42 protein-coding genes and 1 other RNA gene are annotated in these 44952 nt (G+C 31.9%); 6 read left to right on the top strand and 37 right to left on the bottom strand.

Going from position 1 to position 44952, the window contains the following annotated elements:
- Nucleotides 1–99 precede the first annotated feature (99 nt).
- Nucleotides 100–804 carry a queuosine precursor transporter gene (locus CD128_RS03140; protein WP_103328627.1) on the top strand — a complete coding sequence of 235 codons (705 nt, stop codon included), beginning with the start codon at nt 100–102 and terminating at the stop codon, nt 802–804.
- Between the two features lie 133 nt (nt 805–937).
- Nucleotides 938–1336, top strand: a complete 399-nt coding sequence (locus CD128_RS03135; RefSeq protein WP_103298536.1) for a ribonuclease HI family protein — start codon at nt 938–940, stop codon at nt 1334–1336.
- Between the two features lie 90 nt (nt 1337–1426).
- Here the strand turns inward: CD128_RS03135 and CD128_RS03130 are convergent, their stop codons facing one another.
- The 8 genes from CD128_RS03130 to CD128_RS03095 form a co-directional block, all read right to left on the bottom strand.
- A complete protein-coding gene (locus CD128_RS03130; protein ID WP_103328626.1) occupies nt 1427–2305 on the bottom strand; it encodes a 5'-3' exonuclease in 879 nt (292 codons plus the stop codon).
- 16 nt (nt 2306–2321) lie between these two features.
- Nucleotides 2322–5768 (bottom strand): dynamin family protein, encoded by a 3447-nt coding sequence (locus CD128_RS03125; RefSeq protein WP_103328625.1) that lies wholly within the window; start codon nt 5766–5768, stop codon nt 2322–2324.
- A 173-nt stretch (nt 5769–5941) separates the two neighbouring features.
- A complete protein-coding gene (locus CD128_RS03120) occupies nt 5942–6580 on the bottom strand; it encodes an SDR family oxidoreductase (protein ID WP_103328624.1) in 639 nt (212 codons plus the stop codon).
- Between the two features lie 204 nt (nt 6581–6784).
- On the bottom strand, nt 6785–7918 hold the full coding sequence (locus tag CD128_RS03115) for a THUMP domain-containing class I SAM-dependent RNA methyltransferase (protein WP_103328623.1): 1134 nt from the start codon (nt 7916–7918) through the stop codon (nt 6785–6787).
- A gap of 130 nt (nt 7919–8048) precedes the next feature.
- Nucleotides 8049–8432, bottom strand: an RNA gene (gene rnpB / locus CD128_RS03110) — RNase P RNA component class B.
- A gap of 103 nt (nt 8433–8535) precedes the next feature.
- Entirely contained in the window at nt 8536–8871 is a 336-nt protein-coding gene (gene gpsB / locus CD128_RS03105; protein ID WP_103297452.1) for a cell division regulator GpsB, read from the bottom strand.
- Between the two features lie 10 nt (nt 8872–8881).
- Nucleotides 8882–9454, bottom strand: a complete 573-nt coding sequence (locus CD128_RS03100; protein ID WP_103328622.1) for an SLOG family protein — start codon at nt 9452–9454, stop codon at nt 8882–8884.
- A 4-nt stretch (nt 9455–9458) separates the two neighbouring features.
- Nucleotides 9459–9794, bottom strand: a complete 336-nt coding sequence (locus CD128_RS03095) for a DUF1798 family protein (protein ID WP_103328621.1) — start codon at nt 9792–9794, stop codon at nt 9459–9461.
- A gap of 307 nt (nt 9795–10101) precedes the next feature.
- On the opposite strand from CD128_RS03095, the gene recU reads away from it, so the two are divergent.
- A complete protein-coding gene (recU, locus tag CD128_RS03090; RefSeq protein ID WP_103328620.1) occupies nt 10102–10728 on the top strand; it encodes a Holliday junction resolvase RecU in 627 nt (208 codons plus the stop codon).
- A complete protein-coding gene (locus CD128_RS03085) occupies nt 10725–12992 on the top strand; it encodes a transglycosylase domain-containing protein (protein ID WP_103328619.1) in 2268 nt (755 codons plus the stop codon). Before recU ends, CD128_RS03085 begins: the two co-directional genes overlap by 4 nt.
- A gap of 85 nt (nt 12993–13077) precedes the next feature.
- Here CD128_RS03085 and CD128_RS03080 read toward each other — a convergent pair whose 3' ends face one another.
- The 25 genes from CD128_RS03080 to cmk all read right to left on the bottom strand — a co-directional run bounded on the left by CD128_RS03080 (nt 13078) and on the right by cmk (nt 38005).
- On the bottom strand, nt 13078–13401 hold the full coding sequence (locus tag CD128_RS03080) for a YpoC family protein (protein ID WP_103328618.1): 324 nt from the start codon (nt 13399–13401) through the stop codon (nt 13078–13080).
- 19 nt (nt 13402–13420) lie between these two features.
- Nucleotides 13421–14065, bottom strand: coding sequence for an endonuclease III (gene nth / locus CD128_RS03075; RefSeq protein WP_103328617.1), 645 nt, complete (start codon nt 14063–14065; stop codon nt 13421–13423).
- Nucleotides 14055–14741: a DnaD domain-containing protein gene (locus CD128_RS03070; RefSeq protein ID WP_103328616.1), complete on the bottom strand. Its 687-nt coding sequence runs from the start codon at nt 14739–14741 to the stop codon at nt 14055–14057. Before CD128_RS03070 ends, nth begins: the two co-directional genes overlap by 11 nt.
- Nucleotides 14742–14835: 94 nt before the next feature.
- On the bottom strand, nt 14836–16128 hold the full coding sequence (gene asnS, locus CD128_RS03065; RefSeq protein WP_103328615.1) for an asparagine--tRNA ligase: 1293 nt from the start codon (nt 16126–16128) through the stop codon (nt 14836–14838).
- Nucleotides 16129–16239: 111 nt separating this feature from the next.
- A complete protein-coding gene (locus tag CD128_RS03060; RefSeq protein WP_103328614.1) occupies nt 16240–18942 on the bottom strand; it encodes a helicase C-terminal domain-containing protein in 2703 nt (900 codons plus the stop codon).
- Nucleotides 18943–18973: 31 nt separating this feature from the next.
- On the bottom strand, nt 18974–19945 hold the full coding sequence (locus CD128_RS03055) for a biotin--[acetyl-CoA-carboxylase] ligase (RefSeq protein ID WP_103328613.1): 972 nt from the start codon (nt 19943–19945) through the stop codon (nt 18974–18976).
- Nucleotides 19932–21134, bottom strand: coding sequence for a CCA tRNA nucleotidyltransferase (locus CD128_RS03050; RefSeq protein WP_103328612.1), 1203 nt, complete (start codon nt 21132–21134; stop codon nt 19932–19934). Before CD128_RS03050 ends, CD128_RS03055 begins: the two co-directional genes overlap by 14 nt.
- Nucleotide 21135: 1 nt before the next feature.
- On the bottom strand, nt 21136–22266 hold the full coding sequence (gene bshA, locus CD128_RS03045; protein ID WP_103328611.1) for an N-acetyl-alpha-D-glucosaminyl L-malate synthase BshA: 1131 nt from the start codon (nt 22264–22266) through the stop codon (nt 21136–21138).
- 32 nt (nt 22267–22298) lie between these two features.
- The gene (locus tag CD128_RS03040; protein ID WP_103328610.1) at nt 22299–22616 is read right to left on the bottom strand and encodes a nucleotide pyrophosphohydrolase; all 318 of its coding nucleotides are present in this window, start codon (nt 22614–22616) and stop codon (nt 22299–22301) included.
- Nucleotides 22617–22815: 199 nt separating this feature from the next.
- On the bottom strand, nt 22816–23517 hold the full coding sequence (locus tag CD128_RS03035; protein WP_103328609.1) for a zinc metallopeptidase: 702 nt from the start codon (nt 23515–23517) through the stop codon (nt 22816–22818).
- Between the two features lie 27 nt (nt 23518–23544).
- Complete coding sequence (locus tag CD128_RS03030) at nt 23545–24162, bottom strand: DUF1405 domain-containing protein (protein ID WP_103328608.1); 618 nt, start codon at nt 24160–24162, stop codon at nt 23545–23547.
- Between the two features lie 6 nt (nt 24163–24168).
- A complete protein-coding gene (locus CD128_RS03025) occupies nt 24169–24729 on the bottom strand; it encodes a YpiB family protein (protein WP_103328607.1) in 561 nt (186 codons plus the stop codon).
- A 14-nt stretch (nt 24730–24743) separates the two neighbouring features.
- Nucleotides 24744–25988 carry a tetratricopeptide repeat protein gene (locus CD128_RS03020; protein ID WP_103328606.1) on the bottom strand — a complete coding sequence of 415 codons (1245 nt, stop codon included), beginning with the start codon at nt 25986–25988 and terminating at the stop codon, nt 24744–24746.
- 6 nt (nt 25989–25994) lie between these two features.
- Nucleotides 25995–27293 (bottom strand): 3-phosphoshikimate 1-carboxyvinyltransferase, encoded by a 1299-nt coding sequence (gene aroA / locus CD128_RS03015; RefSeq protein WP_103328605.1) that lies wholly within the window; start codon nt 27291–27293, stop codon nt 25995–25997.
- A 10-nt stretch (nt 27294–27303) separates the two neighbouring features.
- The gene (gene aroB, locus CD128_RS03010) at nt 27304–28368 is read right to left on the bottom strand and encodes a 3-dehydroquinate synthase (protein WP_103328604.1); all 1065 of its coding nucleotides are present in this window, start codon (nt 28366–28368) and stop codon (nt 27304–27306) included.
- A 36-nt stretch (nt 28369–28404) separates the two neighbouring features.
- Nucleotides 28405–29571, bottom strand: a complete 1167-nt coding sequence (aroC, locus tag CD128_RS03005; RefSeq protein ID WP_103328603.1) for a chorismate synthase — start codon at nt 29569–29571, stop codon at nt 28405–28407.
- A 206-nt stretch (nt 29572–29777) separates the two neighbouring features.
- A complete protein-coding gene (ndk, locus tag CD128_RS03000) occupies nt 29778–30227 on the bottom strand; it encodes a nucleoside-diphosphate kinase (protein ID WP_103328602.1) in 450 nt (149 codons plus the stop codon).
- A gap of 166 nt (nt 30228–30393) precedes the next feature.
- On the bottom strand, nt 30394–31350 hold the full coding sequence (locus CD128_RS02995; protein WP_103328601.1) for a polyprenyl synthetase family protein: 957 nt from the start codon (nt 31348–31350) through the stop codon (nt 30394–30396).
- 12 nt (nt 31351–31362) lie between these two features.
- Nucleotides 31363–32082, bottom strand: coding sequence for a demethylmenaquinone methyltransferase (locus tag CD128_RS02990; protein WP_103328600.1), 720 nt, complete (start codon nt 32080–32082; stop codon nt 31363–31365).
- An 11-nt stretch (nt 32083–32093) separates the two neighbouring features.
- Nucleotides 32094–32663: a heptaprenyl pyrophosphate synthase subunit A gene (locus CD128_RS02985; RefSeq protein ID WP_103328599.1), complete on the bottom strand. Its 570-nt coding sequence runs from the start codon at nt 32661–32663 to the stop codon at nt 32094–32096.
- A gap of 224 nt (nt 32664–32887) precedes the next feature.
- Nucleotides 32888–33160, bottom strand: coding sequence for an HU family DNA-binding protein (locus CD128_RS02980; protein WP_103298232.1), 273 nt, complete (start codon nt 33158–33160; stop codon nt 32888–32890).
- Between the two features lie 169 nt (nt 33161–33329).
- A complete protein-coding gene (locus CD128_RS02975; protein ID WP_103328598.1) occupies nt 33330–34328 on the bottom strand; it encodes an NAD(P)H-dependent glycerol-3-phosphate dehydrogenase in 999 nt (332 codons plus the stop codon).
- Nucleotides 34329–34343: 15 nt separating this feature from the next.
- Nucleotides 34344–35654 carry a ribosome biogenesis GTPase Der gene (der, locus tag CD128_RS02970; protein ID WP_103328597.1) on the bottom strand — a complete coding sequence of 437 codons (1311 nt, stop codon included), beginning with the start codon at nt 35652–35654 and terminating at the stop codon, nt 34344–34346.
- 202 nt (nt 35655–35856) lie between these two features.
- The gene (gene rpsA, locus CD128_RS02965; protein ID WP_103328596.1) at nt 35857–37035 is read right to left on the bottom strand and encodes a 30S ribosomal protein S1; all 1179 of its coding nucleotides are present in this window, start codon (nt 37033–37035) and stop codon (nt 35857–35859) included.
- A 310-nt stretch (nt 37036–37345) separates the two neighbouring features.
- Entirely contained in the window at nt 37346–38005 is a 660-nt protein-coding gene (cmk, locus tag CD128_RS02960) for a (d)CMP kinase (protein WP_103328595.1), read from the bottom strand.
- A 76-nt stretch (nt 38006–38081) separates the two neighbouring features.
- Between cmk and CD128_RS02955 the strand changes: the two genes are divergently transcribed.
- Nucleotides 38082–39050, top strand: coding sequence for an asparaginase (locus tag CD128_RS02955; RefSeq protein WP_103328594.1), 969 nt, complete (start codon nt 38082–38084; stop codon nt 39048–39050).
- Between the two features lie 69 nt (nt 39051–39119).
- On the opposite strand, the gene ypdA is transcribed toward CD128_RS02955, so the two are convergent.
- The 4 genes from ypdA to CD128_RS02935 form a co-directional block, all read right to left on the bottom strand.
- Entirely contained in the window at nt 39120–40106 is a 987-nt protein-coding gene (ypdA, locus tag CD128_RS02950) for a bacillithiol disulfide reductase YpdA (protein WP_103328593.1), read from the bottom strand.
- A 348-nt stretch (nt 40107–40454) separates the two neighbouring features.
- On the bottom strand, nt 40455–42050 hold the full coding sequence (ebpS, locus tag CD128_RS02945) for an elastin-binding protein EbpS (RefSeq protein ID WP_103328592.1): 1596 nt from the start codon (nt 42048–42050) through the stop codon (nt 40455–40457).
- A 147-nt stretch (nt 42051–42197) separates the two neighbouring features.
- Nucleotides 42198–43577 (bottom strand): RecQ family ATP-dependent DNA helicase, encoded by a 1380-nt coding sequence (locus CD128_RS02940; protein WP_103328591.1) that lies wholly within the window; start codon nt 43575–43577, stop codon nt 42198–42200.
- Nucleotides 43564–44523, bottom strand: coding sequence for a helix-turn-helix domain-containing protein (locus CD128_RS02935; protein WP_103328590.1), 960 nt, complete (start codon nt 44521–44523; stop codon nt 43564–43566). The genes CD128_RS02940 and CD128_RS02935 overlap by 14 nt, the downstream gene beginning before the upstream one ends.
- 109 nt (nt 44524–44632) lie before the next feature.
- On the opposite strand from CD128_RS02935, the gene CD128_RS02930 reads away from it, so the two are divergent.
- The gene (locus CD128_RS02930; protein WP_002449743.1) at nt 44633–44881 is read left to right on the top strand and encodes a ferredoxin; all 249 of its coding nucleotides are present in this window, start codon (nt 44633–44635) and stop codon (nt 44879–44881) included.
- Nucleotides 44882–44952 lie beyond the last annotated feature (71 nt).

Raw genomic sequence — 44952 nt, 5'->3', positions numbered from 1 at the left:
ACTAAGTCCTATTGCAACAATTGTATTTTTACTATAAAATATATAAGTTGTTTTTGCGGTTTCTAAACACCCGCATTATCAAAATTTAGGAGGCTAATCATGTTTAATGAAATTTTTGGAGTAGCAACCTTTTTTGTTACTTTTATTTTAATGGTCGTAATGTTTCGTTGTTTTGGTAAACAAGGCTTAATTGCTTGGGTAGCTATTGGGACTATCATTGCTAACATCCAAGTAATTAAAACTGTAGATATCTTTGGTATCTCTGCTACTTTAGGGAATGTTATGTTTGCTTCAATTTATTTAGCTACGGATATTTTAAATGATATTTATGGACGTAAAGTGGCTAAACGTGCTGTATGGTTAGGTTTTTCATCAACATTAGTTATGATTATTGTGATGCAAATGTCCTTACATTTTATTCCAGCACCTGAAGACATATCTCAAAAAGCATTGTCAACTATCTTTGATTTAGTGCCACGTATAGCTCTTGGCTCAATCATAGCTTATATAATTGGTCAACATGTCGACGTATTTATCTTTTCTATGATTAAAAAAATCTTTAGTTCTGATAAAACGTTTATCATTCGAGCGTATGGTAGTACAATGTTAAGTTCAATTATTGATACAGCGTTATTTGTAAGTATTGCATTCGTAGGTACACTACCATTAGCAGTAGTATTCGAGATATTTATAACAACGTATATACTTAAATTAATTTCAACTATATTTAATGTTCCATTTGGTTATATCGCTAAATCGATGTACCGCAAAGGAAAAATTCATAAATTAGATGAAGGTTATTAATTAATTGAATAGCATGGGAGTGAGTCGAGCGATATAAGACGTTGATACACTTCTCATGCTATTCTCATTTTTTAGAATTTGATAGTATAGTATTGAAATAGTAATCTTATTTTATTTGAAAAGGTGTTATAAAATGGCGAAAATATATTTTGATGCTGCATCAAATGGTAATCCAGGTCAAAGTACGTGTGGCATAGTAATTAAAGAAGAAAATGAAAAATACACTTTTACACATGATTTAGGTGAATTAGATAATCATAGTGCAGAATGGGCAGCTATGATACATGCCTTAGAACACGCTAGAGAATTAAATGTAACGAATGCGCTATTATACACAGATTCTAAATTAATTGAAGATAGCGTAAATCAAGGTTATGTAAAAAATATCCGATTTAAACCTTACTTTGAGAATATGGAAATTTTAGAACAAAGTTTCGAATTATTATTTGTAAAATGGGTGCCTCGCGATCAAAATAAAGAAGCAAATCAATTAGCACAACAATATCTATATAAATTAAGTAAGAAGAAATGATTAATCAAAATAAAATCCTTGAGATTAGGAAACTACATCATTCTTAAAGACGAGATGATCGAGTCTCCCTGGTATCTCAAGGATTTTTAATTATAATTTAGAAGAAATATACTTACCTGACACGTATAGCTCATGCTCGTTACAAATAGATAATATATGATTGAGTGAATGAGCATATTCCATTTCCTTATATAAAGAAGTAATGTCGAGTGGAACTTCTGTATAGATTTCAGCTAATTGTTTGGATAGTAGTAAATTTGCTTCATCATTTTTAATTTTCTTTTGCTGTCCTGGTGTTAATTCATCAATATGCTGAAGAACATTTTCAACACTATCATAGGCTTGAATTAATTTAATTGCTGTTTTTTCGCCTATCCCTTTTACCCCTGGATAACCATCTGCACTATCTCCCATAAATGCTTTAATATCTATTAATTGAAGCGGATCTAGTTGATATTCTTCATTAAAACGGTCTAACGTATAACGATTGTATATATTAAAGCCCTTTTTAATGAGCCATACTTCTACGTTTTGCTTAATACATTGAAGAATATCTTTATCTCCAGTAATAATGTGTACCTCGTTCTCTTGGGAATAAGCTTTAGCTAATGTTCCTATAACATCATCAGCCTCATAATTGACCAATCCAACATTTATGAAGCCAAATTGCTCAGAAATTTCTTTAACATAATCAAATTGAGGAATGAGTTCCTCTGGAGGTGCGGGACGGTTTTGTTTGTATGAATCATACATTTCATTTCTGAAAGTCGATTGCCCCATATCCCAACACACAGCTACATGTGTAGGATTAATATCATGAATAGCGCTAAAAATATGCCTAACAAATCCTTGTATCCCGTTTGTAGGTACGCCCTTCGAATTATACATAAATTGATTGTGTAAACTTGTAGCATAAAAATGTCTAAATAATAACGCCATTCCATCTACTAGTAGGATACGTGATGTCATTAGTGGTGCCTTCTTTCTATTTTAAAAGTACTTTTAATTTTGAGTTTACCGATTTTAATTGTTCTATAAGCGTTTCATCCATAGTAAATGATAATAAATCATCTATTTGTTGTTGTATGTCATTTTCTAAATGATTGAATGTATCCTCAGCTTCTTTAGTTAATGTTGATACATAAGAAATGAGTGCTTGTCTTAATTCGCTTAATTGATCTTGAAGCAAATCTAGTGTATTAGCACTAATTGTTTCCTGTATATCTCTCTGAGAATTAGGATTTAATATTTTACGTTTAGTCAGTTGTTTAGGTAAAGCTGCTACCAAATCATTAATATCAATTCTTAAAAACGCCGTATCTGTAAAATAAGGTTTAATGTTAAATTCAGGATAAATAAGCACATGCAATTGATTTAACTTTTGAACGACAGGTGCAACTTGTTCATTAAGTTGTCGGTTGTAGTATTTTTTTATACGTTCGACTAAGAGACTTTGTTCAAGATATAAACGTTGGTGGATTTGATCTAAGAATGTCTTAGCTGAAATTTTCTTTTCTTCATTAAAATCATTATTCTGCGTCATCTGACTATTGAATACACTTTTAACATCATCCAATAATTGTAACTTTAAGCGTCCATTTAAATGATAAATTTGGTCTTCAACTTCATTATTAGTATGTTGCTCACTTGTCATTAACAATTGGTTTGGAAGACGTTGTTCATGTTGATAAGATTTAAGTTTATCTTGTCGTTCACTAATTAATGATTGATTTGTTTGGAATTCTTCAATCATTTGGTCAAAAGATTGACTTATTTGTGCAAGTTGTTTAATCATTTGTTGCTCTAAAATGGTATTTGATTCTACTTCTACAAAATGTTGAATACTATCGCGTAATTGTGAAATACCTTCATCATGATTTTTAAGCGCACGTCTACTTGATACACCGAATATCTCAGAGTTTAAGTTAACTTGGTTTAATGCATTAGCAACGTAGTCTTTTACTGCTTTAATATCTTCTTCATTTTCTGCTAAATCAATTGCGTTGATAACCATTTTGAAGGCTTGATTTTCATTCAATTGATTCATGTCTTTCATATGTTCAATGAAAGCTTTATCGTTATCTGTAAATGAATGATTAAAGTAACTTACATACAATATTAAATCTGAAGAAGTTAAAATTTGTTCAGTTTCATTTGTATGACGTTGGTTGTTTGAATGTAAACCTAGTGAATCCACAATGATTTTACCTTTTAACCACTCAAGAGGTAAGTTAATATGAACCGTTTTAACAAAGGTTGCGTATTCGTCCTCTGCACTCCACTTTTTGATATCATCTTGTGAAATTTCATGCGTAATTGCTTCATTTATCATTTCTTGATAAAGTGCATAATGCTTTTCAACCGCATTAACAAAAGCTAATTGATTTTTTTCTAATTGTTGTTTCAATGAAGTAATATCACTATTAATAAATTCGTCTAAAGAATCAAAAGAAATATTGTGGTATTCAATAAGTTGGTTTAACTCTTCTAGTAACTGTTCTTGAGTTTTTAAAGTGATTTTACTATCTTCGCCATAAGATAATTCTGTCGTAGCTGCAGTTGTTGGATTCGGAGAACTCACTAAGTATTGATCACCTAGTAAAGCATTAATTAAACTACTTTTACCTGCACTAAATGTCCCAAAGACGCCAATTTTAACTATTTTATTGTCTAAGCGAGTTAACGTATCTTGAATATCTTTTTTTGTTCTATCAAATAATGGCACTGGTTCAACTAATTCTAAAGCTTGTTTAATATCCACTTCGGTCGTTGTTGAGGATTGAGTTGCTTCATTTTCATTTAACTGAGCTTTATTTGATTCGCCTTGAGTCTCATCTTTGAATTGATAGTTGGCCTCAGTTCGCCCTATTAACTTATCTAAAGAATCTTCCATATGAATATAATAATGACGATAATTCTCAGTTGTTAAAGACTCCTTCAAATTCTTTAACTCTAGGAATCGTTCATAGACTTGCATATCTTCATCTTCTGTATTTGTTAGTCCTGTCGCCTGTGTATTGTTAATTGTTTTATCAAATAATGGATTAGATTCCTTTTCGACAAAATTATTAATTGCGTTTTTAACTTCGTCGCTAAACGTTAATACATATGTGTTACTAATACTTGTTTGAGGTTGATATAAATTTGAAACCAATTCGTTATTTATTTCGTAATGTTGATTTAAAATTTCTTTGTTAACTTCACTATTATTGATAAAGCGCGTTAAAAACGACATATCTTCTCTTAAAGGTTGACGTATTTGTTGATTCACTTTGTCTTGCAATTTTTCAGTTACGATGGCTAAGCGTTGCTCTTGTTCTTCTAGTTTCTTTTTCTTTTTATTTAAAAGGCCGCCTACTTTAAAGTCAGAAGCCATGCTCTCAAGATAATGTCGAATATCTTCACGCATATCATGTGTCATAATGTAGGCATTTTCAAGAATATCTTTACGTTTTTGTTTTAAAAAGCTTAATAATTGATCAGGATTATTTAGTAAACGTGCTTCTTCACTAACAGCTTGATTCTGTTGGAATTTTGAATACGCTTGTTCAAACTCATCTTCGTTAATATTTAATTCCTCAAGAATAGCTTGTATCTCATTTTGAATATAACCTAGTTGAGCGTCTGTAATAAATTTAACTGTGCGTTTGACGTAGTCTTCAATAGGTTCACGATGATTATCTTTATCTACTAAATAGTCAGATAGTTGATTGATTTCATTTTCAGGATGATCGAATTTAGACACGTAGAAGATTTTAGTCAATTTGATATCCCAGTCAGAAATTGATTTATTCACTCTTTCTTTAAAAGTAGCAAATGAAATTTCGTCTTCATTATGTTTATCAATTTGATTAATAATGAAAATAACAGGAATTCCTACATCATTCATGCGTTTCATAAATTGGAAATTAAGCGCGGATTGAACATGATTATAATCCACTGTATAAAACAAAATATTACTTGTATACATGAATTGTTCAGTCGTCGTTTGGTGAGTCGCTACATTTGAATCGACCCCTGGTGTGTCTTGTACAGTAAATCCATTATGAAATTTTGATGACGGAAATTTAATTTCTACGGATTCGACATCAACATTCAAGCGATTCATTTGTTTTACTTCATCATATGTTTTTAGCTTTGTATACTGTTGATGTTCTAGATTAGCAATAATCTCTTCTTCATCTGAAACAGAAACGATAGCTGTATTACTTGTTGTTGGTACTGGAGAACTTGGTAAAATATTCTGTTCAAGTAATAAGTTAATCAATGTAGATTTACCTGCAGAAAAATGTCCTACGAAAGAAGCGGTATATTGATTTAAATAAACTTTTTTGATGACTTGATTGATTGTATGTACTAGTGCCGTATTGTTTGATTTTTCAACTTCTTTTTTTAATTTATATAAAATATCTAATTGTTCAGTATTCGCCATGCCTAATCCCCTTTATTTCAAACGTTCTATACGTGATAAAAAAGTAAGGTTATAAATCATTAAAGAATTATAACCCTATTAATAGAAAGTGATCGCAAAAGTCAATTAATCCTTTTGAAATCATTTATTAAATTTTATCACACTCATAAATTATTAAAAATATAAATAGAACTTTAATTAAACCAAGCTGGCTTATCGCCATCTGTGTTAGGTTTATTAACGCCTATATTGTCTCTTGAGTAAAGTTCAGGATTTTTAGCAATGCGAACAGCTAAATTAGCAATACTACGTCTTGATACTTCCGTACCTTTGAACTCAGTATCTTTAGATGTAATTTCATAATCTGATTCATTTTTGAAAGTTAACCAAGCTGGACGAATGATTGTGTAATCTAATTCTGAAGCTTCAATAATATCAGCGGCTTTACGATATTTATCTAATTTCTCACCAAATTGTTTTTTGTTAAATTCATTAAATTTTGTTGGTAATTCATTATAAATTCCTGGCGCTGCAATGAAGATTAAGCGTTTTACGCCTTTTTTAGTCATTGCTTTAACGATAGCATCAGCTTCAATATCTAATGAACCTGATAAACTAGCGAAGACGACGTCGACTTTGTCTAATGCTTTTTCTAAGTCTTCTTCATTTTTTGCGTCCCCTTCAAATACGGTAATACGATTAGATGCATAATCAGGGATACGATGTGCATTTCTTAAAAATAAATCTACATTAAATGAAGTATCTTCTAAAAATATTTTAGTTGCCTCTATAGAAACCTTACCATTAGCGCCTATAATTAAAACAGTTTGCATATTTCTCTCTCCTAACTAAGATGTAATTAATATGTATGAAGTTAAATGTTAAAACACTCTTATTATCACTTTACATCAGTCATAATAAGAGCGCTAATAAATTGTTTAAATTAATTAAATATTTTCTAATAAGTTAAAGTAAATTTACAAATTTAATAAAAACTAAACTTGAAAAATGACTTATTTATATTTATGGATCAAATATTAATTCTTTGCAGGTTTTTGACCCCAGTATTGATAATACGTGCATTCAATGTAACCATTAAATAATTTACGACGTTTAGTTGCTTTTTTATTAACAAGATATTCGAATTCTTTATTGCTAGTTAAAATGTAAGCAGATAAATAAGGGTGTTGTTTCATTAATTTTCCAATATAGCGATACATTTCTTCAACTTCATCTCTGTCACCAATACGTTCACCATAAGGTGGATTACCTACTAAAGCAACTGGCTCTTCTGTATCAATCGTTAATGTATTTACGTCTTTAACGCTGAACTGAATAATATCTCCTAAGCCTACTTCTTCTGCATTACGTTTAGCTATTTCAACCATTTCTGGATCAATATCAGAAGCAAAAACTTGAATTTCTTTATCATAATCAGCTTGTTTGTCAGCCTCATCCCGCATTTCATCGTAAATGTTAGGAGGCATAATGTTCCATTCTTCAGAAACGAAATCGCGGTTAAATCCAGGTGCGATATTTTGAGCAATTAAACATGCTTCAATCGCAATAGTTCCTGAACCACAGAATGGGTCTATAAATGGCGTATCACCTTTCCAGTTTGCAAGTTTTACTAAGCTTGCTGCTAATGTTTCTTTAATTGGTGCTTCGCCTTGAGCAATACGATATCCACGTCTATTTAGTCCTGAACCTGATGTATCAATTGTAAGTAACACATTATCTTTTAGAATAGCTACTTCTACTGGGTATTTAGCACCACTTTCATTTAACCAGCCCTTTTCGTTATAAGCATGTTTTAAACGTTCAACAATGGCTTTTTTAGTAATAGCTTGGCAGTCTGGCACACTGTAAAGCGTAGATTTAACGCTTCGTCCTTGTACAGGAAATTGGCCTTCTTTATCAATAATATTTTCCCATGGCAAAGCTTTTGTTTTTTCAAACAATTCATCAAATGTTTTGGCATTAAATCTACCTACGACGATTTTAAGTCGATCAGCAGTTCGTAACCATAAGTTGCATTTAACGATAGCTTTTGTATCTCCTTCGAAAAAGATACGCCCATTTTCTACCTGTGTTTCATAGCCAAGTTCTTGGATTTCTTTTGCAACGACTGCTTCTAATCCCATTGGACATACTGCTAATAATTGGAACATTGGTTTGTCTCCTTTGTCATTATTGTTATGTTATATGTTAACAGAGTTTAAATCATATATGTATAAGTATAAATTGGAAGAATGAAAAAAGCTCTCCTTCTAATGGGAGAGCTAAACTAGTCAATGATATTTCTGTAAGCCATGTTCTGTACCGTTGTACTCATAACGTACACTAGTTGTACTGGTACTCTGGTGGTAACCATCTGTCTACATATCTTTATTATGCGAATAAAGACGTCTCGTTTATACGTTGAATTCCGCTAAACAAGTGCTCCTACCTAATTTGGATTGCTCACTCGAGGGGTTTACCGCGTTCCACCTTTTATATTTCTATAAAAGCTACGTCACTGTGGCACTTTCAAACTATTCTAGCCATATCTAAGGACTTAGGCTATTTCGTTGCCGTCAAATTAATGCCTTGATTTATTGTTTCATCAAGCACGAACACTACAGTCATCTCAGACTGTGTGAGCATGGACTTTCCTCTATATTTCTATAGCGATTACCCAAAATATCACTTTTGAGATTATAACACATATTTAAAAACTATAACAGATATTTTTTATTTTTAAAACACTAGTAAATTTGCTTGTCTTAATATATTTATTGCTTAATCATTATTTACCAAATACAGCTTTTTCAAGATTTGAAATTCTTTTTAAAATATCTACATTATTCGATGAACTTGCATTGTTTGAAGAGAATGACTTGTTGTCAGAAGGTCTAGATGTCGCTACTCGTAATCTTAAATCTTCTACTTCTTTTCTTAGTTTATTATTTTCTTCAGATAATTTAACTACTTCGTTATTTAAATCGGCCATTTTTTGATAATCAGTAATAATATCATCTAAAAAAGCATCAACTTCTTCACGACGATAACCACGTGCCATCGTTTTTTCAAAGTCTTTTTCATAGATATCTTTTGCTGAAAGCTTTAAAGAAACATCTGCCATTTTTTCCACCTCATTCGAAACTTTGATTTTGTTCCCACTGTAAATCATTTATAAAAGCAGTGAGTTCATCAAATGCAACAATATCACAAGTATAGTTTGTTTTATCCATAAAATCAACTAACATCCTCTTGAAGAACTTGGGACTTGCCTCTTGTTCATCATCGTATATTAGTAACGTCATGTCTGTATGATCTAGCATAAATTGATCAGTTTGTTTAAACTGATAAGGCCCTTCATATTCGGTGTGATGGACACTCTCTAGAAAGTCTGCTTTTTCTACAATAGCATTATACTTAGCTTGATTAACTTCATTCCACTTCGAAGTATGTCCGTAAAAAGGAGTAATTATACCGAGTTTTAACTCAGGATAAGTTTGTTTTAAATCAAGAACAACTTCAGCTGCCCAAAGTTCGATTCCAATTTGACCTTGAATCAATACCCATTCAAGTCCTTCATCGATATATTGTAATAATTTGTGTTTAATGAATGCTTTAAGATAATTCACTTCGGGCATATCATCTTTAAAAATATTTAATTCAAAAGATTTATATCCTGTCACATATAGTGTCTTCAAAGTACGCATCACTCTATTCTATATAGTATTCAAGTAAATAGTTTAAATCGTAATTAACAGCTTTAAGTTTTTCAGTGAAAAGTTTTCTACTTGTTCTGTGAAAATGACAATCTACTGATAATTCTTTGATATTGTTTACCAATAAATTGAATTTCCTCTCATTCATATAAGGCAATTGTATGATGTCGTTTTTATATTGAATTAACTCGTTTAATGTATCATCAATATACTGAGTATATGGAACAACCTTCTGATAAAAATCAAAATCTTCACCTGTTGTTTTAACTTCATTATAGTGTGTTTCAATATATTGAAGTTCTTTTAATAGTGCTTTTACAACTCTTTCCATGAAGATGCCTCCTACACTGATTAAATTTATCATAATTCATTCCTACCGTCATGTAGTAGTAAACAAGCAAAAGTTTAGCACTTATTAGAATTCTTTCATTATTGTAATGTTGCGTACACCTTACAAATTCAGTCATGTATTGTTTTCATAGTTAAAGCACGTTAAAATAAAGAAGGTTAATAATGAATTTTCATTATTTTCTAAATTAGTTTGTTAAATAGTAATTCTATAAAAGATTATATGATAAATTCATCTGTACATAGATATACTTCATAATTTCTATTAACAAACTAGCGTGGTGAATACTATGAATTATCCTAATGGGAAACCTTTCAAGGAAAATAAGACTAACGTCGGAAGTACTACACGTCCCTCTTATAGTAAAATAGAATATGGTGGACGAGGTATGTCCCTTGAAAAAGATATTGAACTATCTAACGATTATTATTTAAATCATGGAAAGGCTGTTATACATAAAAAACCTACGCCAATTCAAATCGTTAACGTTCACTATCCTAAACGAAGTAAAGCCGTAATTAATGAAGCTTACTTTCGTACCCCTTCTACAACTGACTATAATGGCGTTTATAAAGGCTATTATATTGATTTTGAAGCAAAGGAAACTAAAAATAAAACATCTTTTCCTTTAAATAATATTCATGATCATCAAGTTGAACATATGAAGAATACATTTCTTCAGAAAGGAATTGTGTTTTTATTGATAAGATTTAAAATGCTTGATGAAGTATATCTTTTGCCATTTTCTAAATTTCAACCTTTTTGGAAAAGATATAAAAATGAAATAAAAAAATCAATAACAGTTGAAGAAATAAGAAAAAATAGTTACTATATTCCTTATCAGTATCAACCAAGATTAGATTACCTCAAGGCTGTTGATAAGTTGATATTAGATGAAAGTGAGGACCGCGTATGACGGAAAACAAAGAATCTTCTCAACCCAATAAAGGGAAAAATGGGAAATCCAAAGAAAAAAAGAATAGAAATGTAAAACGAACGATTATCAAGATTATAGGCTTTTTATTAATCGCCTTTTTCATCTTAGTTTTACTCGGTATTTTATTATTTGCATATTATGCTTGGAAAGCACCAGCATTTAATGAATCTAAACTACAAGATCCAAAGCCTGCCGAAATTTATGATAGGAATGGTGATTTGGTTAAAAAATTAGACAACGGTGCTAGAAGAGAACATGTTGATTTAAAAGATGTTCCTAAGAATATGAGAAATGCCGTGTTAGCAACTGAAGATAACCGTTTCTATGATCATGGTGCCTTAGACTACAAACGTTTATTTGGCGCTGTTGGTAAGAACTTGACTGGTGGATTTGGTTCACAAGGTGCCTCAACGTTAACACAACAAGTTGTTAAACGTTCGTTCCTAACTGAGAAAAAATCTATCGGCCGTAAAGCACAAGAAGCTTACTTATCATATCGTCTAGAGCAAGAATACAGTAAAGATGAAATCTTCCAAATGTATTTAAACAAAATTTATTACTCTGATGGCGTTTATGGTGTAAGAGCTGCAGCTAAATACTATTTCGATAAAGATTTGAAAGATTTAAATTTAGCTGAATCAGCGTACTTAGCTGGTTTACCTCAGGTTCCTAACCTTTATAACATTTACGACAACCCTAAAGAAGCGGAAAGTCGTAAAGAAACTGTTTTATACTTAATGCACTATCATCATAGAATTTCAGACAAACAGTGGCAAGAAGCTAAAAAGACTTCATTAGAAGATAACTTAGTCAAACGTTCTAATAAAGAACGTCAAATCGGTTCAACTGATGAAGATCCAGAATACGATTCTTATGTTAACTTTGTTAAAGCTGAATTAATGAATAATAAACACTTTAAAGATAAAAACTTAAGTGATTTATTACAAAGTGGCATTAAAATCTATACTGATATGGATAAAGGTGTTCAAAAAACATTACAAGATCGTATTAATAACGGTAATTACTATAAAAATGATGACCAACAAGTTGGTGCAACAATTCTTGATAGTAAATCCGGTGGAATTGTAGCAATTTCTGGTGGACGTAACTTTAAAGATGTAGTTGACCGAAATGCTGCGACAGACGCTCACTTAACTGGTTCATCTCTAAAACCATTCTTAGCATATGGTCCAGCTATTGAAAACATGCAATGGGCAACTAATCATGCTATCCAAGATGAATCAAGTTATCAAATTGATGGCGGTACTTTCCGAAACTATGATAGTCAAGGACATGGTAAGGTATCAGCTTATGATGCATTAAGACAAAGTTTCAACATCCCAGCATTAAAAACTTGGCAAGAAGCTCAATCTCAAGGTGGTAAAGATTCAGTAAAAGACTTTGCTTCTAAAGTTGGTTTAGATTATCAAAATGATCTTGGCCCATCAGATATCTTAGGTGGTGGCGCTTCAGAGTTCTCACCTACTCAATTAGCATCAGCATTTGCTTCAATTGCTAATGGTGGTACTTATAACAATGCACATTCAATTCAAAAAGTTGTTACTGATGATGGGGACACTGTTGAATTCGATCACACTAGTCATAAAGCTATGAAAGATTATACATCTTACATGTTAGCTGAAATGTTAACTGGTACATTTAAACCTTATGGTTCAGCTTATGGTCATGGCGTTTCAGGTGTAACAATGGGTGCTAAAACTGGTACAAGTACGTATGGTGCAGAAATTAACCAACAATACAACTTACCAGATAACGCTGCGAAAGATGTTTGGATTAACGGTTTCACACCTAAATATACAATGTCAATTTGGATGGGATTCAGCCAAATCAAAGAAGGCGGAACTAACTCATTCTTAGGTCACACTGAACAAGAATATCCTCAATTCTTATATGAGGATGTTATGTCTGACATTACTTCAAGTAATGATGGTGACTTCAAGAAACCTGATTCAGTTGTTGGCTCTAAAGCAGATGATTTATCTGTAAGTGGTCACCCTGATAACAACACGACTACTCGTGAAGTTTACGGTAGTAACGGTTCTAGTGATGGTTCATCAAGAAGCTCTAGCCCATCATCTGAATCATCTGATGACTCTTCTAGTGAGTCAAATAATTCAGGTAACACTGGAAACAATAATTCAACACAACAAAATAATTCAAATGCTAATAACAACAATAATAATGGCAATACGATTGCGAACATGTTTAATTTCAACAGATAATTGTATAGATGGTTATCCATTATTAATAAGTTAAATAGCTATACAAAAAGGCTGGGCAATTTGCCCAGCCTTTTTAATATGCTATTTAGCGTTTTTTTCTAATTTGATATGAGGCGTTCATTTTAATAAGTTCTACTTTTAATGTCTTCATTTGACTATAACCCATAAAATGATATTTTCTAGCTAACATATATTTATAACGTTCTTCAAAATTCATAGGAACTACAGGATAATTCTCAAGATTTTGAAAATCTATCTCCTCTATTTCATTAATTTGTCTAAAGAAATCAATGATTAATGTAAAGTATTGATCAATCACAGGTTTAGCTTCAGTTGAATTAAGCGCCCTTTTACTTGCTAATTGCTCCAATTGTTCCTCTAAGGGTTCAAAATCATGTTTAGTAATCATAATATCAAGCTTCCTTTTATTATGCTTTCATTCGCTTTTGTCCTTCTCTACAATCCTCTAATAAAGGACAAATATCACACTTCGGTTTACGTGCGATACAATGATAACGTCCGAAGAAAATGAGTTGATGGTGACTTTTACTCCATCTTTCTTTAGGGATAATACTACATAACCTATCTTCGACTTGAGTTACGTTATCTTTCCATCTATTAATGCCTAAGCGTTTAGAAACACGTTCTACGTGAGTATCCACCGCTAATGATGGTTCTCCAAATGCTACACTCATTACTACATTTGCAGTCTTTCGCCCTACACCTGCTAGACTTTCAAGTTCTTTATGAGTATGTGGGACTTCTCCATCAAACTTTTCAAGTAATGATTCACATAATTTTTTAATATTCTTAGATTTATTTCGATATAATCCAATTGAACGAATATCGTCTTGTAACTCTTCTATGTCCACATTTACATAATCTTCTGGCGTTTTATATTTTTTGAAAAGTGAACGTGTTAGTTTGTTAACTAAATTATCTGTACATTGAGCCGATAACAAAACAGCGATAGTAAGTTCAAATGCATTATCATGTTTTAATTCACATTCTGCGTCAGGAAACATATCTGCTATCACATCTATCATTTCGAGTGCTTTTTTCTTACTTATCATCTAATTTCTCTCCATTTAACCAATCAAATTTCGGTACATGTTTTACAGTATGAGTCATTTTAGGTTTGTTGAATTGTTCTCTAATTTTTTTAGATTCATCAATCGTTGTAACGTTATTCTTCTTCCAATTTAACAAGATACGATCTACGTATTTAAAGCTTAATTTATCATGACTGTAAGCTTCATCTAGTGCTGAACGTATCAATGCAAAATCGTGTTGATCTACATCAATCCATTGATTCAATGTTTCAATTTCATATGGTGATAAAGGTCTTGCGAATAACTGTTCGATATATTGGAATAAATCTTTAAATTGTTGTTGAGAATTTGATTGTTTATTATCGACTTGATCTTGAGCTAAAATGTGACTCAATTTCTCATAAAATCCATCCAAATTCATATATTCGGTAAATTTACCTTCTTCATCTTTTTTTACTTGGAGTTCTAACAAATCTCTTTGAATTAAATTTTGAATAATAGAAGTCACTTCTCTAGGCTCCATTGTAGAACCTTTTTTTAGAAAATCAATAGAAGGTTGTTTGTTTGAAATTTCTGAGGCATAGATAAGTTTAATCAATATGATTAAATCTTTCTCGGACATACCTAATTCTGAATAATGATCTAAAAGCTCACGTCTCACAACGACTGGTCGTGTTTTAAGTTGAAATTTGTCCAAGTTGAATACCTCCTTTTTAAAAATTGAAAAAGAGTCCAGTCATATAAAACTGACTGGACGAAATTAATATATGTGTTTCTAAGTGTAAAGTAGCTTATGGATATAAACGATTTAATAAACGTGGGAATGGAGATGTTTCTCTCACGTGTTCCACGCCTGAAATCCAAGCTACAGTACGTTCTAAGCCTAATCCGAAACCACTGTGTGGCACACTGCCATAGCGACGTAAATCTAAATAATAGTTATAGCTTTCTTCATCTAATTGATGTTCATTGATACGTTGTTCTAATAAATCTAAATCATTAATACGTTCTGATCCACCAATGATTTCTCCATATCCTTCTGGTGCAATTAAGTCTGCACATAATACAGTATCTTCATTCTCAGGGTTTGGTTGCATATAGAAAGGTTTAATCTTAGTTGGATAGTTCGTAATAAATACTGGTAAATCGTAATGATTAGCAATAGCTGTCTCATGAGGCGCACCAAAGTCTTCGCCCCATTCAATGTCATCAAATCCTTCTTCTTTTAAGAACTTGATAGCATCATCATAAGAAATTCTTGGGAATGGCGTTGCCACTTTTTCTAATTTAGTTGTATCTCTATCTAAAGCTTTTAATTCTAATTTACAGTTTTTAAGAACTGATTGAACGATATGAGCCACATATTGTTCTTGTACTTCTAAGCTTTCTGCATGATTAGTAAATGCCATTTCAGGTTCAATCATCCAGAATTCGATTAAATGACGACGTGTTTTTGATTTTTCTGCTCTAAAAGTAGGACCAAATGAGAATACACGACCATGTGCCATTGCGGCAGCTTCCATGTATAGTTGTCCACTTTGTGATAAGAAAGCATCTTCATCAAAATATTTAGTATGGAATAGCTCACTTGTACCCTCCGGTGCACTTGCAGTTAAAATTGGTGGGTCAATTTTAGTGAAGCCATTTTCATTAAAGAATTCATAAGTTGCTCTAATAATTTCATTTCTGATTTTCATTACAGCATGTTGTTTTTTAGAACGTAACCATAAGTGACGGTGATCCATTAAGAATTCAGTACCATGATTTTTAGGTGTGATTGGATAGTCATGTGCTTCGTGAATGACTTCAATTGATTTCACTTGCATTTCGTATCCTAAATCTGAACGGTTATCCTCAGTAATAACGCCTGTCACGTATAGTGATGATTCTTGAGTGATGTCTTTAGCAAGTTTAAATGTGTCTTCATCAACTTCTGATTTGACAACTACACCTTGCATAAAGCCACTACCATCACGTAATTGTAAGAATGCAATTTTACCGCTAGAGCGTTTATTTGTTAACCAAGCACCTATAGTTACTTCTTGGTTAAGATGCTGTTTAGCTTGTTTTATAGTTGTTTTCATAACTGATCTCCTAATTGAAATTTCTATTTATACAATCCTTTATTATTTTAACAAAATAGATAGTGAAGTTCTAGCACATGATTATTTTGCGTTAAACATATTCTTTTAAAATTATTTATTTTTGTTAATATCTCGTTGGATTTTTTGCAATAATTTACTGAACTGTTGTATGTCCCCTTTTTTCTGAACATAATTCTCCAATGTTTGAGCAAAGAAAGATTTGTAATTACTATTAACAAGTCGATCATCAAATGACACAATAAGCCCTTTATCATCTTCCTTACGAATTAAACGTCCTAACCCTTGTCTAAAGCGAGTAACGGCATCTGGCAAGACGTAATCTTTAAACGTAGAATCAAATTCCGAATCCATTAACCAATGCTTCGTATTGTATTTATTCATGAATGGTAATTTAGCTATCATTACACATTTAATGCCACTAGATTGATAGTCAAATCCTTCAAAGAAAGTAGATGTTCCTAAAAGAATTGATTTATCAAAATTATTAAATTGTTGAACTATTTTATAGTTTTGGTTTTGTTGTTGGGTCAAAATAACGTAATCTTCAAAGGTTGGCAATTCATTTAATAGCTCTTGAACCATATACATCATGCGATAACTTGTGAAGAGAACGAGACACTTGGATTCTGTAATAGAAACATACTCTTCAAGATAATCCACTATTGAAGCTACATAGTCATCAATATTTTTATAATTATAAGATGCTACATCGCTTGGTATGTAGATATTTGTATTCTTTTTATTAGTTAAAGTGGACTGTACTTCGTAAGTATTAAAATGTATATCTTCATTGAACCAATTTTTAAATGCGTCAAATGAATGATTAAATGTTAACGTGCCTGAAATAAATGTTAAAGAATTAAACTTATCTAGTACTTGTGTTGTGAGAACGTCTTTTACATCATAATCTTTTACAATTAAACGAATAGTTGATTTTTGAGATATATTTTTAATGGAAATATAAGCAGTATGATTATTTTTCAAACTTTGCTCAATATTTCTGTAACTGTCATTAATATACAATAATTGTTTACGAATAGATTTAATCGTTTTGTGATTCATGCCATTGAAAAATTCCAACGTTTTATTAATCTTGTCTACAATAGAATGTAAGTCTTTAAGGATTTGTTTTTTATCGAAATCAAATACGTAATGATAACGATGCACATCATCATCGTGAACTTCAGAATTTTGTATGATTTTAAAAATGTTATTAAATAAGATTTCATTTAAATCATGGATATCTGTAATATTACTTTTTAGCCCAAATACATCAATTGGCGCAATATCTAATTGTTCTAAAATACGCTGTTGTTCTAATTGATCAACTGCTTTTAACAATTTTTCGTTTTCATTTTTACCTATTAATCCAAGCTGATACTTCAAATCTGAATAATTAAGTTCATTCGTAACTTGGTTAAGTGCATAGTCAGGTAAACGATGGGCTTCATCTATAATACAATCGTCAAATAATTGATAGATTGTATTCTCTTGGTCAGAATGAATTAAATGCGCATGATTTGTTATACCAATTTGAATATTTTGGGCATTGCGTTTGATGTAATTATAATAATGAATATCATGTCTTACGGGTACATACGTTTCAACTTTTTGCTCAAAATACATTTTTTGGCCACCCTTAAGGTTCAATTCTTGAATATCCCCTGTTTTAGTTTCAGTGATCCAAATAAGTAACTGCATTTTTAGAATATTGACTTCATAATTAGACGTATCATCTTTTAAAATTTGGCTAATTAAACCAAGAGAAATATAATCACTTTTACTTTTAATTAACGCTGCATTAATTTTAAAATTCAAAGCGTCATTTAAACTTGGTATATCTTTTTGAAGTAATTGATTTTGAAGCAATTTTGTATTTGTTGAAATCATGACATGACGACCAGTTTCAATGTTATACATTAAAGCTGCTAATAAATAAGCAAGCGACTTGCCACTACCTAATGGCGCTTCAATCATAGCTTTATCACTATGCATTAATTGTTCCAATATTATTTCTGATAAATAAAGTTGTTGTGGACGATAAGTAAGATTTAAAGCCTCGGTTACTTTTGTATAAAGTTGTTTTAAAGAACCATTAAAGTTTGTTTGAGGTGCTTTTAAATCACTTTGCTTTTTATAAATAATCTGTTCAAACTGATCAAATTGGTCATCTAATTCAGTTTGTTTATGTTGACGAACCATTTCGAATAGTATGTTAAACAAATCATATTTAAGGTTCTTACTTAAATAATAAAGTTGTTTAAGTGTATCTATTGGTAGTTGTTCAAACTTTTTAAAAGCTTTTATCATTAAGTATGCCGTTGTTGTCGCGTCTTCATCCGCTCTATGTGCATTGGCAAGTGGAATATTGTGAGAATTTGCCAATTCGCTTAGCTGATAGCTCTTATCTGTAGGAAAGACAATTTTGAACAATTCTAACGTATCTATCACTTTTTTTGGTGCATATGTAATACCACTTTTTTCAAAAGCTTTTTTGATGAAATTAAGATCAAAATCCACATTATGTGCTACGAACACACAATCTTTTAACTGATAAAAAATTTCATCTGCAATTTCATGGAAATATGGCGCTTCTTCTAACATAGTTTCTTCGATCGAAGTTAACGCTTGGATGAATGGCGGTATTTCTAAATCAGTACGTATCATCGAATGATATGTTCCAGATATTTTATTATCGCGAACAAATGTAATACCAATTTGTATAATTTCGTCATAGTCAAGTTGATTACCGGTCGTCTCTAAATCAACTACCGCAAAACTTGTGTTTGCCATTTTTATCTCTCCTTATTCCCATGTCTTTTACTTATATATCTATATCTGCGCTGATTAAACGTCTTACTTCGTCATTCTCATCTTTTACCATTAAGAAACCATCATGATCAATATCAATCGCTTCTCCTACAAATTGGTTGTCGTTTTCAGTGAATCGCAATTTACGATGCCAAATGTTTGAAGCTTCGATATACTCTTCTCTAATTTCACTAAATGGTTGATTTAAAAATTGAGTATAGCGCTTTTCAATTTCATTTATTAATGTCGTTAAAAAAAGATATCTGTCTATTTTATCGTCATTATGTAAACGGATACTTGTTGCTCTATGTTCAATCTCTTTTTCGAAATCTTGCTTTTGATGATTAACATTAATGCCTATACCACAGATAATGGCTTCTATAGCATCGTAATTCGCTACCATTTCAGTTAAAAAGCCACATACTTTTTTGTCATTAATATAAATATCATTTGGCCATTTAATCGCTACTTTATCATTTGAGAATGCTTGAATAGCATCTCTAATACCCAGTGCTACAAATAAATTGAATTTCGGAATCATAGAAAACGGCACATTAGGTCTTAAAACTAATGACATCCATAAACCTTTGCCTTTTGATGATGCCCAGTTACGATTAAATCTACCACGACCTTGCGTTTGTTCTTCACTAAGTATCATCATTGAATCTTCATGGTCTACCAAAGTTTGCTTAGCAATCGTTTGTGTTGATTCAACTGAATCATACACTTTTACGGTAGAAATAAGATTTTGCTCTTCTAATAAACTAGATACAATGCCACTATACCATTGATTAGGTAATGCATTTAATTTATGGCCTTTTTGATTAATCGATTTAATATCGAAACCATCTAATTTTAATTGGTCAATAATTTTTTTAACTGCAGCTCTAGAAATTTGTAATTGATCAGCGATATATTGCCCTGAAATATATTCGGATTGGTTTTTATATAGCATTGCAATAACGTCTTGACTATATTTTGACATTGTCATCCACCCACTTCAAAATTTCATCTTTAGTATTTTGAACTTTACCAGTAATAATTGCACATTCAATTTTGCGAAGTAACTCTTTTAACCACGGCCCACTTTTCTTTTGAAAATGATTTAACAAATCGCCACCATTAACATTCATTTCTTTACGGGTTTGAATAGGAAGTTGGTTCGCTATTTCATTAATTGCTTGTTCATTAACAATTAAAGGTGAAGCGGTTGCTAAATCATTATCGTGAAGTATAGATTGAATGCTAAGAACCTCTAGTATATTTGTCTTACCATAATCATACACGCATAGTTTCAAATCTTTTTTACTATTTATTTGAGGTAATGCCGTCATTATTTTTGAATAATGTTGTATATCTGATTTTTCTTTATTACTAATTTTTAATTTGGATAATGACGTTTGAGGCTGGCATTTAGTCACAATGATAGCTAACCACAATTCAAAACTGATAGACGTATCTATTTTTACTTCAGTCATATCTACATCCTTGAAAAAAGAAACATGTGTAAATAGGCCTAGTTTTAATAGATTATTATAACTTTCTTTAACATTTTGCCCGCTTATTAATTTCTTCAACTCGACTACAATACGTTCTATTGATAAATGTTCTATATCAGCAATTTGCTCTTTCATAGCTATATAAGTAAATTTATCTATTGTAAATGCTAATTGAGATTGAAAACGTAGTCCTCTAAGAATACGTAAAGCGTCTTCACCAAAACGCTCTTGAGCATTACCAACTGTGCGAATAAGACGATGATTGATATCATCTTGGCCTTCAAAATAATCATATAGCTTATAATTTTTATCCATAGCGATAGCATTAATTGTAAAATCACGACGTTGAACATCTTTATATAAATCACGTACAAAATAAACTTCACTTGGTCTACGGTGATCTACATAGTCTGATTCTGCTCTAAAAGTAGTCACTTCATAGTTATCGCCTCGATAAACTACGTTGACTGTCCCATGTTCTCTACCAATCGGAATCGTATGGTCAAACATAGCTTCTATTTCATCAGGTGTGGCGCTTGTAGTGATATCAATATCATGAACTGCTCTATCCATAATATAATCTCTCACAGAACCCCCAACGAAATAAGCTTCAAAACCATTTTTTTCAATTGTATCTAAAATAGGCAATGCCTTTTCAAATAATTCAATTCCCATACTAAGCCTCTTCTTTATTTAACATTTTTTTATAATAATATTCATATTGATCAGTAATTAAATCTGAAGCAAAGCGTTCTTCAATATCCTTAAGCATATTAGACTGTAGCTTCTCATAAAGTGCTGGATTAGTTAATAATTCTAAAGCATAATTGCTAGCACTTTCACTATCGCCAATGTCCACAATAAATCCTGTTTCTTCATGTTTAATAACTTCTTTAATACCACCAGCATTAGAACCAATAGGTACTACACCTGTTTTCATAGCTTCAAGTAGAGTCAGACCAAAGCTTTCTTTCTCGCTTAATAATAATACTAAATCTGACATTTGATAAAATTCGCTCACTTGATCTTGCTTTCCTAAAAATAAGACAAACTCTTCAATCTCAAGTTCCCTTGCTTTCTTTCGCATATCAAGTAATTCAGGTCCATCACCTAATAAAATAAGCTTGCTTGGTAACTTAGCATGTACTTTAGCAAACGTTTCTAATATCGTATCTATACGTTTTACTCTTCTGAAGTTAGATACATGAATTAATACCTTTTCTTCAGGTTTAATACCATACATTTCTTTAAGTTTTGTTTCGTGACGTGTTGGGAATTCATTTTCACGGACAAAATTATAAATAGGTACAATTTCTTTCTCAGTTTCAATAATATCTTTAGTCTGTTCCGCTAATGAATGGCTTACGCTCGTCACAATATCGCTTTGTTCAATACCAAATTTAATTGCGCCTTTAAGTGAATGATCATAGCCTAGAACTGTGATATCTGTGCCGTGTAATGTAGTCATAATCTTAATATCTCTACCTGACATTTGACGCGCTAGAATACCACATACGGCATGGGGTACTGCGTAATGCATATGTAGAATATCTAAATCATATTCTTTGATGACATCAGAAATCTTTGTACTTAACGTAATGTCATAAGGAGGATATTGAAAAACAGCGTACTGATTAACTTCAACTTGGTGGAATCTAATATTTGGTAAGGGTTTACGTATTCTAAATGGAATATTTGAGGTAATAAAGTGAACCTCATGTCCTCTTTCAGCCATTTTAATCCCTAATTCGGTTGCTATAATCCCGGAACCACCCATTGAAGGGTAACAAGTTATACCTATTTTCATAAGGTAATTCCCGTCCTTTCTATTTATATCGTTTATTTACGCTCGAAACGATCTTTATCTCGTGTATTGAACTTTTGCATAGTTTCATTAAAACTTTCAGTCATATCTATATCTAATGAGTTGGCGATGCAAAGTAATACGAATAAATTATCACCAAGTTCTGCTTTGATTGTATTTTCTGCTTCGGAGTCTTTCTTTTTCTTTTCACCATGATAATGATTAATCTCTCTAGCTAATTCGCCTACTTCCTCAGTTAGACGAGCTAGGTTAGCTAATGGAGAGAAATATCCTACTTTGAATTGTCCAATATAATCATCAACTTCATTTTGCATATCTTTCATTGATTTCATAACTAAACTCCTTTGCAAATGATTCTAATATAGTATATATCATATTAAACAATCATGCATTTTATGAATATGGAAAACATCATTTAATTTAAAGTGCCAATTAAAAGCATACATATATAAATATGTGGTTCGTTTCAATTTACAATTTAAAAAAGCTGGTACTCACTCATATTAGTAAGTACCAGCTTATAAAAAATATTTAGTTATTATCACTTGCTCTTGCCATTAAGATAATTCTTACAAGTTCAGCAACAGCTGTAGCAGTTGCTGCAACATATGTCATAGCGGCAGCAGATAATACTTTTTTCGCATGTTTATATTCTTTTTCATTCACAATATTTAAAGCAGTAATTTGTTTCATTGCTCTTGAACTTGCATCGAATTCAACAGGTAATGTAACAATAGAGAAAAGGACAGCTAGTGATAATAATCCAGCGCCAATCCATAATGCTGTTGAACCAAATGCACTGCCCATTGCTGTTAAGATAACACCTAGCATTACAATCATGTAGCTAAGTGAACTACCTAAGTTTGCTAAAGGTACTAATGCAGTTCTGAAACGTAAGAAAGCATAACCTTGAGCATGTTGGATAGCGTGTCCAACTTCATGGGCTGCAATAGCTGTACCAGCTACTGATGGTCTATCAAAGTTTGCCGGAGATAAACAAACAACTTTTTTATTTGGATCATAGTGGTCAGTTAAAAAGCCTTCACCTTTCACGACATCTACATCATAAATACCATTGGCATGTAGAATCTCTTCGGCTACTTCGCGACCTGTTTTACCACTTGTTGATCTAACTTGTGAATATTTTTCATAATTTGATTTAACTTTGTGTTGTGCCCACATTGGAATGAGCATAATAATGACGATATATATTATATAAGACACTATTGACAATAATTCCACTCTCCTTTTATTAATATTCTACTGACTCTTGTCCTTATAATCAAATAATTTAAACTTTGGTACAAATTGTAAATAATAATACAACATGATGGCTAGAATACTTAGTATAAATGCGATATATCCTACCATAGATATATGAGTAGCAATAAAATTATAATACGGATATTTGTCAAGCACATAGTCTATATAATCGTTGTTAAATACCCATATTATAGCTATAAATAATCCGTGCATTGTAATAGTAAATCTAGGATAGAAGTATAAAGCCTCTATAGCCATGATGCCGTGACTCATAATAAGAAAGATATTCATAATCGTAATATCATGAGCATAAGAAATCATTATTACATTCATAATGACAGCCCATAGCCCATATTTGAATAAAGTAACAAAGGCTAAAGCTTCTATTATTGAATTTCGTTTATTGAAAAGTAAGCCAATGATAGCTACACATAAAAACAAAGAAGCGACTGGGCTATCTGGAACGAAAGGCAAAAAATACCATGGCGTTTTAACTAATTGGTCGCCATACCATATAAAGCCATATATCGTTCCACATATATTACAAATGAGCAAATATATCAAACAAGTACGATGAAAGAGTGTTAACTCCCAAAATTGTTTTAAATTAAGCATGCGTAATTAATCCTTTGATGATAAATAATGATGACGTGCTTTCAAATTATTTAGAATTTGTGTTAATTGATAAAATTGTGCTCGATCATTCATTTGTAAACTTAAATCGATATTCACTTGTAATTGTTCTAATAAGGAATTCTCTTTATACGTATCTAAAATAAGATTATGGATATTTTCTAAATAAGATGAATAATGCGTTGAGTGAATTAACTGTTGGATAATCAAATCATTAAATTTAGAATCAGGATGATGTATTTCATCAAAATGAATTAAAATATCAAAAGAAATCGCCTGATTCGTAATATAAGTAAATATCTCATTAGTATTAATAAGGATTCGATTATTTTTCGTTAATTTGATGGCCGAAGCATTAGCATCTTTGAGACCAATTTCAAGCGTTGTATGATTTGGAATTCTATTATTAACAAAATGAATATTCTGTAAGCGTTTTGGTGATGCTTTTAAAAAATTTAACAGCCAAACGCTAATACGGGATTTAAAATGATAATGAAACAAAGCATATTCAATATAGCTTTGTTTCATAGTGTTAAGTGTATGTTCCAATAGGATCACCTACTTTAATAATCCAATCGGTTTGCTTCTTCGTGCCATGTTTCATTACTAGGATCTATTTCTAACAATTGATCTAGTATAGATTTAGCTTGTTCTTTATGACCAATTTCAGTTAAGTAGAAATAATAGTCACTTAAGAAAGCGCTTTGAGATTTCATTGTTGGGTAAGCAAGTTCAAAGAAATGTTGCGCTTCTTTGTCTCGTTCTTCTTCTCCATAAGCATGTGCTAAATGCCACATGAATACTGGATCTAAATCTTCTTCATCTACATAAGATAATAATTCGATAATTGCTTCATAATCTTCTTCGTTACGGAACAAGTCACTTAAGATTAATAGTGGTTCATGATAGGCGTTATCTACTTCAAGTGCTTGTTTAAGTAATGCGACACCCTCATTAGCGTCACCATGTTCAATTTCTAGACTACCTGTTGAGACCATTAACTCTTTATAGAATTGGTTTAAACGTAAACCTTCTTTGCCGGTTTCAATTGCATCAGCATAATTCTTTTCATTCTCATATAAAGATTGTAAATAGAAGTAACCTTGAATAAAATCAGGGTCTTTAGATAGTAGTGTTGTCATGATTTTAATTGCTTCTTGCGTGATATCATTCTTTTCATAGGCAATCGCTTTTTTAAAGAAGTCTTCTGAAGTCATTTCATCTTCATTTATTTCGTCGAATAAATTGATAGCATCACTATAGTTACCACTTTGTAAAGCACAATCAGCCATGCGAGCGAATAAATTAACGCCGTTGACTTCATATTCACCTGTATCTAAGACGACTTCATATTCACGAGTAGCTCGTAAATATTGGCCATCAAAGTATAATAGCTCTGCTAATGCGAAATGAATAATTGGGTCATTAGGTTCAAGTTCACGCGCTTCTATAAGTTTATCAATAGCAACTTCTATCATATTAATTTGTTGATAAAGATCAGCTTCAAGCATTAGTTTTTCAGTAGAAAGCTCAACTTGACTTAAATATTCTAATGCTTCATCTGTTTGATTCTCAGACATAAGTCCTTCGATAAAGTAAATTAATAATTCACTTTCATCGGGATACTTATGATAAAGTGTTCTAAATACTTCTAGCCCTTGAGGTGTTAAACCGAAATTATATAAGGTTTCACCTAAGATGAATAAAGCATCGTCATTATTTGAATTTAATGCTTCATTGACACGTGTATCTAAATTATCTAGTTTTTGAAGATTGATATCATCTATTAATTTATAGATATCCTCCATAGTGTATTATCCCTCATTTTCTAAAAGCTTTAATTTGGGCAAGAAACCTGGGAATGATACGTTAACTGCGTCAAACTGACGAATTGTAATTGGTTCGCTACTTAATAATCCTGCTATAGCGAGCATCATACCTATACGATGATCCGTCAAACTATCAACTGTAGCAGGTGTAGTAAATTCTGATGGATGAATAATTAGTCCATCTGCAGTAGGTTGAAGCTCGAAACCTAACAAGCCGAGCATATCAGCAGTTGTATCAATTCGATTTGTTTCTTTAACTTTTAATTCCTCTGCATCTTTTATAATACTAGTTCCTGTGGCTTGAGTACACAATAGTGCAATGATTGGTAATTCATCTATTGCTTTAGGGATTATATCCCCTTCTATATGCACTGGCTTTAAGTTTGGTGTATAAGTGATTCTAATAGAGGCAGTAGGTTCAGAAGTGTTGGTAACATTAAATAGTTCAATATTACCGCCCATTTGTTCAACGATGTCTATAATACCTGAACGTGTAGGGTTTATGCCAACATTATGAATTGTAATGTCACTGCCTGGCGTAATTAATGCAGCGACAATAAAGAATGCTGCTGATGAGATATCTCCTGGCACGTTAAAATCTCTTGCTTTAATATTTTGAAGTGCGTTTGGTTCTAGTTTGATTATTTTACCATCGACGTTAATAGGGATATTGTAGTGTTCAAACATCGTTTCTGTGTGATTACGACTTATATCTAATTCAGTAATGGTAGTTGTATCATTAGCAAATAAACTTGCTAATAATATAGCGCTTTTAACTTGTGCACTTGCTACTTCCATTTGGTAAGTAATTCCTTTAATAGAAGCGGGTTCAATCACTAAAGGTGTGTAGTTATCTTCTACCCCACGAATATTCGCACCCATGAGACGAAGTGGTTTTAATACGCGGTTCATCGGACGTGTGCCAATAGATTTATCTCCTGACAATACGCATTCAATACCTAACCCACTTAACAAACCAGCAAGCAAACGCGTCGTAGTACCAGAATTGCCAGTATACAACGTTTGATGAGGCGTTTTAAAGTTTTCATACCCCGGAGAATCCACGACAATTTTATCATCTGTAATAGTAATATCAACACCAAGCAATTTGAAAATTTCTGCAGTACGTTGGCAGTCTTCGCCTAATAAAGGTTTATGAATGACAGATTTACCTTTTGCTAGTGAAGATAACATAATCGCTCTGTGCGTCATTGATTTATCTCCAGGAACCTCAATTTCTCCTTTTAAAGGACCGTGTATGTCTATAATTTGTTCATTTGCCATTATCTTTCACCTACTTTGTTAAGGATTGTAATTCATTAAAGGCATTCATTAAAATATCTTTATCAACATGATGAACTGAAGGTTTACCTATAGTTTCAAGTAGCACCATTTGAATACCTTCTCCATTATTTTTCTTATCAGATAACATGTAATTATACATATCTTCAAAATTCAAATCATTAATAATGGCTACTGGATAATGAAGTTGTTTAATATAATTCCAGTAATGTTGAATATCAAATTCAGCATTGAGCAACGCATTAGATACAATAAATTGATATATCATACCTATCATAATCGCGTGCCCGTGAGGAATTTTATGTTTATATTCAACTGCGTGGCCAAACGTATGTCCTAAGTTTAGATATTTACGCATGTTGTGTTCTTTTTCATCTTTAATAATAATATTTAATTTTGTTTTAATACCTTTAAATATAAATTGATCTATGTCTTCTAGTGATTGCAGTTTTTCTTTATTAGAAAAGTGTTTCTCAATATCGTCTACTGCCACTTCTCCTGTTAAAAGTGCATGTTTATATACTTCTGCATAACCACTTAATATTTCTTCATATGGTAATGTCTGTAAGAAATCTAAATCATAAATAACAGCTTTTGGTCTATAAAATGCCCCAATAAGATTTTTCCCATGTGAAGAATTAATACCTACTTTTCCCCCAACACTTGAATCATGCGCTAGTATAGTCGTAGGTACCTGAATAAAATCTACACCTCGTAAAAGCGTAGATGCTAGAAATCCAGTAAAATCACCAGTTGCGCCTCCACCTATAGCTACTAAACACGTATTTCTTGTAAGTTGATATCCTAACAATTTTTCAAGCACTTCATGATAATGGTGGAAGGTTTTCATTTTCTCACCAGCAGGCACAGTCACTTTAAATATATTAGATTGAGTAAGTAGAGAGTCAAATTTACTTTTAAAATTAAAATCTACATACTCATCAACAATAAGGAAGACTTTATCATACTCTTGTATATAGTCTGTTAAATAATTAAAAGCATGATGTTCAACAATAATAGGATAATTATTATTAGGATATGTCGTTTGTAATTGCATAAAAAAGACCTCGATTCTTACAAATAAATAATATTTTTAAAATTCAATATTAAGTTTTCTACGCTCAGAGATTTGTTCTTTCAATTGATCTATATGATTTGATTGAAACTCTTCAAGTAATGCTTTAGCAACTTCAAAAGCGACAACATGTTCACATACCACACTAGCTGCTGGTACAGCACAACTATCAGAACGTTCAATTGTAGCTTTAAAGTCTTCTTTCGTGTTAATATCTACTGAATTTAAAGGTTTATATAGCGTTGGAATAGGTTTCATAACGCCATTAACGATAATCGGCATACCATTTGTCATACCGCCTTCAAATCCGCCCAGGTGATTTGAACCTCTGTAAAAACCTTGTTCAGAATCATATAAAATTTCGTCTTGAATTTCACTGCCTGGTTTTTCAGCTGCTTTAAATCCTTCGCCAAAGCTAACTCCTTTAAATGCGTTAATACTTACTACACCTTGTGCAATGCGGCCATCCAATTTACGGTCATAATGCACATAGCTTCCGATACCGATAGGCATATTTTCCACCATAACTTGTACGACTCCACCAATAGAGTCACCTTCTTTTTTAGCTTCATCTATCTTGTCGCGCATTTTTTGAGCAATAGTTTCATCGATGACACGAACATCATTTTTATCGATATTTTGTTTGAATGTTTCAGAATCGTATAAACCTTCGTCTTTAACGCCGCCTATTTCAACTACACGACTATATGTATGAATGCCTAATTGCTGTAGTAAAATTTTAGATACAGCACCTACAGCCACACGAGCAGCTGTTTCACGTGCAGAAGAACGTTCTAAAACATTTCTTAAGTCACGATGATTGTATTTCATACCGCCGATTAAATCAGCATGACCAGGACGTGGTTTAGTAATCGTACGTTTCATGTTTTTACGTTCTTCATCGCTTATAGGTTCAATACCCATAATATTTCTCCAATGTGTGAAATCATCGTTTTTCACTACAATTGTAACGGGGCTACCTAATGTATAACCGTTTCTTACGCCAGAAACAATTTCGACAGCATCTTTTTCAATTTGCATTCTGCGGCCCCTTCCATAGCCGCCTTGGCGTTTATACATTTCTGTATTAATATCTTCAGCTTTAATTTCTAAATTTGCAGGTACACCTTCAATAATTACTGTTAATTGAGGACCATGTGATTCTCCTGATGTTAAATATCTCATGAGAAGACGCTCCTTTCCTTTACTACGTTAAATTGTAATATGTGTTATCATATCATATTCAACGTTAGAACATAACTAATGTTCTGTATATTAATTGAATTAGTGTGAATATTTAAATAATTAGCAGAGAGTTTATGTCATAAAAATAAAGAGTAACACACTATGAAGGCGCGCTACTCTTATCATTTTAATTTAATATTTAAAAATTATTCATACAACCAAGTATCTCTAGTTGCTTCGTAATCACTTAATTCTTCATCTTTAAACCATAAACTAATTTCACGTTTTGCAGACGCAACTGAATCTGAACCATGAATAACATTTCTACCTACAGTTAATCCTAAATCGCCTCTAATAGAACCTGGTGTTGCTTCAGAAGGATTTGTTTTACCAATAATATGTCTAGATACATTTACTGCATCTTCCCCTTCAACTACCATTGCGAAAACAGGTGCTGATGTAATAAATGAAATTAATTTATTATAAAATGGTCTTTCTTTATGTTCTTCATAATGTTCTTCCGCTAATGATTGAGGCACTGTCATTAATTTAGCTCCAACCAATTTTAAACCTTTACGTTCGATACGAGTAATAATTTCTCCAATTAAATTACGTTGTACTGCATCTGGTTTAATCATTAAAAAAGTTCTTTCCATTGTGTTTCCCCCTATGTTTTTAAGTAATAAACATTAAAAAATTTGAAAAAATCAGATTATTTAATTTGCGCTAATTATGTATAAAGCTTGTTTATTATAGAAAACAACCTGCTACTTCTTAATAGTAACAGGTTGATAAAGCGCTTTCAATATATTTTCATACTAATTAAACGTTTCGTGAACCCATTTTTTTGATAAGTTTAATAAATAAATTTTGCGCATTTGATTCATTTAATTGATCAATTAAATTTAGTGCTTTATTCAAGTATTTATCACTGATTTCTTTAGATTGTTGAATACTATCAGATTCTCTGATACGTGAAATAATCGGCGCAAACTCTGCAGGATTTGTTTGATGATTTAAAGCTGCAATTTGTTGTTTAAATGTTGGGTCTTTTCGCATTTCTAATAACACTGGCAATGTAATATGACCGTTCATTAAATCACTGCCTACTGGTTTACCTAGTTTCTTCTCAGTGCTAGTGAAATCCAATATATCATCAACAATTTGGAAGCTCATCCCAATATAATGTCCAATCATTTTTAATTTATAAATCGTTTCATCATCAGCTTCAGACGTAATTGCTCCTACTTCAGTAGCAAGTTGGATTAATAATGCAGTTTTACGGTTAATACGTCTTAAGTAGTTTGTGATAGTTTGATTACTATTAAATTGATCTTGGAATTGGAAAAGTTCTCCTCTACATACATCTACAATTGCATTAGAAATAATGTGATGTACGCGATTATCTTGTATTTCAGAAAGCTGTTGTAGACCTAAAGCTAATAAGAAATTACCTGTTAAAATCGCCGTCGTAACATCCCATTTTTTTACAATAGTTAAACGGCCGCGACGTTTATCACTCTTATCTATCACGTCATCATGAACAAGTGTAGCCATATGAATTAATTCTAACGCTACAGCTACACGGTAAGTATCTTCAGTATTCTTTTTTGAGCCAAATTGACTACTCAATATGACAAATGCTGGTCTTACTCGTTTACCACCTGATGATAGCAAATGGAAAGTAGCTTCTTGTAAAACTGAATCATTACTTTTGATAGCGTTTTGAAGCCGTTTCTCTACATTCTTAATTTCACTATTCATGTTTAACTTTGCCACGTTAATCACCTTTTATTTTGTAGAACTTTTTTGTTTATAGCCTAGGTGCATTGCAGCAACGCCCCCTGTGAAGCTACGGACTTTGATATTATTAAAACCAGCCTGTTCAAATAGACGTTTTAATTTTTGTTTATCAGGAAAATTAAACGTCGATTGTTGTAGCCATTCATATTCCTCTTTAGATTTAGCAAATAATTTACCGAAGATAGGCATTACAAATTTAAAATATAATTTATACACTTGTTTGAACAAAGGCATCGTAGGTTGACTTGTTTCTAAACATACAACCATACCGCCTGGTTTAAGAACTCTGTTCATTTCTTTTAATGCCACTAAATAATCAGGTACATTACGTAAACCAAAACCAATAGTTACATAGTCAAATGAATTATCCTCAAAAGGTAAATCCATAGCATCACCATGTACTAAGTGAATATTATCCATTGATTTCGTTTTCTCTTTACCTACTTCAAGCATATTTTCACTAAAGTCTAAACCTGTTACCTCGCCTTTAGGTCCAACTGCTTTACTTAATGCAATTGTCCAATCTGCAGTACCACAGCATACATCAAGTGCCTTACTACTTGATTTAACGTTCATATCTTTCATTACACGTTTACGCCAAACTTTATGTTGTTCGAAACTGATAATATTATTTAATCGATCATATTTTTTAGAAATATTTTGGAACACTGTATGGACTTGTTCTTTGTTTGCTTTATTTTCAGCCATTTATATTACCTCTACTTTTTTTCTATATAGCTCTGTTTAATTGTTTTTAAAAATTGGTCTACTTCATTTTCAGTATACATCTTCAAATATGAAGGATAATACGATTCCACATTTTCAAATAAAGAATAGAAAATTTCCATTTCTGATATTGATTGATCGCTAAAATGTGAAAGTGTAATAAAAGGAAAAATAGTTTCTATTTTAATTATTGCTTCATAAATATCTTGTGCTTCTAGGGATTGATGATGTAATGAAGATTTTAATTCATTAGATTTAACAATTGCCTGACTTATAGCTAATTGAAATGCAGGATCATCAATTTCAGCTAATAAAGTGTAAAAATGAGCACTTAATAAATCCCCAATTAAGATTGATTTCTTTGATAATTTGTTATGTGAAATTTCATCAAGATGTTTCATTGAAGTATCAATAGTGAGGCAAGCAAGTTTAGCATTCTCTGGAATATCGTAACTATCTAATAAATCACTTAAATTACTATTAATATTAATTGATTCATAGTCAGTGACTCCCATAAGCCTTTGATCAATTTGTCTATTTAATATGCTTAATGTTCGTTCCATGTTCACACCTCACGTTATTATCACTATACATCTTAACATTATATCCATAAAAATAAAATATAGCGACTTCACAGGAGTAAAACTTTATTAATAAGCGCTTTATATAGAAGAATACATAAGCATGTAAATATATTAAATGAACAAGTTTTAATATAGCTATATCGATATCTTTAGAAAATTAATATGTATAAATAAAAAAGCCCTCGAAGGGCTTTTTAAGTAAATTATTTTACAGCATCTTTTAATGCTTTACCAGCTTTGAATGCTGGAACTTTACTTGCAGGAATTTCGATTTCTTTACCTGTTTGAGGGTTACGTCCTTTACGTGCAGCACGTTCACGTACCTCAAAGTTTCCGAAACCAATTAATTGAACTTTTTCACCTTTAGAAAGTGAGCCTTGGATTGATTCGAAAACAGCGTCTACAGCTGCACCAGCTTCTTTTTTAGTTAAATCAGCTTGTTCAGCAACCGCATTGATTAAATCAGTTTTATTCATTATGAATTCACCTCCAGATGAATGATAATGATATCTTTTTATATCATTATGCTATGACTTTAACACAAGAATTGGCATTACCGCAACGATTTAAACGCCCAAAACACTGAAATATCAGCATTTATACACTCAATTCAAAAAATTTTACAATAAAGTGTAATATAACACCTTATTCAGCTTTTTTATCGCGTCCCATTAAATCTTTAACGCTATCTTTTACGGGTTTATTTTCAAATAAAACTTTATATAAAGCATTTGTAATAGGCATATCAACATGTTGTTCTTTAGCTAAGTGGTAAACTGAATTAGTAGTATAAATTCCTTCTACCACCATATTCATTTCACTTAGTGCTTCTTCAGTCGATTGTCCTTTACCTAATTTATAACCAAGTGTAAAGTTACGAGAGTGTGTAGACGTACAAGTTACAATTAGGTCACCAATACCGCCTAAACCTAAAAATGTCATAGGGTCGGCACCTAATTTTTCTCCTAGTCTACTAATCTCAGCTAAGCCTCTAGTCATTAAAGCTGCTTTAGCATTATCGCCATAGCCCATACCTGCAACAATCCCACTAGCTACTGCAATAATATTTTTTAATGCGCCACCTAATTCTACCCCTACTAAATCATTATTCGTATATACACGTAAATAATCATTCATGAATAAATCTTGGATTAGCTTACTAATTTTTTCATCTTTAGAAGAAGCTGCTACTGTAGTCGGTTGTTTAATGACTACTTCTTCAGCATGGCTAGGGCCAGATAATACGCCAATACCGCCATTATGGCTTTCTGAAATAGAGTCTTCAATCATTTCAGAAACACGCTTGAAGGTATCATTTTCAATACCTTTGGCAACATGAATGAATATCTTCTTAGAATCAATAAGTTGATCAATTTGACTTGTAATCTCTCTAATTGCTTTTGTAGGGAGAGCAATTAAATATATGTCAGTAAAATCTACAGCCTCTTTAATATCAGAAGTTGCTCGAATACTTTCATCTAATTTAGCTTCTTTTAAATATTTTTTGTTTTGATGATGTTTATTTAATTCATCGACACTTGTTTCATTTTTCCCCCACATTAAAACAGTGTGACCATTTTCAGCTAATACATTAGCAAGTGCAGTACCAAAGCTTCCCATACCAAAAACAGTAATCTTAGTCATAATGAAATCTCCTTTTTAATTTCTTCTACGTGGAATGATGTGAATAGGCGTTCCCTCAAATCCAAATGCATTTCGGATTTGATTTTCAAGATAACGTTTATAAGAAAAATGCATTAATTCTACATCATTAACAAAAACAACGAACGTTGGAGGTTCAATAGCAACTTGAGTTGTGTAGAATACATTCAATCTACGACCTTTATCAGTTGGCGTTGGGTTCATTGAAATCGCATCAGTAACTACTTCATTAAGTGTAGAACTTTGAACACGTTTTTTATGATTTTCACTTGCCTCATTAATGTATGGGAATAGTGTACGTAAACGTGTTCTTTCTTTCGCAGATACAAAGGCGATTTGGGCATAATCTAAGAATTGGAATTGATTACGAACATCATCCGCAAATTTTTTCATCGTATTACTATCTTTTTCAACAGTGTCCCATTTATTAACAACAATAACAATAGCTTTACCTTCTTCATGAGCATAACCAGCTACACGTTTATCTTGCTCAATAATACCTTCTTCAGCATCGATGACGATTAATACAACGTTTGAACGTTCAATTGCTTTTAGCGCACGCAATACTGAATATTTCTCAGTTGATTCATACACTTTACCTTTTTTACGCATACCAGCTGTATCTATCAAGACATAATCTTGACCATTATAGCTATATTCGGTATCTACGGCGTCTCGTGTCGTCCCTGCAACATTAGAAACGATAACACGTTCTTCACCTAATATCGCATTGACTAAACTAGATTTCCCTACATTTGGACGACCGATAATTGATAAGCGAATTGTATCTTCATCATAAGGGTCTTCAGTTTCTTCTTTAAAATGTTTGACTACTTCATCTAGTAAATCCCCTAATCCTAATCCGTGAGAACCAGAGATTGGATAAGGATCGCCAAACCCTAATGAATAAAAGTCAAAAATATCATGTCTCATTTCAGGATTATCTACTTTATTAACCGCTAATACTACTGGTTTTTTTGATTTATATAACATTTGAGCGACCATTTCATCGCTTTGTGTTAAACCTTCACGTACATTAACCATAAAGATAATAACATCAGCTTCATCAATAGCAATTTCTGCTTGAGCTCTTATTTGGGTTTGAAAAGGTGCATCACCAATTTCAATACCACCTGTATCAATAATATTGAATTCATGTGTTAACCATTCACCTGATGAGTAGATACGATCACGAGTGACACCAGGTGTATCTTCAACGATTGATACACGCTCACCTACTACTCTATTAAATATTGTAGATTTCCCTACGTTTGGTCTACCTACAATAGCTACAATAGGTTTCGTCATAAGCTAACTTCCTCTCTATCTAAAATCTATATAATTTTATCATATGACCTACTGTTTTAAAACTAACTATATAACCGTTGACTTTAAATTCTCTAAAACGCCCTTATCTTTGGCATGAAATATCTCTAAATATTAAAAAAATCCCAATTAAAGGGATTAAACTTTAATTGGGAAATACAATAGTTAAAATTTAAATGTCATATTAGAATTTTAAATCTTTAAATTTGTCACCGAAAACGTCCCCTAATGTTGGGTTATCATCATCTGAATCACTACTTAAATAACTTTGAGTAGTAGCTTCATCACTTTCGATTAAATCTTCTTTAGGTAAAGTAGCTTTAATTGATAAAGAAATACGTTCATTTTCTTCATCAATACCTAAGATTTTAACATTAACTTGTTGACCTGGTTCTAATACCTCACCTGGTGTACCGATGTGTTTATGGTCAATTTCAGAAATATGAACAAGACCTTGTACAGCCGGAGCAATTTCCACAAATGCACCGAAGTTTGCTAAACGAACGACTTTACCTTCGATAACATCATTTTCATGGAATTCACCTTTAATACGTTCAAATGGAGTTGGAAGCGTATCTTTGATTGATAAAGAAATACGTTCAGCATCTTTTTCAACAGATTTTACTTTCACATCTACTTCTTGACCTACAGAAACGACATCTTCTGGAGAATCAACGTGTTCATGAGAAAGTTCTGATACGTGAACTAAACCATCTACGCCACCAATATCAACGAATGCACCAAAGTTAGTTAAACGAGCAACTTTACCTTTAATGACATCGCCTTCGTTAAGTGACTCTAATAATGAAGCTTTTTTAACATCGTTTTCAGCTTGTTCTACAGCTTTACGGCTTAAAATGACTCTATTATTATCTGGGTCTAATTCTTCAACTTTAATGCGAATTGTTTGTCCCTCAAATACAGAGAAATCTTCAATGAAATCAGTTGAAATTAGAGAAGCAGGTACGAAACCTCTTTGACCAACGTCAACAACTAATCCACCTTTAACTACTTCAGTAACCTTAGCTTCAATCACTTCATCATTATCAAGTTTTTCTTGTAAATATTTATATGATTTTTCAGTTTCAAGTTGACGTTTTGATAAGATGTATGCACCAGAGTCATTCTCTTCATCAATTTCAATTTTAGTTACATATGCTTCAACTTCATCACCTTCTTTAACCACTTCGTTAGGGTTCTCGATGTGATGAGTTGAAAGTTGGCTAATTGGAATAATTCCGTTATATTTAGCACCATCAATATGCACTACAACTTGTTTGTCTTCAACTTGTTGAACCTTTCCAGTGACTTTGTCACCTTCTTTAATATCACTAATCATTGATTCATTGAATTCTTCAGTCATCTTGTTTGCCTCCTTATACACTACATAACTATAACATCTTATAAACTAACAGAATTGTCAAGAAATTCCCCTTTAGTTTCATAAGTTTTTAAAAAAGATATCAATTTTTAAAATTATTTAATGTTAAGCAATCAGTTATTCGTGTTATTGATTATCTAAATAATTTTTCTTCAATATGATATTTTTAGATTATAGTTATTTATCATTTTCTTCCTCGTTAGTAATTATATAAAACAAAAAAAGCTATTTAAAATATTTCGCATTATCTATTACGAATAACACGAATTATTTTAAATAGCTGTTCACATTATTATCTTAAATTATCTACCATCGTCATAATTTCTGTAGTAACTTCTTCGATTGTTTTACTAGTTGTATCTAGAGTGATCGCGTCATCAGCTTTTCTTAAAGGTGAAATTTCACGATTCATATCGTAGTGATCTCTATCTGCAATTTCCTGTTTTAATTGTTCTAAAGTTGAAGGTATGCCGCGCTCTTCGTTTTCTTTTTGGCGTCTCTCAGCACGCTCTTCTACAGAAGCAATCATGTATACTTTTAATTCTGCATCAGGAAGGACTACTGTACCAATATCTCTTCCATCCATTACAATACCTTTCTTAGCTGCTAAATCTTTTTGTTTTTCAACGGCAAATGTACGAACAGGTTCTTTAGATGCTACATATGACACGTTTTGTGTAACATCATTTTCACGTAAATAATCCGTAACATCTTGATTATCTAATATAATACGTTGCCCTTTAACATCGTCGTATTTTAATTCTAAAGTAGTTTCATTAACAAGTTTTTGAAAATCTTCCGGACGTTGTTGTTGTAAATATTTATAAGTAATAGCACGATACATTGCTCCAGTATCCACATATATCATTGATAATTTACTAGCTACTTGTCTAGCGATTGTACTTTTACCTGCAGCTGCAGGGCCGTCCAAAGCAATATTAATTGACTCCATGGTTATTTTTCCTTCCTTGTTGTTTTATTTGTATTATTTTATCATAAATATGTAAATTAAAAATAGGAGGAATTTAATGAAACATCTTCTTGTTATTCATACAGGCGGGACGATTAGCATGTCCCAAAATCAATTTAGTCAGGTTGTGACTAATGAGATTAATCCCATCTCATTACATAAAGATATTATTAATGAATATGCTCATGTAAATGAAATTCATCCTTTTAATATCCCTTCTCCTCATATTACAATCCAACATATCATTGAACTGCGCAACTTTATACTTCAGTCTTCTGAAGAGAATGAGTATGATGGTTTTGTCATTACACATGGAACTGATACTTTAGAAGAAACAGCGTATTTATTAGATTTACTCATTAATATCAAACAACCGATTGTTATTACTGGGGCGATGAGATCCTCAAATGAAATTGGTGCAGATGGCTTATATAATTTCATTTCTGCTATTAGAGTAGCTTCATCGAATGAAGCTTTTGAAAATGGTGTAATGGTAGTCTTTAATGATGAAATACATACGGCTAGAAATGTTACTAAAACACATACTTCAAACATTAATACATTTCAAAGTCCAAACCAAGGACCATTAGGTATTATCACAAAGGACAATATTCATTTTTATAATCGACCGTATCAACAACAATCATTCGAGCATATTGATACAAAACTGAATGTGCCATTATTAAAAGCCTATATGGGTATGCAAAGTGATGTTTTAAAATTTTACGCCGAGCAAAATGTGGACGGGTTAGTGATTGAGGCGCTTGGACAAGGAAATTTACCACCAAGTTGTCTAAAAGGCATTGAGGCTTGCTTGGGTAAAAATATCCCTATCGTTATTGTATCGCGATCATTTAATGGAATAGTTAGTCCTGTATATGCATATGAAGGTGGCGGATATGATTTAGCTCAAAAAGGGTTAATCTTTTCAAATGGTTTAAATGGACCTAAAGCAAGATTAAAACTACTAGTCGGTTTAAGCAATGATATGACTTTAGAAATGCTCAAAACTTATTTTGAACAATAGTTTGTATAAAAGAAGCGGAACAGAAATGAACTTTGTTAAAAAATTTCTGTTCCGCTTTTGCCATCTTATTTAACTTTCTAATGGTGTTTGTTTTTTACTTAATATACTTTGAGTAATAATACCGCCGTGATATTTTCCATTTTCAATGAAAATAGAGTTATTGTCATTTCCAGCAGCTATAACCCCTGCTATATAACAATTTTCTACATTTGTTTCAAACGTTTCTTTGTTATGAACAGGTGCAGTCCCAAATTCATTTGTATTAATTTCAATACCAATAGATTGTAAGAAATCATAGTCTGGATGATAACCTATCATCGCAAATACATGATCATTTGGAATTTCAATTGTTTTACCATTTTTTTCATAAATAACACTATCTTCAGTAATTTTATTTACGTTGGCATTAAATTCCATTGTAATCTTTTCATGATTTACTAATGATTCGAAGTTCGGTAAAATCCATGGCTTAATTGCTGCTGAATAGCGATCGCCTCTATAAAGTACTGTCACTTTCGCTCCTGCTTTTTCTAATTCAAGTGCGGCATCAACTGCAGAGTTTTTACCACCAATCACTGTAACATGTTGATTAAAATATGGATGTGCTTCTTTGAAATAGTGTTGGACTTTAGGTAAATCTGCCCCTTTAACTTCTAACGTATTATGTTGACCATAATATCCAGTAGCAACAGTTAAAAATTTACATTCATAGACATCTTTAGTAGTAGTAATCGTAAATTTGTTGTCGATTTTTTTAACAGTTAAAACTTCTTCGAAAGCATTAACGCTTAAGTTATGATGTTTAACTACTTCTCTATAATATACGAGTGCTTGATTTCGACGTGGCTTACTTTCTTCAACGATAAAAGGTATATCGCCAATGCTTAATTTATCACTTGAAGAGAAAAATGTTTGATGTGTTGGATATTTATAAATTGCATCCACTATATTCCCTTTTTCAATTACAAGTGTTTCAATCCCTTTTTTCTTTTGTTCAATTGCAGCGCTCAAACCACATGGGCCTCCACCGATAATAATACTTTCAACGCTTTGCATGTTTTTGGCCTCCTTTAATCACCCATATATTATAGCAGTTAAGTCCCTTTTTCTAAATAGATAAATATCATCCAGATATACCATAGTAGAATAATAAATTAAATAATAAAAAGAAAGAAGCAGGACAAAGACTTGAATAATTACGTTGTCTCCCCAACTTGCTCTGTTTGTAGACTTTCTTTTCGAAAGTCTCTATGTTGGGGGCGCCCGCCAAGCAAGCACGATTCGATTTGAGAAAAGCTTAATTTAAGAACATTTTTATATCAGTCAGCTACTGCAGAATATAAATAAAGGCTGAGACATTTTATCAATGTCCCAGCCTGTTCTCTAAAATTAATGTTAAATGGTTTATTGAGGAATAACTAATTTTTCACCATTAGTGATATTGTTACTTGTTAAACCATTAGCTTGTTTAATTTTATTTACATTTTCAATTGTACCTTGGCCATAATATTGAATAGCAATACGGTATAAGTTTTCGTTACCAGATACTACATGTGTTTGTTGGCCAGAAGTAGAATTGTTTGATTGGTTGTTATTACTGTTTGAATTTTGGCTATTATTTTGAGTAGCCTGTGAATTAGCATTGTTATTATCACTATTACTATTATTATCAGAAGCGTTATTTGAATTATTTTCTGAAGAAGATGCACCATTATTATCATTAGTTGCTGCGCCAGTTGAAGCACTATTATCTTCGTCTTTAGATGCACTGTTTTCAGAAGAATTTTTATCAGTTGTTGCGTTTTCGTCTGATTTATTATCGTTTACTGTAGATTTTTCACTTGATTTGTCGGCTTTGTTATCTTCAGTAGTTTTATCTTTGTCATTATCTTTTTTATCTGATTTATGAGAAGTTTGCTCTGTAGTATTCTCTTGTTTAGTGCCATCTTTATCTTTATGGTCATTATTTAAATACATACCAATAAAGATAGCTAGAGCAGCTAAGATTAATAACAATGCAAGTAATGGTAATAAGATACCCATTAAACCACGTTTTTTCTTGCCATTGTGAGCTTGGAAATTATCGTGGTTATCATATCTATCATTGTCACGATAATCGTCACGACGGTTACGTGGCTCTTCATGGTGATCATCACGTGTGTTACGGCGATCTAAATCATTATCTTTAGAGTGATGTTTTTTATTTTTAGAAGCAGCTACACCTGCAGCACCAGCAGCTCCGGCAGCACCTGCGCCAACAGCAGCTTTTTTGCCTTTGCTATGTTTTTTGTGATTATCATGTTTGTTGTCTTCGTATTTGTCATTTTCACGAACACGAGAATTTCTATCGTTACGATAATCATTTCTATTATCGCGAGAATCTACACGATTGTTCTGACGGTTTTTCTTATTGTTTTTATTGTGACCCGCAGCAGCTCCGGCAGCACCAGCACCACCGGCAATTGCAGCATCTTTACCGTTAACTAAGCGGTCATCGTTGTCGCGGTAGTCAATATTTTCATCATGATGGCGGTCTCTTCTATCATCTCTACGATTTCTATGACTATCTTCTTCTTGATCAAAATCACGATGACGACGGTTATTATCATTTAAACGGTCATTTTCATAATCGTCTTCGAATTCATCGTAATTATTAGAAGATCTATCATTAGTACGATTATTTCTGTTTGAGTGATTTGATTCATTTTCAAAGTGATCATTATGTACATCTTCGAAAGAGTCTTCATCATAGCGATCGTCTAATGATCCTTCATTGTTGTAATCATTTGGTTGGTCATCAAATTTCTTACTACGATTAGTAGCTTGATTACGTCTTCTTTGACGTCTTTGTGCATTTCTTGGTGGGAATTGTTGATCTGATTGATTATCGAATTCGTCGATAGTTTCATCAGAGTTACGGTTTGTATGTTCGAATTGATCGTCTGAATCAATCGATTGACGATTTTTTTCGAAGTCATCTCTAAAATTATTTTTAGACACGGCTAACATCCTTTCTTTTCAATTATTTAATTGTCACATACTTTATACCCTTGAATGTAACAAATATGTATCATTTTTAACATTTTTTATAAAACATTTGGTGATTTAATTATATCCTGTATAAAATATTTTAGTAAAGAAAAGCACCTAATATTTGAATAAATTTTTAAGTTTTTCATTATAACTAAATTTTCTTTTTACTTTTTTTCTATTAAAATGACTAAGTGGTACTAAATTAGTATCAATATCGCAACATTGAGCAGGTTTAGAAGGTACTTCTCCAAAAAACTCTAGTAAATAACTTCTTCGACATTGATCGAGACTTGTATAGCCAACCATACGTTGATACCCCAATTTTTTACGGATTAATGATGTTTTAAATATATGTTTAAGTTGCATAATTGAGTATCTTTGGCGTAAAACTTCTAATATTTCTTGTTTATTAGGAGGTAAAAAGGCACCTAAATCATAAGCTTCTACATCTTCAACTAAAATTGCATCGTTAAATAACAGCGTTTCAAGAATAAAACTGTCATCTGGTTGAAAAAGACTAATGGCTTGGCTTTGTTTTCCGTCTCTTCCTGCCCTGCCTATTTCTTGTAAGTAATTTGACGGACTCGTTGATAAGTGAAAATGTATCACAGTACGAATATCCTTTTTATTAACCCCCATACCAAAAGCACTTGTGGCAACAATGACAGGGATAAAATTATTAATAAATTGTTGTTGCACAGTGTGACGTTCTTGATAAGATAAATCACCATGATAAATTCCAGTTAAATAACCTCGTTGATAGATAAGATTAGCCAGCTCGAAACACATTTTCTTTGACGAAACATAAATAATTGTAGGCCCTGAAGTTTCTATGAAATCAAGTAACCAACTGATTTTATCATCGTCGTTGTCAAAGTTGATATGAGAAAATGAAATGTTGTCTCGATTCATTGTAGTTTTAATAGTTTTAAATTTAATATTTAAAATCGTTTCTAAATCTTCTGGAAGATGTGGTGGTGCTGTAGCTGTGAGCGCTAATATTGTTGCAGATTTAAAATATTGTGTAATCTGCCCTACTAATGCGTAATGAGGGCGAAAATCGTATCCCCATTCAGATAGGCAATGCGCTTCATCTAATACAATTAAACCAAAATTAATTGTATTGATTAGTTCAAAATGATTAGATTGTAATAAAAATTCTGGACTTAAAAATATAAATCGACTTTTCTTTAATAAGTTAATATTTTCTTTTTTTTCTTGTTCCTCCATGCCAGAATGAATATAACTTACGTGCTTCTCCCCTTGTGCTTTCAGTTGCATGACTTGGTCATCCATTAATGATATTAAGGGAGAAATAATAAGTGTAGGTTGCCGTTTCATATAAGTGGGAAATTGATAACATAAACTCTTGCCACTACCAGTTGGCAAAACACCTAACGTGTCTTGCCCATTAAGTATGCTTTCAATTATTTCGCGTTGTCCCGGATTAAAAGACTCATACCCAAACCATTCTTTAAGCTTATCTTCCAACACTAATATCACCTCTTTCGATACCTACAATAATTAATTTGATTTGAAAATATGACAATTGATCGAATTGATTTTTATATATTTTCAAACGTTCACCTCTATTATCAACGTAAAATTTTTCAAAATCAGTAATTGAACCTTTATCAATAAAATCGGTATATTCATGAAAATATCCTTTAATAAATAACTCCAACACATGATCCTCTATAGTATTAATTTTTACATTCTGTATTACTGCAGCTTCATCCATTGTAATGCCTCGAAGCAATTGCTGATGTGATAATGCCGTTTTATTCAATAAAGGTGGCAACATAATTAACTTAGAAAGTATTGGAAACTGTTCTTTTTGTTCTAAGGCGTACATAACTTCAACTAAATCATTGAGCTCTAACGTGAATAAATCAGTAATAGATATATCTTCAATCAAACTCACTTGTTGACGCGTATACATGGGCTCATCATAACCTTGTAAATAATAATGGATATAACAGTGATTATCATTTTGCGTATAAATAGTATGAAATAATTGCGATAATTCTTCTTGGAAATCTTCAATTAAATCATGTTTTATAATATCTGAATAAACTTGTTTAACACGTTGTTGAACATTTAGTTGTTGAGAAATAGGAACAAAATTTAACTCACTATTAAGATACTGAGTGATTGATTGAACTAGTAATTGAATACAACTATATGTATTGATTAAACTATCATATGTATACCGCGGATGGATTTTAAGTTGAATATGATTAGTTTCATTATTTTGAATATATCGCTCAAAAGACGGATATTTTAATTTAGGAAAACTGTGATATAATGATAAAAGTTGTTGAGAACAAGCATCAAAAAATGTTTGATGTGATTTTTTACCGTATAATATATTGTAAATACTTTTATCAGTTTTATAATTAAATGTGTGTTCATACGCATATGAAAAGATATCGTACATAGGTGAATCCTCACTTTATGAAACTTGTAAATTGGAAATTAAAATAATCGATGTCTAAATTAACATTTGTTATACTAGTGTAGCATTTTTATCAAAGGAGGCGAAGAAATTGGCAAAGTATACAATCGTTGATATGGATACCTGTATAGCTTGTGGTGCATGTGGCGCAGCAGCACCGGATATTTATGATTATGACGACGAAGGTATTGCTTTCGTAATCCTTGATGATAATCAAGGTACTGCAGAAGTACCAGAAGAATTATATGAAGATATGGAAGACGCTCTTGAAGGTTGTCCAACAGATTCAATTAAAATTGAAGAGGAACCATTTGATGGCGACGCATTGAAATTTGAATAATAAATTTAATTTGATTATATCACTATAATATATAGATGGCCGACAAAGTTTAAACTTTGTCGGTTTTATTT

The sequence above is a fragment of the Staphylococcus croceilyticus genome (assembly GCF_002902575.1).
In the GTDB taxonomy this organism is placed as follows: Bacteria; Bacillota; Bacilli; order Staphylococcales; family Staphylococcaceae; genus Staphylococcus; species Staphylococcus croceilyticus.
The sequence above is the reverse complement of the archived record's forward strand: the minus strand, read 5'-3'. Positions and strand labels throughout refer to the sequence as shown.

What these genes read in the sequence shown, in the direction of transcription:
- ndk (WP_103328602.1), bottom strand. Translation starts at nt 30,227, where the DNA reads ATGGAAAGAACTTTTTTAATGATTAAACCAGATGCAGTACAACGTAAT.
- CD128_RS03055 (WP_103328613.1), bottom strand. Translation starts at nt 19,945, where the DNA reads ATGTCAAAATATAGTCAAGACGTTATTGCAATGCTATATAAAAACCAA.
- CD128_RS03030 (WP_103328608.1), bottom strand. Translation starts at nt 24,162, where the DNA reads ATGCTTAATTTAAAACAATTTTGGGAGTTAACACTCTTTCATCGTACT.
- CD128_RS03040 (WP_103328610.1), bottom strand. Translation starts at nt 22,616, where the DNA reads ATGAAATCAATGAAAGATATGCAAAATGAAGTTGATGATTATATTGGA.
- CD128_RS03130 (WP_103328626.1), bottom strand. Translation starts at nt 2,305, where the DNA reads ATGACATCACGTATCCTACTAGTAGATGGAATGGCGTTATTATTTAGA.
- CD128_RS03050 (WP_103328612.1), bottom strand. Translation starts at nt 21,134, where the DNA reads ATGGGAATTGAATTATTTGAAAAGGCATTGCCTATTTTAGATACAATT.
- CD128_RS03080 (WP_103328618.1), bottom strand. Translation starts at nt 13,401, where the DNA reads ATGATTACTAAACATGATTTTGAACCCTTAGAGGAACAATTGGAGCAA.
- bshA (WP_103328611.1), bottom strand. Translation starts at nt 22,266, where the DNA reads ATGAAAATAGGTATAACTTGTTACCCTTCAATGGGTGGTTCCGGGATT.
- cmk (WP_103328595.1), bottom strand. Translation starts at nt 38,005, where the DNA reads ATGGAGTCAATTAATATTGCTTTGGACGGCCCTGCAGCTGCAGGTAAA.
- aroA (WP_103328605.1), bottom strand. Translation starts at nt 27,293, where the DNA reads ATGGCAAATGAACAAATTATAGACATACACGGTCCTTTAAAAGGAGAA.
- CD128_RS03020 (WP_103328606.1), bottom strand. Translation starts at nt 25,988, where the DNA reads ATGGAGGATATCTATAAATTAATAGATGATATCAATCTTCAAAAACTA.
- CD128_RS03100 (WP_103328622.1), bottom strand. Translation starts at nt 9,454, where the DNA reads ATGCGTACTTTGAAGACACTATATGTGACAGGATATAAATCTTTTGAA.
- aroB (WP_103328604.1), bottom strand. Translation starts at nt 28,368, where the DNA reads ATGCAATTACAAACGACATATCCTAATAATAATTATCCTATTATTGTT.
- CD128_RS02990 (WP_103328600.1), bottom strand. Translation starts at nt 32,082, where the DNA reads ATGGCTGAAAATAAAGCAAACAAAGAACAAGTCCATACAGTGTTCCAA.
- CD128_RS02975 (WP_103328598.1), bottom strand. Translation starts at nt 34,328, where the DNA reads ATGACTAAGATTACTGTTTTTGGTATGGGAAGCTTTGGTACTGCACTT.
- der (WP_103328597.1), bottom strand. Translation starts at nt 35,654, where the DNA reads ATGACGAAACCTATTGTAGCTATTGTAGGTAGACCAAACGTAGGGAAA.
- CD128_RS03115 (WP_103328623.1), bottom strand. Translation starts at nt 7,918, where the DNA reads ATGTTCCAATTATTAGCAGTATGTCCAATGGGATTAGAAGCAGTCGTT.
- CD128_RS03135 (WP_103298536.1), top strand. Translation starts at nt 938, where the DNA reads ATGGCGAAAATATATTTTGATGCTGCATCAAATGGTAATCCAGGTCAA.
- CD128_RS03140 (WP_103328627.1), top strand. Translation starts at nt 100, where the DNA reads ATGTTTAATGAAATTTTTGGAGTAGCAACCTTTTTTGTTACTTTTATT.
- gpsB (WP_103297452.1), bottom strand. Translation starts at nt 8,871, where the DNA reads ATGGCAGATGTTTCTTTAAAGCTTTCAGCAAAAGATATCTATGAAAAA.
- nth (WP_103328617.1), bottom strand. Translation starts at nt 14,065, where the DNA reads ATGATAAGTAAGAAAAAAGCACTCGAAATGATAGATGTGATAGCAGAT.
- CD128_RS02985 (WP_103328599.1), bottom strand. Translation starts at nt 32,663, where the DNA reads ATGGAACGAACATTAAGCATATTAAATAGACAAATTGATCAAAGGCTT.
- CD128_RS03125 (WP_103328625.1), bottom strand. Translation starts at nt 5,768, where the DNA reads ATGGCGAATACTGAACAATTAGATATTTTATATAAATTAAAAAAAGAA.
- CD128_RS03085 (WP_103328619.1), top strand. Translation starts at nt 10,725, where the DNA reads ATGACGGAAAACAAAGAATCTTCTCAACCCAATAAAGGGAAAAATGGG.
- CD128_RS03120 (WP_103328624.1), bottom strand. Translation starts at nt 6,580, where the DNA reads ATGCAAACTGTTTTAATTATAGGCGCTAATGGTAAGGTTTCTATAGAG.
- ypdA (WP_103328593.1), bottom strand. Translation starts at nt 40,106, where the DNA reads ATGCAAAGCGTTGAAAGTATTATTATCGGTGGAGGCCCATGTGGTTTG.
- CD128_RS02980 (WP_103298232.1), bottom strand. Translation starts at nt 33,160, where the DNA reads ATGAATAAAACTGATTTAATCAATGCGGTTGCTGAACAAGCTGATTTA.
- CD128_RS02935 (WP_103328590.1), bottom strand. Translation starts at nt 44,523, where the DNA reads ATGTACGATATCTTTTCATATGCGTATGAACACACATTTAATTATAAA.
- CD128_RS03095 (WP_103328621.1), bottom strand. Translation starts at nt 9,794, where the DNA reads ATGGAAAGAGTTGTAAAAGCACTATTAAAAGAACTTCAATATATTGAA.
- recU (WP_103328620.1), top strand. Translation starts at nt 10,102, where the DNA reads ATGAATTATCCTAATGGGAAACCTTTCAAGGAAAATAAGACTAACGTC.
- aroC (WP_103328603.1), bottom strand. Translation starts at nt 29,571, where the DNA reads ATGAGATATTTAACATCAGGAGAATCACATGGTCCTCAATTAACAGTA.
- rpsA (WP_103328596.1), bottom strand. Translation starts at nt 37,035, where the DNA reads ATGACTGAAGAATTCAATGAATCAATGATTAGTGATATTAAAGAAGGT.
- CD128_RS03060 (WP_103328614.1), bottom strand. Translation starts at nt 18,942, where the DNA reads ATGGCAAACACAAGTTTTGCGGTAGTTGATTTAGAGACGACCGGTAAT.
- asnS (WP_103328615.1), bottom strand. Translation starts at nt 16,128, where the DNA reads ATGAAAACAACTATAAAACAAGCTAAACAGCATCTTAACCAAGAAGTA.
- CD128_RS02955 (WP_103328594.1), top strand. Translation starts at nt 38,082, where the DNA reads ATGAAACATCTTCTTGTTATTCATACAGGCGGGACGATTAGCATGTCC.